Consider the following 54,600-nt stretch of genomic DNA (forward strand, 5'->3'; position numbering starts at 1 on the left):
CCCCTACTCCCCTACTCCCCTCCCAGTGGCGCCACGGCCGGTCCGTTCAAGGCCGTGCCATCGATAGCAAAATGCGAGCCGTGGCAGGGGCAGTCCCAGCAGCGCTCGAGCGAGTTCCAGTGGACATGGCAGCCGATATGCGTGCATGCGGCCGAGCGCTTGTAGAGCGTGCCGTCGTCATCGCGAAACGCGGCGATCTTGCTGAACCCTTCGCGGACGATGGCACCTTCTCCCGGTCGCAGCTTGTCGACGGAATCGATCTCGCCGGGCGCGATATATTCGGCAAAGCTCTTGATCGCCGTCGCATTCTCCGACAGGTAATCGCCGATCGCGCCTGCCGTCTTGCGCGACGGCTCGTAGAGTTCGCGCCAGGGACTTTCCTCCTTCAGAATCAGGTCTGAAATCAACAGGCCGGCGACAACGCCATGGGTAATGCCCTGGCCGGAATCCCCGGTCGCCACAAAGACGCGGCTGTCGCCAGGATTGCAGCCGATGAACCCCGCATAATCGACGGTCTCCATCACCTGCCCGGACCACCGGTTGATTTCCACGCCGACATCGGGCACCAGCCTTTTGGTCCAGGCCGTCAGGGCCGCGAAACGGTCACCGGCATCATCGGCCTGTCCTGTCTTGTGGTCTTCACCTCCGACGATCAGGAAGTCGGTCCGACCGTCGCCAGGCTGAAGCCGAACGTAGTGATAAGGGTCTTCAGTATCCCAATACAGCGCATCCGGTATGGTATCGCGCGCGATCTCGAACGACATCGCGTAGGTTCGATAGGGCGCTTGCTTGGTGTGAAGCGCGACCCGATCGTTGATCGGCGAGTTGGTGGCGACAACGGCCGATCTGGCAGACACGGTAGAGCCTGAAACCGTGGTTACACGCACGCCGCCATCAGTCTCCTCGACCTTTTCGACGATAGTATCAGCATAAAGCACGCCGCCGCGCGCGCGGATGGCCGCGGCCAGCCCGCGGAGATATTTGAGCGGGTGGAAGGTCGCCTGATTGGCGTATCGAAGGGCCTGCACATCCGAAAAGCCTGCAAATGGCACGCCCCTGGTCTTCTCGACCTCGACACCGATCTTCAGAGCGGCGTCCAGTTCGCGCGTGATATCGGATTCCTGGCTGCCGGAAGCCGGAAAGAGAAAGCCATCAAGGCGCCGGAAATCGCAAGCGATACGCTCGGTCTCCCGGATGGATTGGATACGGTCGATAGCGGCCGATTGGCTTTGGTAAAAAATCCGCGCCAGGTCCTCGCCGCGCAATTTGGTCAGCTCCGAAAAATAGTCGTCGCAGACAGATGACAGGTGCGCAGTGGTGCGAGCCGTCATGCCGCTTCCGATCCGGCCGCGATCGAGGACAGCCACCTTTTGCCCGGCGACGGCCAGTTCGTAGGCGACCGACAGTCCGGCAATCCCAGACCCGACGACCACGACATCGACCTGTTCGCTTTGCCCGAGCGGCACCGCATCGGGCACGACTTCGGTCGCCGCCCAGAGCGATACAGTCCTTTCATCGCTGACATTCATCGGCGGAGCCTCCCATCCACGATATTCGGTAACGGATTCGAGAATTCAAAGTTCCTCGACGCTTTGAATGCCGACAGAGGCGGCCCTGGTCGTCAGACCAAAAGCGTTGCGCTGCCCCAGGCGATCAGGGCGATGCCGGCTGCCCGGCCAACCCACGGGCCGGCAGGAAACAGTTTTTCCGCCAGCACCAGAATGGCGAGCGCGGCGATCCACACCAGGTTCATGATGCCGCCGACGAACAACAACGCCATCAGCATCCAGCAGCATCCGACACAAAACGCCCCATGCAATGCGCCCAGACGCAGCGCGCCAAGGGCGTGCGGACGCCAGTGGCGGGCAAGGAACGCCGTCGGTGCCCGGCAATGCGACAGGCAGGCGTTCTTGAAGGACGAGAGCTGATAGATCCCCGCGCCGATCAGGACGATGGCTGAAAGCCAGCGGCTCTGCGAACTCATCATCGTTGCCGAAACGAAGGCTTCGCGTTCGAGCAGCCAATGCAATGCGGTTGCGGCGACGGAGAACCCCAGCCAGACCAGGAGGTAGCCTGCCATGAACACGCCGGTCGGCGCGAGCTTGTCCTGGATCTGACCCCGTGCCAGCGCATGGCGATGCACGCGCGCATAGAGCAGGATGGTCGGCGCCGCACTCGGCGACATCATGGCGACCATCATGACCCACCACATGGCGATCATCAGCGCCCAGTTCGCGGTCCCCCAGGCCCGCGGCTCCGTCGCCATCGCGCTCATGTCCATACCGGACATGCCAGACATATCCATGCCAGACATATCCATACCGGGCATATCGGATGTCATGTTCGGAGTTTGCAGGTGGGGGAATAGCGCGAGCCTCGACATCTCCCACGCATTCATGCCGAGCCCTGCGCCGGCGGCGATGTAAAGCCAGGCCAGCAGGCACAGCGCCACCACGCCCGCAATCGTGATGACGCGGTCGCGCCTGAGCAGCCGTTCCAGTGGCGACCCGCCGTTCATGCGCCGCGTCAGGCCCGCACCACCCCGTGATTGTTGAGATGCAGCCGCGCGAACTGGCCGTAACTGTCTTTAGTGGTCACCTGAACCGGCCCGCTGGTTGCGCTCGAAGCGCTGCCGATCTCGGCGACGGCATATTCGAAGCCGTTCGGCAACACGATTTGAGCCCGCGAGTCCGCGCCCGTCCCCTTGTTGCGGATCGGCTCGCCGACGGTTTCGATGTAGTCCTTGACGAAGATGCGGCCCCTGCGGCCGTCGATATTGAGGTCGAGATCGATCTTGGTGAAAACCGGCTCGTTCATTTTTGTCACGGTCGAGGCGTAGACGGCGAACATCGTCGCGAACGGGTCGGTGTCCTGGCCGGTCATGATGCGCAGCAGCGCGTTACGCTGCTGGTCGGTTGCCTTCTCGTCGACGAAAGCGATGGCTTCGCCGTTGCCCTCGTGGATTGCGCCGGGCCATTTGAAGATCGCGGCGATGCGCAGGCCGTCGAGAACGGTCTCGCCATGATGACCTTCATCGATCTGGATGCCGGCCACGGCATGGCAATGGCCCTTGTCGGGCAGCGCATTGAATTGACAGTTGCAGCCATATTCGCAGGTGCAATTGACGAGTTCGCGCCCCTTGATTTCCCAAGACGTCATGCTGTCCTCCCTGATCTCGAAATATTAGACGATCATCATACACTGGACTCTTCCCTCTCAAAGGCGCACCCTCAAAAAGGCGAAACCCAAGCGAGAGTTTCGTCCAAGGCTTCACATGTTTGAGATGCGCCGCTGATTGCTTGACCTGTCCGGATAATCTCCGGGCGGGGCAAACGTTCATTGCGCCTACCCATGTTCAGGCTGCGGCCTAAGGCACGTGCAGCCTGTTTCCGGATCAACTGGGAGGAAACAACATGCCTGATCTTCAACGCAGAGAACTTCTTGTTCAGGGAAGTGCTGCCCTTGCCGCAATTGCTGCTCTCTATACCTCGCGTCGGGCTTACGCTTTTCCAACACGGGCGAGCGAGGAGGTTATTCGGTGGCTGGACCAGCCGACCGAAAATCCCGATCCGGTCGGCATCCAGAAGCAGCTTGTCTGGGAGGATCTGGATAGCTGGATAACGCCAAACGACAAGTTCTTCAGCATCTCGCATTTCAATCGACCAACGATCGACGAGAAGACATGGTCGATGGAGATCGGCGGCCTGGTCAAGAAGCCCTTGAAACTGACTCTCGCCGACATCAAGGCGCGGCCGCGCCAGGAGGTCGTTTTCACAGTGGAATGCTCGGGCAACCACGGTTTTCCGTTTTTCACCGGCGGCATCGGCAATGCCCGCTGGGCAGGGACGCCGCTCGCCCCGATCCTCGAGGAAGCCGGCGTTCTGGAAGATGGCATCGAGGTGGTCTTTTTCGGCACTGACACCGGCGAGGTCGCCATCCGCGACGTCAAGATGCAGCAGAATTTCGCGCGCAGCATGTCGCTTGCCGAAGCGACGAACCCAGACAATCTGCTCTGCTATGAAATGAACGGAGCCGCCTTGCCGGCGGCCAATGGTTTTCCGCTGCGGCTGATTGCTCCGGGCTGGTATGGCATCGCCAACATCAAGTGGCTGGAGCGCATCGAGGTGCGCGACACCCGCTTCATGAGCCTTCTGATGGCGCGTGACTATGTCACCATCCGGGAGGAAGAGCGCAATGGCGAGACCGTGTGGACCGAGGACTCAGTCGGACGAGCGCTGATAAAGTCCGCGCCCGCGAAGGTCACCCGCAAGGACTCGGACTACCGCATCATTGGGGCAGCTTGGGGGGCACCGATCGATCGGGTCGAAGTGCAAATCGATCAAGCGCCATGGGCACCGGCGACCATCGACCGCAGCGAGGAGGCCGAACACGCCTGGAAGATCTGGTCCCTGGATTGGCCAAATCCGTCGCCTGGAGAACACACGGTGACCTCGCGCGCGGTCAGCACCACGGGACAGGTTCAACCGGCAATGGACGATCCCTTGATTGCCAAGAAACACACATACTGGGAAAGCAATGGCCAGGTGACGCGCCGCGTGCGTGTCGTTTGATAGACTTTGCGGGAAGGTGAAGCAGGCAGCGCCTGATCGCAGACTGGTCGCCAGCGTCAGTCCTTGGATGCCGTGATGACGAGCGCCGGCATGTCGAAAGCGACGGCGCCGGCTGCTGTCACGTGAGGCATAAGTGCCCGCTCGGCCTCCTCCGGGAGCCGCTTGAACTGCTCGTTGTCCAAAAGCCCGCCCAACGTCCAGATGCAGGCTCTTTCAGTCGAGATCAGCGACTCGATCGAGGCAAAACGGACCGTTCCGCGGTGCCGCTTCACCTCGGCACGCTCTATGCCTGCCTTCGCGCAGAGCGAGCGCAGTAACTCCGCATCGCCGAGTACGAAGGGCGCGCGGAACGCGTTCGCAACGTCGGCTCCAAACAGCCGTTCAAGCATATCCGCCACTGCGGCATAGCCGGGCGACTGGTCGAGCGGTCCGCAGACCGCGACGGCGAGCCGGCCGCCGGACTTAAGCACGCGCATCATTTCCCGCAGTCCGGCTGCTCGATCGTCGAAGAACATCAGGCCGAACTGGCTGACCGCGGCGTCGAAGCTTTCATCCGGGAAAGGGATCTGCTCGGCGCGCCCTTCTCGCCAATCGATGCGAGTGCTTTTGCGGCGGGCAACGCAAAGCATATCGGGATTGGGATCAAGCCCGACCACCTTGCCCTCCGCGCCAACGCGGTCGAGGGCCGCGAGCGCCAGCACACCCGTACCGCAGGCAATGTCGATCACGCAGTCGCCCCTCCCTATTCGCGCCTCGGCGGCGACGATAGGCCCCCATTGTCGGAACAGCGCTGGGACGAACAGTGAGTCGTAGATTTCAGCCGGAGTTTTCGATGTCTTGCCCCGGCGGGTCTGGGCCGCCGCTTGCTTCGATCCCGGCGTTGCACCTTCAAGGAACACTGCGTTGGATCGGGTTCCGGCGACGCGTAGCGCCTTCAGCGGCTCGTATTCGGGCGATGAATACCAGCGCCGGGCATGCTCGCCGTCGGCAAATTCGACGATGACCGGATAGACCGGCTGCCAGTCTCCTTCGACAAGGTCGGATTTCCCGCCCAGCACCAGATAGCGCCCTCCATACTGTTCAACCGTTGCAAAGACCCCTGCCAGATACTGCTCGACCTTGGCCTGGTCGGTGATTTCACGCACGTCGAAGAAGCAATAGGTAGACATGGCCGACCTCCGTTGATCGCATGGACTCCACGGGATGCGCGGTGGATATACTGTTCGGCGCATAGTAGACTTGGCCATGGGCACGCTCCATGACCCAGCGTCTCAATCGCTTGCTGCAGCGTCCGTTCTGGCGCGATCGCCTGGGCGGCCATCGGAAGAGGTCGTTGCCGATGCCGCACCTTCGGCCGCGCCGGACAAGGATGTGCTTTCGGATGTGCTGCGCGTGGTAAAGCTCACCGGCGCGCTTTTCTTCTGGGTCGATGCCTCTTCGCCCTGGAGCGTGGAAGTGCCGCGGGCGGGTTCATTTGCCCATCTTATCCTGCCGCGCGCCCAACATGTGATTTCCTACCACATCATCACCCAAGGATCGGGCTCGGTCAGCATCGGTGACGATCCGCCGATGGAGTTTGCCGAAGGCGACATACTTGTGATCCCGCATGAGGATTCGTACGCGATGTGCAGTGCGCCCGGAGTGCGATCAGGTTTGAGCCCGGAAGATTCGCTCGATTTCTTTCGCGCCATGGCGGCCGGACAACTGCCCTTCGTGATCAACGAAGGTGGCGACGGCCTCCTCCTGACCAGATATGTCTGCGGTTTCCTTGGCTGCGATGCACGGCCGTTCAATCCTCTGCTCGGGGCCCTGCCTCCGCTGATACGCATCCGGCGCGCGGCCGGCGCACCGAGCGATCTGCTCGACCGGCTGATCGAGCTAACGCTGGCAGAGGTGTCCGTTCAACGGCCAGGCGCTGAATGCATCCGCCTGCGCCTCAGCGAGTTGATGTTCGTTGAGGTCGTTCGCCGCTATCTTGAGGCACTGCCGCCGGAGCAGACCGGCTGGCTGGCCGGCTTGCGCGACCCCGCCGTCCGCCGGGCTGTTGCCCTTGTCCACGAGAATCCGGCGCGCGGCTGGACAATTGAAGAACTCGCACGCGAAACCGGCGTCTCGCGGTCCGTCCTCGCGGCCCGCTTCACGCGTCTCGTCGGCTGCCCACCGATGCAGTATCTCACGCGATGGCGCGTACAACTGGCCGCACGACTGCTCACTGATGGGCTGGCCAAAGTCTCGGCGGTCGGGCGTGATGTCGGCTACGAGTCCGAAGCGGCCTTCAGCCGGAGCTTCAAGAAGCTCGCGGGCGTCTCGCCGGCTGGCTGGCGCGACGGCCGGCGCGGATAGCGGGCGGCCGGAGGCCGACCCTCCCCTACCCCTCCATCGTGCTGATCTCGGCATCGATCAGGCACCAAGGCGCATAACGAAAATCGCGGATCTGGACGACCCGCTCATCCCGCCATTCGACCAGCATGAAGCCGCGCACCGCGCCGTCCGGCTCCTGCGGGTTGCGGATCAGGATCGCCGGCCGGCCGTCGACAAAACCCAGCGACAGCGCCCAGTCGCTGATGCGCTCGTAGTTGCCGAAATAGGTCGACACTTCAGCCTTGCCGCGCATGCGGAGCCGGCTGACCAATTCGAGTTGGACATCCTCGGCGATCAGCGCCCTGACCGCGTCGAAGTCGCGCGCGTTGAACAGATCGACATAACGGCGCAGCCGTCGCTCGTCATCGGCGTCGAGCCGTGGCGCGGCAACGTGCTCAGGCTGCGACGCCAGCAGGCGCAGCTGCGCCCGCCCGCGATGCAACGCCGCCTTGGTGGCGGCGAGCGTTGCGCCGGTCACCTCGCAGGTCTCGTGCAGCGAAAGGCCTAGCACGTCGACCAGGATCACTGAGCTGCGTTGCGCAACCGAGAGTTGCATGAAGCTGCGCAGGCCGCTCGCCGCGGCGAGCCTGCTGTCGGCGCTGCCGGAAGGATCCTCGATGGTGGTCATGTCGGTCTCGGTCATGCGCGACCTTTCCCGATGGCGCCGGCGCAGATGGTCCTGCGCGGCATTATGCGCGATGCGAAACAGCCATTGCTCGGGCCGCTCGACCGTCATGCTGCCGTCGACCGCCTGCAGCGCCTTGATCAGCGTCTCCTGCACGATGTCTTCGCCGTCGATCACCGAGCCGGCCATGCGGGCGCAGTAGCGGTGCAGTTTTGGGCGAAACCCGGAGAGCATCGCCTCAAGCGCCGGCCGATCGAATTTCGGTTGGATCATGGCGCCCATTCTATCCGGCCTTGCTCTCCTCAAGCACACGGTAGTTGCCGATGATTTTGGCAGGCGACCGCTTCACCGGGGTCGAGCGCCGTTCCGCATGGTTTTGCGTGAACGCCTCGAAGGCCGCAAGCCCGGTCAGCGCAGATGTGTCGTTTCCCTCGCCGACGACATGGACGAACTCGCCGTCGTCGAGTTCGAGCACGAGATAGCGCACGCTCTGCGGCGCCGTTTCATCCAGCGTCTCGAACACTTTTGCCACCAGCGCGCGGTTCTCTTCCAGCCCGGTGTCTTTCACGCTGTAGCGAATGAGTTTGTAGCCCATGGTTCGTCTCCTGAATGGTTGGTCTGAGCAGAAGACGTTTCGCGTTCCCGAAAAGATTCTCGCACGCTATAAATTTTTTCGGCCGCCCGGATCGACTTCCACCTGCGGACGGCTAGGCAGCAGCCATCGAGGAGCAGGAGCGACGACCATGCACATCCAGTTTGCCGAACTGCCGGTATTCGACCAGGACCGCGCCAAGGCGTTCTACACCAGGCATTTCGCCTGCAAGGTGACGGCCGACGAGAAGATGGGCGACAGCGGCTGGCGCTGGATCGAGCTGAAATTTCCCGACGCCGTGACGAACCTGCATTTCGTGAGGCGCGCCGACGACACGCCAGGCGCGGAGCCGGTGCTGGCGCTGGTCGACGACGATGTCGACGCGACGATCGCGGCGTTGAAGGCGGGCGGCGTCGAGATCATCACCGAACCGCAGGAGGCGCCCTGGCAGCCAGGCCGCACGGTGGCGGAATTTCGCGACAGCGAGGGCAACGGCATGGTGATCGGCAGCCAATGAGCGGGTGCAGCCGGAAAACGGCCACTTAAGCAGCCCCGGCTTTGTGCGCCAAAGCATGCCTCGGCTGGTAAAGGCCAAGCGAGCCGCCACTGGGAAGCGAGACATGCGTGAGCGGGCCCCAGCCTTCATCGGTGACCGAAGTGCATTCAACATCGTGCGATTTCAGCTCTTGGATCGTAGCATTGATGTCTTCGCACATGAGATAGACTTCGTGGCTGTCGACTTCGGCGGCCGGGTGAACGGCAATCTCGGCCGGCGGCAATGCGAAGATCAACCAGCCTTCGCCAGCATCGACTGCTGGAAAACGTAGGACATTGCGAAAAAAATGCGCGGTCTGCCTCGGCATCCGTGCTGTAGATGATCATGTGTGCGCCGGAAATTATGGCTCCTTATCTCCCTGAAAGTGATGCGAACAAACAAGCTATTGCCGTTGCAAACGACGTTTCCGCCGTCGACACAGCCGCTCGATATCGGCAAGCTTCAGTTGGATATAGGTCGGCCGGCCGTGATTGCAGGTGCCGGAACGCGGCGTTGCTTCAAAGACCGACGCCTGCCAGACCTCACGCTATCAGCGGAAGAAGCTGGAGATGCTGTTGGCGCAGCTGCCGCCATTACCCGGCCATCGGTTTTGAGTCGACCTGGCGCGCGTTTTGGCTCTGGTCGGCGACTGGGGCGGCTGGGGCATCGATCCGGCTCAGAATGTGATCCGAGATGCCGCGCGCGATCTCCCGCTCGCCCATGATGATCAGGTCGGCGCCGAACTTCTTCAGGTAATCCACTTCGGCAGCGGAATGCGCACGGGCGATGATCTCGAGCCTTGGATTGATGGCATGGGCTTGCTCGATGAGATTGCCGCTCTCGAACGGATTGGGAATGGCGCTGATCAACCACCGGGCCGAGGCAACGTTGGCCGCCTCAAGCAGGCCCGGCTGGGCGGCATTTCCCGCAATGACATCAACGCCGCGGGCGCGCAGCTGTTCTACTATCACTTGCCGTTCCTCGATCACCAGGTAAGGCTGCCTTGCCTTTTGCAACGTCTCCGCGACCAGGCTTCCGACCCGTCCATGGCCGACAAGCACCGCGTGGTCTGTCAGGCTGGTAGCCGCGAGTTCGGGCGGTTCGGATTTGCCTTCTTGCGTGGCGATGGTTCGCTCTCGTGCTTTCAGCCACGGCGTCAGCCGATCCAACGCCGCAAACAGCAGCGGGTTGACGAGGATCGAAAGGATGGCTCCGGCAAGCACCAGGTCACGTCCAGCCTCTGGTAGAAGCGCGAGGTCGACACCTAGTCCCGCCAGGATGAAGGAGAACTCGCCGATTTGCGCTAGGCTTAGGCCGAGTGTCAGGGCCACGTGGGACGGATAGCCGAACATCAATGCGATGGCCGATGCGGCCGTGGCATTGCCGATGACGATGATCAAAAATGTCACGCCGACGAGCAGCGGCTGCTCGACCAGGATCATCGGGTTGAACAGCATGCCGACGGAGACGAAGAAAAGCACGGCGAATGCGTCGCGCAGCGGCAGCGTTTCCTGAGCGGCCCTTTGGCTCAACTGGGATTCGGCAAGGATCATTCCTGCGAAAAACGCCCCAAGAGCGAACGAGACGCCGAACAGCTCGGCTGCCCCGAAAGCGACACCAAGGGCGATCGCCAGCACGGCCAAACGGAAAAGCTCTCGCGAGCCAGTGTGAGCAACGTAGTGAAGGATCGGCGGAATGACACGTCGCCCGACGACAACCATGATCGCGAAGAAAGCCGCCAATTTGCCCAGCGTCAGCCCGAGCGCGCTCCAGATGGTCTGCGGCTCAAACAATGTGAACAGGTCATTGCCGTTAAGGTTTGGCCCGTTGAAATTGCCACCGAGCACACCGGCGAAGGCCGGCAACAGCACGAGCGCGAGGATCATGGCGAGGTCCTCTACGACCAGCCAGCCGACTGCGATGCGTCCGCCATCGGTTTCGAGCCGCCGCATTTCCTGCAGCGCCCGTAGGACCACGACTGTGCTTGCAACCGACAGGGCCAGCCCAAACACCACTCCGGCTCCGATCGGCCAGCCGATCGCCTGCGTCACGAGGAGCCCGAGCATGGTCACCAGAGCCATTTGACCGATAGCGCCGGGAATCGCGATCTTTCTTGCCGACAGCAGATCGTTCAGCGAAAAATGCAGCCCTATGCCAAACATCAGCAGGATCACGCCGAGCTCGGCGAGTTGGCGCGCCAAGGCCTGGTCGGCAACGAAGCCGGGCGTGAACGGGCCAATCAAGACACCAGCCACGAGGTAGCCGACCAGCGGCGACAGGCGAAGTCGGTTCGCCAACGTGCCGAGGATGAAGGCGAGTCCGAGGCCGGCGACAAGGGTTGCGATAAGTGGCGCCTGGGGCATCTTCCCAATCCCGGTTTCCGGCCACGCTTGGCGCTCGGGTCACGCGTTGCACGAGCCAGAGATAATGGACCCGGGGATAATGGACTAAGACGCGGCGGTCTCAACATCTTTCACGCAGCGAACGGAAACGAGCCGGTCGGAGCGACCGTTAGTGGCCGTCGTGCTCGCCGTGAGGATGTCCATGGCGGTGATCGGCATCCGCGTTCGCCAATCTTATATTCGCCGCCGCAAGCGCCGGCATGTGCTCGAACAGCTGGTGCTCCAGCGCTGCGGTGATCTTCTTCGCTTCGCTGACCGGCAGGCTTTCTTCGACGGCGATGGCAATGTCGGCGTGCAGTCTGTGACCGATCCACCGCGCCTTGGCCTCGACAATGCGCGCTGCCGGCACATGCGCGGCGGCATGGTGGATGTCGCCGATGACATCAGGATCTATACCATCGAGCATGCGGGTCAGCACCGAGCTCGCCGACTGCCAGACGATGCCGAAGATCGCAAGCGTGATGAGCAGGCCGACGATCGGGTCGGCCAGCGCAAAGCCGAGCCAGACGCCGAACGCTCCGAGGACCACGGCAAGGCTGGTCAGGCCGTCGGTGCGGGCGTGGTAGCCGTCGGCTATCAGTGCGGCGCTGTTGATTTCGCGGCCGACGCGGATGCGGAACACCGCGACGGCCTCATTGCCGAGAAAGCCGACAATGCCAGCCGCCGCCAGCCAGCCCAGATGCGTCACCAGGCGGGGATTGATCAAACGGTCGATGGCCTGGTAACCGGCGACGATGGCGCTGAACAGGATGATCCCGACGATGATGATCCCGGCCAGGTCCTCGACCCGGCCCAGGCCATAGGTGAAGGTCGGCGACGGCTTGCGCCTGGCCAGCAGGAAGGCGATCCACAGCGGAATGGCGGTGGTGGCGTCACCGATGTTGTGGACCGTGTCGGCCAGCAGCGCCACGCTGCCCGACAGCGCGACCACGACCATCTGCATCGCCGCGGTGATTGCCAGGATGACGAACGACCATTTTATCGCCCATATGCCTCGGTCGGTCGTCGCAATGGTCGCATCGATGATCCCGTGGCTATGCGACCCGCTCACATGATCGTGATGGCCATGACCATGCGCGGCGTGATCGCGCGGCCCGAACCCGAACCAGTCGAGGATGCGCGCGCCGAGCACAGGCATTTGACGGCTCACAAATATTTCGCCAGTTGCTTGAGTTCCGCCAGCGAGTTGCCGCCGGCTTCCGCGGTGTCCGTCAGGCAATGCTCGATATGATCGTGGATCAGTTCGCGCTTTGCGCTGCTGATGGCGCTCTCCACGGCGTGGAGCTGCTGCGCCAGGTCAACGCAAGGACGATGCGCCTCGAACATCGACAGCACCGCCGCAAGATGGCCTTGCGCGCGCTTCAGACGCTTCACGATAGCCGGATGCGAACGATGAATGCCCTCGGACATGCCTGTTTTGTATCCTCCCCGGGAGGATCCGGTCAAATCTTCTTTTGAGCTCACCTTGCCGGCGAGTCCGTCACAAATCGAAGAATGACGGCCAGCCACCTCCTGCGGGTCACCCGCCGGCGGCGGCGGCCCGTATTATTTCGTGACCATGTTGCGCCGGAACCTTCCCCTCGCACCAGCGTTCGGGGCGCTGTATTCGCGATGCCTTATTTTTTGGGCAAACATGATAGGCGACGGGCGAATACCGGTGGGGAGGCAAAAGGCATGGGTCGGGGAGGAGCATGTTGTCATGTCGAACCGTGAAATTGGAACGTCCCACACATTGGGGCTGCGCATCGCTGATCTCAAAGCCAGGATGCGGAGCGCCCGGATTACCGAGCACGAGATGAAAATTTTTCAGAAGGTAGCCGCTGTCATGGGAGCAGGTGAAGGCTCCCTGCGGATCGATGCCGACGACCTGATTGCCGCATCTTTCGTTGTCGAGGACGAGCCCAGGGCAAACTGAAGATCGTGGCGCCCCCGGCGATCAGCCAGGCACCACGTCGGAGGCCAGCGAAGCGGCGTGCGAGGCTCGCGATGTTGGCGCTCTACGGCGCCCCTCTGTCCCGCTGACCTTGCCAGAATGTCCGAGGCGCTCGGTCGCAACGAAGGCGCCCTAGCTCACACTTCCGGATACTCGTATACGAGGATACCCACACGGGTGGCTTTCTGTTAGGGCGTGGAAACGCTTTTGCCAGGGCTGGAGATGGGCTGGCGGGAAAGACCTGACTTGCCGGAACGATCACGCAAAACCATGGCGCCACGGCCGAACGCCGGCCGGCCCAACCCAGGCGTCAGTTCCCCCAGCGTCAGCCTTTGCCGTGCGCTGTCAAAGCTTGGGCTGTGCTCGCGCAAGCAGGCGGAAATTCTGGTCGCCGAAGGGCGCGTCCGGGTCGCCGGCAAAATCGTGCGCAACGGCTCGCTGCGCGTCGATCCCGGCCGCGATCGCATCGAGGTCGACGGCAGCCGCGTCGTCGCCGAGCGCAAGGTCTACCTGATGATCAACAAACCGCGCGGCCTGGTCACCACCCGCGACGACCCGCAGGACCGCGGCACCGTCTACGACTGCCTGGCAGAACTCGACCTGCCTTTCGTGTCGCCGGTCGGCCGCCTCGACAAGGCCAGCGAAGGCCTGCTTTTGATGACCAATGACACCCGTTTCGCCCAGCGCCTGCTCGACCCCGCCTCGCACGTCGCCAAGGTCTATCATGTGCAGATCGGCGCCCTGCCCGACGCGGCCCTGCTGGCGCGGTTGCGCGCCGGCGCCACGGTCGATGGCGAAGATTTGACGGCGCGGTCGATCGACATCCTGCGCAGCGGCGCCAGCACCGCCTGGCTGGAAGTCACCCTCGACGAGGGCCGCAACCGCCACATCCGCCGGCTGCTCGGCGCGCATGGCGTCGACGTGCTTCGCCTGGTGCGGGTGGCGATCGGCCGCTTGCGGCTCGGCGACCTCGCCAAGGGCAAGGCCCGCCACCTCACGGCCGAAGAACTGGCGCTGTTTCAATGCTGAGCGAAGGCGCCGAAGCGACCCGGCAAAGCGGAACGGCAAGCCCATCGCTTCAGGTTGGCACGGCCCCTCACCTGCCTGCCGGCATCCTCTCCCCGTATAGTGACGGGGAGAGGGCACTCTCTTCGCCGGTTTCGCCAATCACCAGCGTTGCAGAATATTCACCTAGGTCGCCGCCAGCCACTTCTCCCCGTCACTATACGGGGAGAAGTGCCCGGCAGGGCGATGAGGGGCGGCGCCGACTTCGATAATTCGTCGCCTCTAATGCGAACGCGCTATGTCCCGCCCCGCTACTCGGCCGGGACCGGGCTGAGGCCGGGATCGCCCATCGCGTGCGGCCTGGTTTCCTTGCGTGCCGACGCCCGGGCGAGCACGCTTTGCCGGTTGACCGATTTGCGCTCGGCATCGATGCGCTGGATCAGGATTTCCGCGCGTTCGATCGACCCGAGCAGGGCCAGGATCGTGCCGCGTTCGGCGGCGCCCGCATTGGGTCCGAGCGCCAGCGTGCGGGCACGCAGTTCCTCGACCTCCGGCAGATTGACATGTCCGGCCGGCACCTTCGGGTCGGAGATGCCGTAAGTCGGCAAGATCTGTCGCAGCGAGGCATCGAGCTTGCTCAGCCCGACGTCGACGATGGCCTGCGCCGGACCGCTGAACTTCTCGCGCCTGACGCGGCGCGCCACCTGATGCATCGATTCCGTCAGGGCGGCGGTGAAGTCGGCTTCCTCGATCAGGCTGGCGATCAGGTCGAGCTGGTCGTAGGGCAGGTCTTCCTTCATCAATTCGGCGGTGTAGGCGCGGATGTCGCGGCTGAGGATATCGGTTGCGAGGTAGTGCTCGCCCGGATCCGACGGCGCCTTCTTCGACGAGCGGGCGATGTCGAGGAACATGGCGCCGGCTTGCAGATGGCGGGCCGTCTCCTGCTGGACAGCGGGAACGGCCTTGGCGAAATCGCCGGCTAGCTTGCGGTCGAGGAATCGCGGCGTCGAGAAATCTTCCGTGTCCTCGGCATCGGTGTGACCGACACGCGACAGGACCCGCTCGAACACCCCGATGAACGGAAACAGCAACAACGTGTTGAAGACGTTGAAGAAGGTCGAGTAGAGGCCGACCGCGACCGGCACCAGGGGAAAGGTCTCCTTGCCGTCGACGATCACCGGAATGGCGGGATCGCCGCCGAAGAACTGCATGGCCCATTCCAGGACCTGCATGGAGACGAAGAACAGCGGGATGGTGATGCACACGCCGATGATGTTGAAGGAGATGTGGGCGTAAGCGGTGCGCTTGGCGTTTTTCGAAAGATTGAGCGAAGCCATCCACGAGGTGATCGTGGTGCCGAGATCGGCGCCGAGCGAGAAGGCGACGGCCGTCGTCCAGTCGAGAATGCCGGCAGCGCCAAGGCCCATGACAATGCCGATCGTCGCCGAGGACGAATGGATCATGGCGGTCACGCCGGCGGCGATGAACACGCATTTGAGCAGGTTGAGATAGGAGTCGGCCGTCAGTGTTTGCAGCAGTGCCATGACTTCGGGCAGATTGCGCAGCGGGCGCAGGCCGCCGGTCATCAGGTTGAGGCCATAAAAGATCAGCGCGAAGCCCATGCCGGCAAGCGCTATGTTCTTGACCTTCTCGCTTTTGGCAAAGCAGTAAATCAGCGAGAACACGCCGGCCAGGATCAGTCCGAGCGGACCGAGCGGCAGGGCGATGAGCCCGTTGCCGAGCGTGGTGCCGATATTGGCGCCCATGATCACGCTGATCGCCGGTCGAAGCGCGATGACGCCGGCATTGACCAGGCCGACGACCATGACGCTCATCGCCGTCGACGACTGGATGACGCCGGTGATCAGCGTTCCCGCCAGCACGCCCTTGATCGGCGTTCCGGCGGCCCTGGCGAGAAAGGCGCGCATCCGGTTGACCGACAGCGCCTGGATGCCGTTGGCCATGAAGTCGAGGCCGAGCATGAAGATGCCCAACCCGCCGATCACCGGCACGAGGATGTCCTTGAAGATATCGATGTCCATGTCACGCAGTCCCCAACAAGCCGCCATCACGGCGCGATATGACGTTCAGTTCAGGCGCTGCGCCAAGCAGCAGCCTGGTTGTTCCGCTCAGTTTCCGACGGGCTCCTGCCCTGCCCAGTATTGCTCGATCCGGGCGACCAGCGCCTTCGGCAGCGGCACGTAGCCGAGCGCGGCGGCGTCATCCGCGCCGTGCGCGAAGGCGAGCCGGAAAAGGTCGTGCACGCGGCGATAGCGATGTTCCGAACGGCCCGAGACCTGAACGACCGCGAACACCGCCGTGCTGATCGGATAGGCGGCATCGCCGTTACGATCGGTCAGCGAAGCGAAGAAGTCGGTCGTTTGCGCCCAGTCGATCGATGTCGCGGCAGCCTGCACGCCCTCCGGCTCCGGCTTGACGAACTTGCCGGATTTGTTCTCGATCAGCGCATAGGCAAGGTTGGCGCGCTGGGCCTGGCCGGATTCGGCATAGGCGATCGCGCCCTTCGTGTCGTGCACGGTTTGAATAAGGTTCTGTGTGCCTTCCGCGTCAGTGCCGAGCGGCCACGAGATCAGTGTATTGGCGCCGTATTTGGCCTTCCACTCCCCGCTGACCGCCGACAGGTATTCGGTGAAGACAAAGGTCGAGCCGGAGCCATCCTTGCGGTGAACAACGCTGATCCTGAGATCGGGCAGCGTCAGGTCCGGATTCACCGCCTTGATCGCGGGATCGGACCATGACTGGATCTTGCCCAGATAGATGTCGGCCAGCACCGGCCCCGTCAGGCGAAGGCTTCCCGGGCCGATGCCGTCGAGATTGACGACGACGGCGATGGCGCCCATCACGATCGGAAACTGCTGGCGGCCAGCTTTCCCAAGTTCGGCGGCATTGATCGGCGCATCCGTCGCGGCAAAGTCGATGTCCGGCTGGTCGAGACGCAGAACGCCGGCGAGCGAGCCAACGATTTCGTAGTCGACCTTCCAGTCGGGCGAGACATAGTCCCCGCCGTCGGCGCGGGCGCTCTCGTAGGCCGTTGCCCATTTGCCGATGATCGGGGCGGCCAGTGTCGATCCGGCGCCGCGGATAGGCTCAGCCTGCGCAGCGGCCCCGACCATCAAGCCAACAGCAAGCGCGATGGCGCCGCTTATCTTCGCCGATTTGCGCCGCAGTGATGCAAAGCTTGCTGGAAACATCATGGCGACCCCCGACGCGCGAACAAATAGCTACTTTTCAGTCTTGGCAGATATCGACAGTCATCCGCCCGGCGAACGAACGCCGTCAGAGAAACAACATCGCTCACCGTATGAACCTTGGTTAACGATCGGATGACAAAGATCTTTGCGGGTGAGATTTTTTATTTTTCCGCGATTGCCGCGGTTGCCTGAAGAATTGTTCGGCAGCCAATCGCTTCAGCTTTGCGCTGCCCCTCACCTGCCTGCCGGCACCCTCTCCCCGTATAGTGACGGGGAGAGGGGCGCTCTCATCGATGGTTTCGCCAATCACCAGCGTTGCAGAATATCCGCCACGGTGCGACCAGTCCCTTCTCCCCGTCACACGGGGAGAAGTGCCCGGCAGGGCGATGAGGGGCGGCGCCGACTCCGACAACTGATCCCCTTGGCACGAAGTTGCTGGTCGCCTCCACGCAGGGACAGCCCTATTTCGCGTCGTGGAAGATAATGCCGACGGTATGGCGCAGGCCGGAGCGAATCCGGCTGACGCCGTGCCTGAGATTGACGCGGTAGCTGCCTTTGCTGCCCTGGACCGGACGATTGTGGACCGCGAAGGCGACTGCGTCGCCCTGGCGCAGCGGCACCACCTCGGCGCGGCTCTGCATGCGCGGGCGCTGTTCGGTCAGCACGAACTCGCCGCCGGTGAAATCCTTATCCGGTTCGGACAGCAGGATTGCCACCTGCAGCGGGAACGCAAGCTCGCCGTAGAGATCCTGATGCAGGCAGTTGAAGTCGCCGGGACCATATTGCAGCAGGAGCGGCGTCGGCCGCGTCTGGCCCTGCTCGTGGCATTGCTTGAGGAACGCGGCGTGTTCGTCCGGGTAGCGCTGCGCGACGCCCATGCGTTCGTTCCAGTCGTTGGCGACGGCGGCAAGGCGCGGATAGAGCGCGGTGCGCAAGCCGCCGATCAGCTCGGGCAAGGGATAGCGGAAATAGCGGTACTCGCCCTTGCCGAAGCCGTGCCGCGCCATGTGGACATGGCTGCGGAAATGGCTTTCGTCGGGATACAGCCCGGCGATCTCCCGGCATTCTTCTGGTGTCAGCAGCTTTTCCATCACCGCGCAGCCATAGAAGCTCATCTCCTCGGCCAGTGCCTGCCAGTCATATCCGGCGACGCGCGCTTCCGCCGATCGGACCGCTGCTGCTGGAACCGTGTGCATGGTCATAGCTCTGCTCCTCTGGCTTCATCGGCTTCTGCCATCAGATGGGTGAAGCAGCGCACACAAACCACCCGTTTCCTGCCAACCGGTTTAGGCACAACGCAAGGTTGCCATGGATCAGCTTCACCGCCGCGACGCAGCATGGATTTTGGCAAAATCGAGCCCATATCCCTGATAGGGAGCTTTGAGCGTGAAACTCGCGCGTGTAGCCCTGATTGCCGCGGCTTTTGTAGCCGCTGTGGCTGTTTGTTCTTCTTCCGCAGCAACAGGAGAAGCAAACGGCCAAGGGAGGACTGCGCTGCGCATCGAGATAGACGGCGCCATCGGTCCGGCGAGCGCCATGCAGTTCGAGGAAGCGCTGGCGGTGGCCGCAGAACGGAACGCCGAGGTTTTCATCCTGCAGATGAACACGCCGGGCGGGTTGGTCACCAGCATGCGTGAGATCATCGCCGACATCCTCGCCTCCCCGGTTCCCGTCATCGGCTATGTCGCGCCCGCCGGGGGGCATGCGGCGAGCGCCGGAACCTACATCCTCTACGCAACCCATGTGGCGGCGATGGCGCCCGGCACCAATCTGGGCGCGGCAACGCCCATCGAGATGGGCGGGCCGATGCCATCCTTTCCCGGCGACGACAAGAACAATGGCCCGGAAGCCGGCAAGGACCCGAAGAATCCACCGGCGGGCAATGCGATGATCGCCAAGGCGACGAACGACGCGGTTGCCTTGATCCGCAGCCTGGCCGAACTGCGCGGGCGCAATGCCGATTGGGGTGAAAAGGCGGTGCGCGAGGCGGCCAGCCTGTCGGCCAGCGCGGCACTGCAGGAAAATGTGATCGACTTTGTCGCCCGCGACACGACCGAACTGCTTCAGCTGGCCGACGGCCGGACGGTCGAGATCGCCGGCAGGAAAAAGGTGCTGGCGACCAAAAGGCTGCCGGTTGAAACGCTCGAGCCTGGCTGGCTCATCCGGCTTCTCGCCGTCATCACCGACCCGAACATCGCCGTCATCCTGATGCTGATCGGCGTTTATGGCCTCGTCTTCGAGTTCACCAGCCCGGGCGCGGTCGCGCCAGGCGTGATCGGCACGATCTGCCTGCTGCTCGGGCTCTATGCGCTCAATCTCCTGCCGATCAGCTATGCCGGCCTTGCCCTGATGCTGCTTGGCATCATCTTCCTCGTCGTCGAGGTCTTTAATCCCACAGTGGTGCTTGGGCTGGGAGGCGTGGCTGCGTTTCTGCTGGGCGCTGCCATGCTGCTCAGGATCGAAGGTCCCGGCTTCGAGATGTCGTGGGCCGTCATCGGCACCGCCGCCATCCTGACGCTCGGCCTGGCGCTGCTGACCGGCAGCTGTCTGTGGGCGGCCCGCAAGAACGTTCCGCGTGTTGGCGCCCAGGCCATGCAAGGGCTGCCGGCCAAGGTCCTCGACTGGCAGGGCAGCGAGGGACACGTGCTGGCCCGGGGTGAGCGCTGGCGGGCGAAAGCCGACGAACCCATTGCGGTGGGCGACAGCGTCGAGGTGGCTGATGTCAGGGGTCTCGTGCTGACGATACGGCGCCGCAATGTGCGAAGCGATGGAGCAAGGCAATGATGCTCGGATATGTGGCCTATCTGGTGGCAGCGCTCGTCGTGGTCATGTTCCTGTCCGCGGCCATTCGCATCCTGAGGGAATATCAGCGCGGTGTGGTCTTCACGCTCGGCCGCTTCACCGGGGTCAAGGGGCCCGGCCTGATCATCCTCATCCCTTTCGTGCAGCAGATGGTGAAGGTCGACCTGCGAGTGGTGGTCCAGGACGTGCCGCCGCAGGACGTGATCTCGCGCGACAACGTCTCGGTGAAGGTCAACGCAGTGCTGTATTTTCGTATCGTCGACGCCGAGCGGGCGGTGATCCAGGTCGAGGACTTCATGACCGCCACCAACCAGCTCGCACAGACCACGTTGCGCTCGGTGCTCGGCAAGCATGAACTCGATGAAATGCTGGCCGAACGCGACAAGCTCAACAGCGATATCCAGGAGATCCTCGATCAGCGGACCGATGCCTGGGGCATCAAGGTCTCCGATGTCGAGATCAAGCATGTCGACCTCAACGAGAACATGGTCCGCGCCATCGCCAAGCAGGCCGAGGCCGAACGGCTGCGGCGTGCGAAAGTGATCAATGCCGACGGCGAACAGCAGGCGGCGGCAAAACTCGTCGAGGCCGGCAAGATGCTGTCCGAGACCCCGCAGGCCATGCAGCTGCGCTATTTCGAGGCGCTCCATGACATCGCCGGTGAACGCTCGTCGACGGTGGTGTTTCCGGTGCCGATGGATTTGCTCGGCCATTTCATCAGGCCGACCGGCGAGAAGACGTGAGCTCGAAGGCCGGCGATCCTTCAACCCCCTCTGCCCTGGCAGGCATCTCGCCCCACAACAATGGACCACTTCGTGGGGGCGAGGAACCCAAGCTGGAATGAGGCCGCGATCCTTCATGCCGGCCATCTCCGCCACGAGCGGAGATCGGCAGGTCGCCGCTGCGCGCCAATCAACCGTTCGTTGGCCGAACAGGGCTAACGGAAAAATCAGACATTCATGGCAATGTTGAACCCGCCCGAATGAAAGTCAGGCGACGGCTGGGTGCTGGCCCATCGAGAAGAAAAGGATTGCGCATGTCATCCTTGCTCAACACCGGACGTTCATCGCTCAAGCGCAGTCTGATCATGCTGGCAGTCCTGGCCTTTTGCATCTTGCCGGCCGGGGCGTTGGAGCCCGTTGATCTCGCGGAATCGCCAGACACTGTGGCCTTCAATGTTCAGAACAACGGCAAGTCGGTCCCAGTCACGTTGCGACAGCTGGAAAAGCTCGGTCTCTACCGGGTCACCACCGCAAGTCCATTTGAAAAAGGGCAGCTGACATTTGAAGGCGTCCTGTTCCGCGACGTGCTCAAGCTCGTTGGATTGGAAGGCGAGGATTCCGTTGTTCTGCGGGCGGTGGACGAATATGTGCAGATAATTCCGCGCCAGGATTGGACGGAAGGTCCTCTCCTGCTTGCCACCCGCCAGAATGGAAAATTGCTGACCCGGCGCACGCAAGGTCCGACCCGGCTGGTCTATCCGCTCAACGACCACCCGGCCTTCGACACGCCAGTCCACAAACCACGGTGGGTCTGGCTGATCAAGACGCTCGAGCCTGGCGGCTGATCGAGCTCCGGCGTGGCTCGAATGGCACGCTTTGAAGGCTGGCGCGTTCCCGTCACCTACGGGACCGCCATCGCGGCTGCAGCAGCCAGCTCTGCGGTCCTGATCACCGTACTGTTTCTCAGCCTCAGCAAGATCGAATATTCGCTGCCGCGGTTCGGCTTTTTCGCCATCCGCGAGTTCCATATTGCAATACGCGATGTAACTCACCTCAAGGACATGACATCGCTCGCCAAGGCCGCCCCCGGCTCTGCAGACAGCCTTGAGCAGTTATCAGCGGCGAACGACCTGGTCTACATCCGCTTCAAGCGGATCGACGGCACCGGGACGGCAAGCGAGATTCCCGCCTACGCAAGTATCGTTCCGCGTATCGTTGACGCGGTGACACGGCTTGATGCCATGATTGCGGCCGGGCTGCCTCTCGACGAAAAGATTTTGAAGGAAATGGGGTTGGAGCTCGAGCATCTCGTAGCGAGGATGAACGACGAATATTACAAATATGGAGATGAGATCAACGTGGATCTCTATTCGGCGGAAAAAAGCCTGAAGAAATTCAACTACCAGATTGCATTCGCTCTGGCGGTCTTGTCGCTGCTGGCGATCGGAACTGCCGTATTGCTTATCGGCCGTCGGGAAACGATAAGGAAACTGGAGTTTCTGGCCTGGCGCGACGCGACGACGGAACTGAAGAACCGTGCCTGGATGTCAGCCAACAGGGACGTGATGCTGGACCGGGCAAGGCTGGCCGGCAAGCAGCTCCGCCTTTTCCTGATAGATTTGGATCATTTCAAGAGCGTGAACGATACGTTCGGTCATCACATCGGTGATCTCCTGCTGAAAGCCGTCGCCGAAATCCTGCAATCGGTCGAACGGCCCGACGAAGTTGTCGCCATCCGTCTGGGCGGCGACGAGTTTGCCGTCATGGCGATCGGGGACCGGCACGCGGCAGCCGATGCGCTCGGCGATCGGCTTCGCGAGCAATTGAACCGGTTTGCCGAACTCGCGGGCCACCACGTGCGGATGGGAGCCAGTATCGGCATGGCGTGTTTCCCCGAACATGGTTCGGATATTTCCACCCTGTTGCGCAACGCAGACAGCGCTCTTTATGTCGCCAAAGCGGAAGGACGTTCTGGCTTCGTGACGTTCTCGCCTGCAATCCTCAATCAGTTCGATATGCAGCTCGGCGAAGAGGCCGGGATCAAGCGTGCGCTTAACTGCGACGAGTTCTTTCTGGTTTGGCAACCGCAGTTCGAGCTGGCAACCGGCCGCATGATCGGCGCCGAGGCGCTGGTGCGCTGGCGCGACCCCGCTTCGGGAGCGATTCGTCTGCCGATGTCATTCATTCCAATTGCCGAACGAAGCGACCTGATACTTGAAGTCGACAAGGTTGTGCTGAGCAAGGCTTGCCTGCAGGCAGCTCGATGGGCGCCACTATCTGCCGATGATCTCGTTTGCTCGGTCAATCTTTCGGGCAAAAGCCTTCAGAACGATGCGTACTTCGCCCACCTTGTTCTGGTGCTGCAACAAACAGGACTGCCGCCGTCGCGCCTGCAACTGGAAATAACCGAGGGGGTGCTTATCCAGAACAGCCGAAACGCCTTGAACATGCTGACGGAAATTCGAAATATCGGCGTCGGTCTGGCACTCGACGATTTTGGATCCGGCTATTCAAGTTTCGGCTACCTTGCCGATTTCAACCTCGATCGGCTGAAGATCGACCGATCGTTCTTGAGCGGTCTGGAAGCGTCGAAGAAAAAACAGAACGTCGTTCGAGGCATTATAGCACTGGCCAATTCCCTTGGCTTGACCGTTCTGGCAGAGGGGGTGGAAAACGAAGCGCAGCTCGATTTCCTGATCGCCGAGCGTTGTCACAGCGCTCAGGGGTTTTTCCTGTCACAACCGATCGAAGAAAATCGGCTGACGAACCACCTGGCTGCGAGGCGAGGCAGGATGAAAGATACGGACAAGTTCAGGCTGGGCCTTTCTGCGTAGAGCATTTGCACAGAAGATGTGGTCCTAAGCCTGAAAGCGTCGCTGCCGGCCGGCCTGCAGATGCGAAATCCTATGCGAACAAGCCGACCGCTCGATCGTAAAAATGGTCGAGAGCGCAGCGCCTGGCGGCAATCCGGGCGGCTTCAACCAATTCCTCGCGACCCGAGGCGCCGTCCTTGTAGGTTGCGATGACCACGCGCGCGATCATTTCGGCGTCCTCGTTGTCGAGCTCCGCTTCGCCGGACCGCAAAATTTCCCGAACCACACCCCTCAAGAGATCCAGTTCAATGGTTGAAAAGACGCCCATATAGGGCGCGGATTTGCACTCCACGGCCATCTGAATTCCTCCCGCCGTGACGATATCAAACACTCGGCAGATTACAACTAAAGTATTAGGCGAGCGCGCGCTTTGGGGGTCGCCCATAGGCGTTGAAACGGAATGGGATTAGTCTGCGCGGTCCGGGGCTTCAGGGACGCGGCAAGAGAATGGATTTCAGTTCAGGGCAAGGCTATTTCCTCATCGGCGGCCTCATCCTGGTCGGTGCCGGGCTGCTGATCCTTTCGCTGATCGTCAATGCTCGTGTGGCGCACAGCGTGCGCCACGACATGCGCCATCGTGAAAAGTTGCTGGAATATTACCGCAACATCTTTTCCCAGCTCGGCGTCATCCTGATCGGAATTGGCGTTTCTCTGTTCATCTTCTTTTTTCAGCAGAATTATCAGGACCAGCGCAAACGCGAAACGGAGCTCCAGCTGGTTCTTGCCAAACTGGCCGCGCGCATTGCTCGCGGGGCTGCCGTCGTCGAATACCTCAGCGAATTCGATGCGCTGCTGGATCATGGCGGACCCTATACCAGTCCGGAACTCGGCGGGACCAACGCCGCGATCAGCGCGCATGGGGCGGAACTCGGCAAGCAGGTCGCCGAGATCCTTTTGGTTGAGCGCGACGTTGAAGTTCAAGCGTTCGAGATCCTGAACCTGTCGCGCGATTTCGAAGCATCGTTCGTCGTCAACGAACTCGATCCCATGCTGTGGTTCAACATCGTCCAGGATGAGAGCGAGATCAAATATGCCACCACTCAGCTCGCCCTCGACTACAAGGACCTGCAGGATGCGATCGGCGGCGAGCCAATCGCGGTTGCGATTGCAAATCCTGAAAAGGAGGCAAAGATCAAGCAGGAGGTGCTCGACATCTTTTATGATACTGACCTCTTGCGCCAGCGCAGCCGGAGACTTCTCGGCCGTGCGTGCTGGCTTTTCAGCAAGGGGCGCAGCTTCGTCAAGCTTGGACCGGTCGACGAGATCGAGGCCGAAGCCAGGTCGCACCAGGAATGGATCGATCGGTCGAAACGCTTCCTGACGCAGTTGAAGTCGGGAAGCGGCGATTGTTTCAAATTGCTCCAGTTCAACCCGGCGCCCTGAGTTGAGAACGCGCCGGCAAGAGGCCCGTCGCCCCGCCGCGGCCTGGCCTAATCGCTGCTCATGCAGAACCGGATGACCATTCCAATCCAAGGCTCTATAACAGGCCGACAGAATTGCGATGATCAAGGGGAGACGATGCGCTACATACGTCCGCTTTCAATGGAAGATGCCGTTGGCCAGTTGGCCGGCTCGCCCGGCACCGCCGCCATTCTCGCCGGAGGCAGCGACCTCCTGGTGAGAATGAAAGGCGGCTTTATCGAGCCCGACCTTATCGTCGACATCAAGTCGATCGACGGACTGGGCGAGATCGGGGAAACGGCGGAGGGCTTCAGCATCGGTGCCGCGGTCCCCTGCGCCCTGATGGGAGAGAGCGCGGCCTTGAACAGGGAATGGCCGGGCGTCGTCGAAGCGGCCAAGCTGATCGGCTCCAAACAGGTGCAGGGACGCTGCACGATCGTCGGCAATCTTTGCAACGCCTCGCCGGCCGCCGACAGCGTGCCGGCGCTGGTGGCCGCCGGCGCCAGGGCATCGATTGTCGGGCCAGGAGGCAGGCGCACGGTCGCGGTGGAGGCAGTCCCCACCGGGCCTGGCAAGACGTCGCTCGCCAAGGGAGAAATCATCGAGGCGATCCTGCTCGACAGGCGGGCGCCGCGCTCCGGCGATGCCTATCTGCGTTTCATTCCACGCACGGAGATGGACATCGCCGTGGTCAGCGCCGGGGTGAACCTGACGCTCGATGAGCAAGGCGTCGTCAAATCGGCCCGCGTCGCGCTGGGCGCAGCGGCACCGACGGTGCTGCTGGTGGAAGAGGCGGCCGAGGCCCTCATCGGCAGGAAGCTGGACGAAGCAGCACTTGAGCGGCTCGCCAAGGTCTGCTCGGGGGCCTGCCGCCCCATCGACGACAAGCGGGGCACCGTCGAGTTCAGAAGAAAAGTTGCGGGTGTGCTGGCCAGGCGGGCCGCCACGACCGCCTATGCGCGTGCAGGAGGCAAGTGATGGCTGGTGTAGCAGTTTCAACGACAATCAACGGCGACAATGTCGAGTACCTTTGCCAGCCGGACGAGACGCTGCTCGACGTGCTGCGCGACCGCCTCGGGCTGACCGGCGCCAAGGAAGGCTGCGGCACTGGCGACTGCGGCGCCTGCAGCATCATCCTCGACGACCGGCTGGTGTGCTCGTGCCTGGTGCTTGGCGCGGAGGCCGAAGGCCGGCGCGTCGAGACCATCGAGGGCATGGCGCATGGCGACAGCCTGCACCCGCTGCAGCAGAAGTTCCTCGAGCACGCAGCGCTGCAATGCGGCGTCTGCACGCCGGGTTTCCTGATCGCGGCGAAAGACCTGTTGGCCAAGAACCCCGACCCGACCGAGGAGGAAATCCGCTTCGGCCTGGCCGGGAACCTCTGCCGCTGCACCGGCTATGACAAGATCGTGCGCGCCGTTCAGGACGCCGCAAGCGTGATGAAGGGAGCCTGACGATGAACTTCGATCCGCGCTATTCCGGACGCAATTTCGCCTCCGTCGGCACGCGTCCCATCCGCCCCGACGGCGTCGACAAGGTAACGGGCCGCGCGCGCTATGGCGCGGATTTCAACATGGCCGGCCAGTTGGTCGGGCGTGTCCTGAGAAGCCCTCACGCGCACGCCACGATCAGGAAGATCGACACCTCGAAGGCGGAGAAGCTCAACGGCGTGAAGGCGGTGATCACCGCGGCCGACCTGCCCGACCTCACCGACGGCGATGCCGCCATGTACGACATCCTCGACAACTGCATGGCGCGCAAGAAGGCGCTCTATGACGGCCATGCGGTGGCCGCGGTCGCCGCGGTCGACGCCCGCACGGCAAGGCAGGCGCTGAAGCTGATCGAGGTCGACTATGAAGTGCTGCCGCATGTGACCGATGTCGACGAGGCGATGAAGCACTCGGCGCCCGTGCTCGACGACACCATCTTCACCGAGGGCCTTGAGCAAAAGCCCGTCAAGCCGTCCAACGTCACCAAACGCAGCCAGTACGGCCATGGCGACATCCATGAGGGATTTGGCCAGGCCGATTACGTCGTCGAACGCTCCTTCAAGACCGAGCAGACGCACCAGGGCTATATCGAGCCGCATGCCTGCGTGGCGAGCGTCAGTTCCGACGGCACCGCCGACCTCTGGGTCTGCACGCAAGGCCATTTCGTCTACCGCCAGCACTGCGCTCAGCTGCTTGGCATGGAAGCCTCCAAGCTGCGCGTCACCTCGTCGGAAATCGGCGGCGGTTTCGGCGGCAAGACACACGTCTGGGCCGAGCCGGTGGCGCTGGCGCTCTCGCGCAAGGCCGGCCGGCCGGTCAAGCTGGTAATGACGCGCGACGAGGTGTTCCGCGCCTCCGGGCCGACCAGTGCCACCTCGATCGACGTCAGGATCGGCGCCCGCAAGGACGGCACGATCACCGCGGCCGAGGCGACGCTGCGCTATTCCTGCGGCCCCTATGCCGGCATGTGGGCCGAGCTCGGCGCCATGACCGCGTTCGCCTGCTACAATCTCGCTAACGTCAGGACGGTCGGCTACGAAGTGCTGGTCAACCGGCCAAAGACGGCGGCCTATCGCGCGCCATCGGCGCCGATGGCGGCGTTTGCAGTGGAAAGTGCCGTCGACGAGCTGGCCAAGGAGATCGGCATGGATCCGGTCGAGTTCCGGATCAGGAACGCCGCCCAGGAAGGCACCCGATCGTCCTACGGCCCGGTTTACGGCCCGATCGGCATCGGCCCGACGCTGGAGGCGGCGAAGAACCATCCGCACATGCAGGCGCCGCTGGGTAAGAACCAGGGCCGCGGCATGGCTTGCGGCTTCTGGTTCAACTTCGGCGGCCAGACCTGCACCGACCTCAACATCGGCATGGACGGCTCGGTCTCGCTTGCCGTCGGCACGGTCGATGTGGGTGGTTCCCGCGCGTCGCTGTCGCTGGTGGCGGCGGAGGAACTCGGCATCGCCTATGAGCAGATCAAGGCGGTGGTCGCCGACACCTCCAGCCTCGGCTACAACGACATGACGGACGGCAGCCGCGGTACCTTCTCCTCCTCGATGGCGACGATCTCGGCCGCCCGCAACGCCATCAAGATCCTGCGGGAACGCGCCGCGCAGATGTGGGATGTTCCCGTCGACGACGTGCTCTGGGAAAACGGCCACGCCATCGCCAAAGGCGAGAAGTACGGCAACCTTGCGGCGCTGTCTCTGAAGGAGATCGCGGCCGGGTCAGGAAAGACCGGCGGGCCGATCGCCGGCCACAGCGAGCTCGTCGCCGACGGCGCCGGCGTCTCCTTCGCCACCCATATCTGCGATATCGAGGTCGATCCGGAGACCGGCGCCACGAGGGTGCTGCGCTACACGGTCGTGCAGGATGCCGGCAAGGCGGTGCACCCGACCTATGTCGAGGGGCAGTACCAGGGGGGTGCCGCGCAAGGCATCGGCTGGGCGCTCAACGAAGAGTACGTCTACGGCAAGGACGGGCGGCTGCAGAACCCCGGCTTTCTCGACTACCGCATCCCGGTCTGCTCCGACCTGCCGATGATCGACACGCAGATCCTCGAGATCCCCAATCCCAACCACCCTTACGGGGTGCGGGGCGTCGGCGAAACCTCGATCGTGCCGCCGCTGGCGGCGATCGCCAATGCGGTGTCGAACGCCGCGGGCGTGCGGATGACGCATATCCCGATGTCGCCGCCGCGGATTCTCGCGGCGATCGAGGCGGAACGGGGAGGCCGATGGTCGAAGTAACGCTCTGGGGATCGCTCGGCGCAATCGCCGGAGGCAAGAGCAAGGTCGAGATCGAGGCGAAGGATATTCGGGAGCTGTTCAGGAAGCTGGCTGAGCAGTATCCCGGCTTCGAGCCCTACATCGACCGCGGCATCGCAGTCGCCATAGACGGGGTTATCTATCGCGACACCTGGTCGAAGGAATTGCCGCAGGGCGCTGAGATATTCCTGCTGCCGAGACTGGCGGGAGGATAGTTGGCACCATCTTACCTCGGAGCGCTGCTGCGGTGCAGAACCTTTGATCGCGGAGGAACAGCGCGAGGGGGCGCGAAAGATCGCTACAGAGCGCTTTTATTCTGAGCCGCAGCATTCTTCGGCTTATGTAACGGAATGGATCCCAGGGTCTGCGCCGCGTCGCTTCGCTCCTTGCTCCGCCCCAGGATGACGAAGGCGCAGAGGAACTCTAATCTCCGACGCGCTGCAGTGTGCCGAGATGATTGTCGTCGAGAAACTCTATGGTCATGGCCGACGCCTTGCCGTCGGGGCCGACGACAAAGCCCACGCCCGATGGCCTGTCCGGCGTCTCGGCGTCCGGGAAGGTCAGGAAGAGGTCGCCGTCGAAATCCTTCAACGAATATGACCGGGCGCCGGCCGGCCCGACCTTGAGCACAAGAGTGTCTCCCGCAGTCGACACGACCGCATCGCCGATGAAGTCGTTGGAGTAACGGCCTGCATAGGCGCTGGCTGGCCGGGCCGGACTTGCCGGAGACGGTGGCGCGGCATAGGTGGCCTTGGCCGCCGCGATTGCCGGGCCGAACAGACCCGCATAGGTATCGTTCCATGCCTTGATCCAATCCTTCTCGACCGTTCCGTCGAAGACGAGATCGGCGAAACTGTCGGACAGCCCCTCCGGCACCCCTGTCGAAAAGGCGTTGGCGACGATGACGATGCCAAGCTTCTCCTCAGGAAAAACTGTCACCAGGGTACGGGCGCCGACGCTGAAGGCGCCGGCATGGCCCCAGCTCAGGCCGTGCCGGCCGAATTCGACATTCCAGCCGAGGCCGTAGAAGGACGTGCCGCCTGAGACGGGGTTCCTGCCGCGCGCCATCAGCGGAACATGCGTCTGGTCCAGTGCATCTGCCTTAATGAGCGTCTCGCCGCCATAGACCCCGTTGCCGAGCACGAGGCGCACCCATTGCGAGAGATCGCGCGCCGTGGAGCTGACGCCGCCCGCGGGCGCCTGCGCATCCGGATCGCGCTTTACCTTCGCGGCCCAGACGCCGTCGATCTTGACGTGGAGCGCGGCGCGATTGGCCTGCTTGATGAAGTCCGCATGACGGGAGCTGGTCGAGGTCATTCCAAGCGGCCGGTAGAGCTTCTCCTCGGCGACCTCCTCCCACGATTTGCCTGTCGGCTTCGCGGCCGCGGTGGCACCCTCGGTCAGTCCGAAATTGCTGTAGGAGTAGCCGGCGCGAAAGCTCGACGATGGCGACACGAAGCGCAGACGACGCAGGATCTCCGCGCGATCGTAGCCAATGTCCTCAAGATCGTCTCCGGCGGTGCCGGGAAGCCCGCTGCGGTGCGAAAACAGGTCGCGGACCGTGAGTTCACTGGTCGGATAGGGCTCGGCGAGCCGGAAGGCGGGATCGAGATCGACGATTTTCGCATCCCAGGATACGATGCCCTCGCTGACCAGCGCCGCCACTATCGTTGCCGAGACTGGCTTGGAGAGGGAGGCGATCTGGAACACCGTGTCGGCGTCGACGGTCTCCGGCTTGCCGGCCTCGCGACGCCCGAACCCTCTGAGAAAGACCACCCTGTCGTCATGCACGACGCCGATGGCGAGACCAGGTACGGCACCGTCCGCGACGACACCTTCGGCGAGCAGTTCGAGCTTCGACAGGGCGGCAGTGATCCGGTCGGGCGTAAGGCTGTCGGCCGACGCCGCCTGCGGCGAAAGCACCATGACGGCGATGAAGGCCAACGTCCCCCAACGGCGGAAATTCCGACCCAACCCCACGCTCGAGCTCCTCCCCTGCAAGCACTGTCATACTACAGGCCGACGCAGGGAAGGCCAGCCCTCGCCTGCGCGATACAGCAAAGTCCGCTGCGCGACGCCAAGCGGCCATCCCCGGTAGCCAACCGGTCAAAAATATCGAACGGACCATCGCTCGGCGGCGACGACAGTCATGAAGAACCCGAACGACAACAGCGATGAGAGCACGATAGCGACGTCGAGCCGGTCGGACCAATAGTTGAAGGTCGCGTCGACGATCGTCGCCAAGACCTTGTCGGACCGGATCCATTCGCCAACGATCGCGCCGATCACCGCGGTCGCATCGCGGCGGTAAGCGCCGGAGGCGGACCCTGGTGGTGAAAGCCTGACGCTTGCTACCCGACGCGTAGGGCAGCTCAGGGTGGAAAGTTCACGTTGCCGTCATCGATCTGAACTGACAGGAAGCGCCAATTTCCGACATTGGCACTCAGTCGCTAACCGACCATTCCAGAAGTTCCGGTGAGAGCCTAGCGCACGGACAGCCGTCACTCCTCCGGCAAGCCCGCGAACCGCATGTCCTTGATCCAGCGTTCGAGGCTTCCGGGGGCGGTCCATATCTTCTCCCACTTCCTGCGTTCTTTACTGATGGATTGGCCGGGAGAGTCTTTGAGGAAAACCGCAAGCGCTTCCCTTGCCTCCCGCTCGTTTCCCAGACAAGCGTGGATCCCCGCAAGCATTCGGTGTGCGCCTGTCGGGATTCTAGACATTTTCCGCATCGCCGCCAGCGCAGCCTGGCAATCGTTCTTTTCCCAGAGCGCCCAGCTCATCTGCCAGTGGAGCAAATCAGAGTGAAAAGGATCGATGCCCTTGGCCTGCTCGATCCGATCGATCGCTTCGTCGATGCGGCCAACATACAGCAGCGGGTCCGTACTGCCGTGAAGGATGCTTGAATTGCTGGGATTCAGCGCAATTGCCTGATCGAACTGTGCCAGGGCCTGCTCGATCTCTCCAGCTTCAGTATGGATGCGGGCGCGGATATGATGTGCCTCGGCATCGTCCGGAGCGAGCAGGATTGCCTTGTCGGCGTACTCGGCGCCACGCTTCAAGGCCTCGTCCCGGTTATGTTCCTTCTCGTGCCACCCGAATGTCACATCATGGCGATAGGACCAGGCCAGCCCGATATAGCCGAACTGGGCGTTTGGATCCGCTTCGATCGCCTTGAGGCTCAGTTGCCGCACCAGTTGGTTCCCCGCGGCCGTGAAAGCACTGCTGCGCATCTCGGCAATCGCCATCAGGTGATAGTGGAGCGCGCTGACCTGCGCGGCGTCGCTCTTTGGCAGGGGGCGCTGGATCCTGCGCCCGACCCGATCCGCAAGCGTGCGGATGATCTCCTCCTGGACGACGAACAGATCACCGATCTCGCGGTTGTAGGTGTTAGCCCACAGATGCGATCCGTCATGCGCATTCAGCAACTGGGCGGTCACTTGCAGCCGGTCTCCGATCTTCTGCTGGCTGCCTTCGAGCAGGTAGTCGACGCCGAGTTCATCTCCGATCTGCCTGGCGTCGGTGGGCTTGTCGCGGTACCTGAAACTCGAGTTGCGGGCGATGACGGCGTAAGTCTTGCTCCGCGAAAGCTCGGTGATGATCCCCTCGGCGACGGCGTCGCTGAGATATCCCTGATCCGCGCCGGCACTCATGTCATCGAAGGGAAGGACCGCAATCCTCGGCATGTCGCTCACTGTCGCCGACGGCCAGAACCGCCAGGTCGTCCCGGCCAAAACCACAATAAGGGCGAGCACCGCTGCTCCTGCCCAAACCCAGCGCGGAGGCGATGACCGCGCTGGTTGGCGTGGGGCTTGTCCCTCAAGGATGACGCGGAAGGCCTGCACCGGTTCGGCGATATTCTTCACCTTCTGCTCGCCCATCGGCTCGAAGCCGAACGCCAACTTCCTCTCAACCTCCCTGGCGACCTTTGCCGAGACACAGATGCCGCCTGGGTCGGCCAGCTGCTGGAGCCTGGCAGCGACATTGACGCCCTCGCCATACCGGTCCTCGCCCTCGACGATCACCTCGCCAAGATTGATCCCGATCCTGACCCGGATCCGCTGGTCCTCGGGAACGGCGGCGTTCCGTTCCGCCAGCCCGCGCTGCAGCGAGACGGCGCATTCCACGGCATCCACCACGCTGCCAAACTCGGCGAGCATCCCGTCGCCCATAAGCTTGAAAATCTGGCCGTGATGGCGGGCAATCTCGGGCTCAAACAGATCCTTGCGTCCGGCACGAAGGCGCTCGAAAGTGCCCGCCTCATCGCGCTCCATTAGAGTCGAATAGCCCACTACATCTGCGGCTAGAATTGCGGCAAGCTTGCGGTCCATTGTTGGCCTGGCCCCGGCGGATCATAGTATTGGTTGTTCCGATAAGAAACTGACCTCACCAGTACTCAGCAAATCGCTACTTTCCGCGCGTTCATTGATGGCTGATGCGGCGACGGTTGACCAATTTCGTATTCTACCACATTCAAGACATTCGAGCTTACCTGCCGGAATGGCTCGTTTGGGTCGGTTCTTGCCATCCACCGGCACCAAGCGTCAGACTTTCACCACTAGGTTCTGTTGACAAAGTGCATCGGAAGACAGGCCATAGTTCCAGCACATTTTGCTAAGCAGGCTGGCATGGGACGTGAGTTCATCCATGACGCTGGCAAAGCGCTTCTCAGTTTTCGTTTTTTTGTTGCATAGGACTTTCTACGCCCGAACGCGGGTTCGGTCATCACCTGCCAATATAGGCGGCCAGTTCGTCCGGCGTCCCATTTGGGAAGGCCTGTTTTAGAAAATTCAAGAACGCTGACACTCGCGCGCTGAGTAGCCGCCGAGATGGGTAGAGCGCCCATAGAGCGATCTCGGGGCCGTCGATATCCCCCCATAGTACCAGCGTGCCGTCAGCCAAGTCGTGGGCCACCAACGAAATGGGAAGACGTGCTGCACCGACGCCGGCTCGCACCGCATCCCGGACCATGACGAGCATCGACAAAGCGAGGACAGGCTCGATTGCAATTGTTGACCGGCCACCTTGTGTCTTCACGTGCCATGTTTGCCGATCGCCCGCCCAGCGCGCGACGCCAGGAGCGGCGAGTCCACCACTCGCGCGAGGAAGGTCAGGGCTCGCCACTACGACCAGGCGGTCGCGGAGAAACGCCCGTCCAACCAGGCTTTCGTCGGGATCTGGATTGACTCGGATTACCAGATCGTAGCCTTCCTCGATCATGTCAACAGGCCGATCCTCAGTCGTAACCTCCAGCCTCACCTCCGGATATTTAAGGGCAAACCCCGCAGCAATCCTCCCCATTGCGGTCTGAGAAAAAAGCAAAGGTGCGCTAATCCGTAATCTGCCCTTGGGTCTCTGACCGCCCGAGGCAATCGCCGAAGCTGTCTCGTCCAGTTCGGCAAGCAGCGCCCCTGTCCGCTCGAAGAGCGCCCGTCCTTCTTCGGTGAGCTTCAGGCTACGCGCACCCCGTTCAAACAGGCGCAGATCAAGGCTGCTTTCCAATTCTCCAACGCGCCGGGACAGGGTCGCCTTAGGCCGGCCGGTGGCCCTTGCCGCTTTGCCGAAACCACCGTGGCGGGCAACGAGATTAAAATCGGCGAGGGCAAGAAGATCCATGTATGTTCCACCAGCGAGACGGTGCGTCTAAAATTTCAGCCTGTTGGACGCTCAGTGAGCCACACATATTGGCCGTGTCAAGCAACCCAACAGGAGAAATTTCATGACCATTCTCGTTACCGGGGCCACAGGCAATATTGGCCGCCAAGTCGTCGAACACCTCGTCAAGCGCGGCGCTGATGTACGTGCTCTCGTCCGCGATCCGTCGAAAGCCAACTTCCCGGCAGGCGTATCCGTCGTGCAAGGCGACTTTCTCGATGTCGATTCGCTGCGCAAAGCCATGTCTGGAGTTTCCACTCTGTTCCTTTTGAACGCCGTAGTTCCGGACGAATTCACCCAAGCTTTGGTCGCGCTGAACGTCGCCCGATCGGCCGGTATCGAGCGGATCGTATATCTGTCGGTGATCCACGCTGACGGCTACGTGAACGTGCCCCATTTCGCTGGCAAGTTCGGCGTCGAGCGAATGATCGAGCAGATGGACTTCAAGGCTACGATCTTGCGCCCAGCTTACTTCATCCAGAACGATCTGATGATCAAAGACGTCATCACCGGCTATGGCACCTACACAATGCCGATCGGCGACAAGGGTCTCGCCATGATCGACGTCCGTGATATCGGCGAGATCGCCGCCCTTGAGCTGCTGCGCCGTGAACAGGCCGCAGAGCCGCTTGCGATCGACTGGATCAACCTCGTCGGTCCAGAGACACTGACTGGGGCGGATATCGCCGCCATCTGGTCAGACGTGCTCGCCCGCCCGATCAACTACGGCGGCGACAATACCGAGGATTTTGAGCAAAATCTCAAGCAGTTCGTGCCCGCCTGGATGGCCTACGACATGCGTCTGATGGGCGAGCGCTTCTTCACCGACGGGATGCTGCCTGGGGCCGGCGACGTCGAGCGCCTGACTGCCCTGCTCGGACGTCCACTGCGCCCATATCGAGCCTTCGCCTCGGAAACCGCTGCCTCCGCCTGACGGAAGCGCAGCCCCTGTCTGATCACAAGGACTGTCATCATGATTTATTCAACTGCCACAGTTCCGGTGAACCCGGAAGGCGAAGTCGCATTGACGCGCGCTCAAGTGTGGAAGGGTCTCGAGCTGAAAGCACGCGACGCCCGCTTGTTCCTTGTCACGGGTCTCTGCACCCGTTGCGACGTTGTGGAGGAAAGCGCTACCCACTTCGTGCGTGAGGCCACGATCGGTGGCCACGACCTGCGCGAAATCATCACACTCGAGCCGGAAAGCAAGGTCACCTTCTTCCAGGCATCCGGTCCGCGCGAGGGAGCGATTGTCAACGAACTGTTCGAAGATGGAGAAGGCGCACTGCAGCTTCGCTTCTACTGCTACATTGGCCTGCGCGGCAAAGAGCCAAACGGTCGCGAGGAGCAGGCCGAGCAGGCTCAGTTCGCCAGCGAAAACGGCTACAAGGCCGCCCTGCTGTCGACGCTGAAGCGGACCCGCGAACTGCTCGCAGCGGGAAAGCTCTAATCACCGCCAGAAACACAAGCAACAGGGCGGCTCTCAAGGAGGCGCCCTGCCTTCGCGGGAACAAATGATGCTACGTCCGTCGCCGACGCGTTCAGCCGCCTCTAACGGTATCGAACCGACCACCGCTCAGCGGCAACGACCGTCATGAAGAACCCGATCGACAACAGCGATGAGAGCACGATGGCGGCGTAGAGCCGGTCGGACTGGTAGTTGAAGGTCGCCTGGATGATCAGCGCGCCGAGACCTTTGTCGGAGCCGATCCATTCGCCGACGATCGCGCCGATCACCGCGGTTGCCGAGGCGATCCGCAGCGAAGCGAAAAACATTGGCAGCGCGCGCGGCAAGCGCAGGCGCCAGAATACTTCCCAGCGCGTCGCCGACAGCACGCGGAACAGCTCGTGCTCGCTGGGGCTCGCCGATTCCAGACCCCGGATCATGTTGATGAGCGTTGGGAAGAAACAGATCACCGCCGCGATCACGATCTTGGGCAGCATGCCGAGGCCGAAGATGAGGATGACGACCGGGGCCAGCGCCAGCACCGGGATCGTATTGAAGAACAGCACGACCGGAAAATAGGCCGCCTGCAGCGTACGGCTGTGAACGAAGACGACCGCCAGCAGCACTGCGGCGAGGTTGCCGAGCACGAAGCCGGAGAGCGCCTCGATGGCCGTCGGCCAGAGGTTCGACAGGAGAAGCGATCCGTTCCCGGCAAACACGCCCGCTATCGCGGTCGGCGTCGGAACGATGTAAGCGGGCACGCCGGCGAGCGGCAGCAGGAATTGCCATGCGAGAATAAGCGAGCCGGCGCCGAGGATCGGCAGCGCAGCCTGTGCGAATGGCGAAAGCGCGCCCTGGTTCACGACGCCGCTCCGAGGGCGGAGCGCATCCTGGCCATTGCCGCGACGATCGCCGGATCCTCGCGCGAGCATCTGTTGTCCGGCCCCTTCAGCGGACGAAGGTCGTGGTCGGCGACGATCCGTCCGGGATGGGCGGCAAGCACGATCACGCGCTGCCCGAGATAGACGGCTTCGGCAATGGAATGCGTGACGAACAGCACGGTCGTTCCGGTCCGCCGCCAAAGGTTCAGCAGTTCGTCGTTGAGGCGATCGCGGGTGATCTCGTCAAGCGCGCCAAACGGCTCGTCCATCAGAAGCAGACGTGGCTCGCCAAGCAGCGCCCGGGCGATAGCCAGCCTTTGGCGTTGTCCGCCGGAAAGCTGATGCGGCAGGCGCTCACCAAGCGCCGACAGCCCGACGAGTTCGAGCAGCTCGTCGGCGCGGTCGTCTATCATGCGCGACAGGCTGCGGCGGCCCACCTGGATCGGCAGCCGCACATTCTCGCGCGCCGTGCGCCACGGCAAAAGGGTCGAGTCCTGGAAGACAAAACCCACGCCCCGGCCGGAGCGCACCGCCGACGGCGTTTCGCCCATCACGCGTATCGTGCCCGCGAGCGGCGCCAGAAGATCGGCGACAACCCGCAGAAACGTCGACTTTCCGCACCCCGAAGGCCCGAGGATCGACAGGAATGTCCCGGCCTCGACTGTCAGTTCGAGACCGGAGATCACCGTCACGGGCGAGCGCCGGCCGGGATAGCCGACGTCGAGCCCGGAAGTTTCGATGGCCGGCGCGGCCATCAAGAGGCGGGCGCGCCGAGCTTCGGCCGATCAGCCGCACTGAGTTCGAGCACCTTCGTCGTATAGACGTCCTCGGCCTTCGGCCTGCCGTTTGGATACTGGCCAATCTGGTCAAGCAGCGCGATCTGGCTCTCGATCGAGGCAGGATCGAAGGTGCCCCATCCATCCTTTTTCGTGTTGTCGTCGAACGACAGTTTCAGCACCAGGGAAATCGTCTTCTTTTCCCAGCCTGCGTCGATCTCGGGATAGGCCGCGACGAGCTTGTCGACCGCCTGCTCGGGATTGGCGTGGACCCAGCCCCACCCCTTGGCGACCGCCCCGATGAATTTCGCCAGGGTCGCGGAATCGGATTCGATGGCGCTGTCGGTCGCGAAGTAGACGTTGGCATAGGACGCCAGGCCGAGCTCCGACAACAGCAGATCGATGCGATCGTCACCGACGACGCTGAGCGCCTGCGTGTTGGTGATCCAGCCGCCGATCGCATCGACGTCGCCACGAACCAACGGCGCCTTGTCGAACCCGACATTGACGATGGTGACCTCGGAAGGGTCGATCTTGTTCTTCGCGAGCATCGCGTCGATGGCGAAGCGCGCGGTCGGCTGCGTGCCGATCCGCATCCCCTTCAGATCCGCCACCGACCGGATCGGCTTCTCCGGTTTCGACGTCAGCGCATAGGGTCCGGTGCGATAGCCGCAGGCGATTATCCTCACCGGAACGCCGCTCGCCCGCGCGGCATAGAGTTGAGGCGATTCCGAGAATTGGCCGAGCTGGGCGGCACCGGACACCACCGGCGGCACGGTGGCGGCGTTCGGCCCGCCGGGGCTGAACTCCACTTCAAGCCCGGCTTCGCTGAAGTAGCCATTGGCGACGGCTGCGACGTCGCCGATCTGGCCGTTCGACATCAGCCAGTCATACTGGACCACGAGCTTGGCGGCTGCCGAGGCGCTGGCGCCAAACAGCTGAAGTCCCGGCCCGAAAGCCGCCAGGCCGGCGGCGCCGGCCTTCAGGATCGATCTGCGATTCCACTGCGATGCGTTCCCACTCATCTTCTTGCTCCTTTGTTGGACTGCTTGCATGCGGCGCGGCCCTTTCTTGCGAGGCCGTCGCGATCCAATCACACTTGCGTGTCGTGATAGTCGCCCGGTCCCGCGCCGGTCCAGGCATAGAGTTCCCACAGCGTCCCGTCCGGATCGTGGAAGTAGGCGCAGCGCGCGTTCCAGACATAGTCGCCGGGCGGCCCGACGAACGGCACGCCCTTGTCCGACAGTTCGGCGTAGAGCCGGTCGACCTCGCCGGCGCTTTCGAGTTCCATGGCGACGCACGCCTTGTGCGCCTGCTTCGGTGAGCGGACATTCGAGACGCCGCAGTGGCGATTGATGTGGTCCAACTGCCATGCGGCGAGCGTCACGCGCTCGGAATGAAAATCGACAAAGCCCTCGGCGCGGCGTCTGATCCGGTAGCCAAGCTTCTGCGTGTAGAAGTCGATGGTGCGGTCGATATCCTCTACAAGCAGGCAGATATCGGTGATTGCCTTGGTCTGCCCGAGCGACATGGTCATTTGCCTCGATTGATCGCGGTGAGCTCGACGCCTACGCGCGATGCGGCGCCTTCGATGTGCCGGCGCATCGCCTCGCCGGCAGCCTGTGGATCATGCGCGGCGAGCGCGTCGTAGATCCGCACGTGCTCGGCGACGTTGACCTCGACCAGGTCGTGGAGCGGATTGGTGAGGCGGGCATAGTGGATCGACTGGCGGATCTGCTCGCAGACGAAGGAAATGAAGGTGTAGATGTAACTATTGCCGGTCGCCCGGGCGATCGCCCGATGGAAAAGCAGATCGGCCTCGATGCTGCCATCCTCCCAGCGCTCCTCGCCGCCCATGCGGTCCAGCGCAGCCTTGATCGCGTCAAGATCATCGGATGCGCAGCGCGCCGCGGCCAATGTGGCGGATTCGGTCTCCAGAATGCTGCGCAGCTCGAAGAGCTGCTCCATGTTGCGCTGGTCTTTCAGCGCTTCGCGGTCGATCCGGATCGCTGTTCGCTGTTCCGGCGCCATGACGAATGCGCCTACGCCCTGACGCGCCTCGACCATGCCATCGGCGCGAAGCTGAGCGATCGCTTCTCTGACAACATTGCGGCTGACGCCGAATTTGTCGGCGAGCTGGCTTTCGGTGGGAAGCCGGGCCCCCGGGATGAAATCGCCGCCCTCGATCTCGCGGCTCAGATGCGAGGCGACGCGATGCGGAAGCGCCTCCACGCTGCCTATGATGGACGAACGCTGCTTCATGCGGCTTCCCCTACAAATCGCCCCGATCAGGCATGAGACATCCGGGATTGAACAGGCCTGCCGGATCGAAGGCTGCCTTGATCGCGGTATGTAGCTGCCGCTCGCGCTGCGACAGGCCGGCCCAGAACACATGGCTGCGGCTGCGACCGACGCCATGCTCGGCGCTGAACGAGCCGCCGAGCGCTCCGACCAGTTCATAAAGTCGGGTCAAGACCGCCTGGCCCACGGTCCTCGCTTCGCCGGGCTCGCAATCGATGGGCGGCAGCACGTTGAAATGGATGTTGCCGTCGCCCGCGTGGCCATAGGCCAGGGATGTCCAGCCTGGCCACTCGCGCACGATGCACGCGCGTGCTTGCTCGATCAGCTTCGGCACCTGGCTGAGGCGAACCGAGAGGTCGGTGCGGACATGAAAGCCGCGCCGCGCCTGCCCCTCGACCAGGCCCTCCCGGATGGCCCAGCATGTGGCGGCCTGGGAGCGGTTTTGGGCGACGACGCAGTCCTTGATCAGGTCGCTCTCAAGGGCGCGCGCCAGCATCGTTTCAAGAAGTCCGCCGGCATCTATCCCGGGCCCACAGGCGAGTTCGACGATCGCATGAACCGGACATGCCTGCGTCAACGGCGAGCGCAGCTTCGGATCGATGAGATGGACCAGCGGCAGGCACTCCTCGCCGATGACCTCAAACGCGCTGAGAAGGTCGGAGCAGAGATGCCTTGCCATCCGGAACAGCTCGCACGCCTGGCGGAAGCTGCCCAGTCCGACATAGGCGGTCCTCGACCTGCGTCGGCCGGGGCGAGAGCCTTACTTCGACGCCGGTGACGACTCCCAGCGTCCCTTCCGAGCCGATCATCAATTGCTTCAGGCTGTAGCCGCGATTGTCCTTGCGCAGCCCGTTCATGCCGTTCCAAAGGGTGCCGTCCGGCAGCACCGCCTCAAGCCCGAGCACCAGGTCACGCGTCATGCCGTAGCGCAGCACATTGATGCCGCCGGCATTGGTCGCGACATTGCCGCCGATCGTGCACGATCCCTGTGCGCCAAGCGCGAGCGGGAAGGTCATCTCGGATGCTTCAGCGGCGTCCTTGACGTCCTGCAGCACGGCCCCGGCATCCGCTTGCAGCGTGAAGTCGAGCGGGTCGACGCGGCGTATCCGGTTGAGACGCTCGAGCGACAGCACTGCGTAGTCCGAATTGTCTGGAATGGCGCCACCGGCAAGTCCGGTATTTCCACCCTGCACGACGATGGCGATACCGCTCTGCGAGCACCATCTCACAAACGCCTGGACGTCTTCCACCGATCCTGGACGCACGATGAAGCGGGCACTTCCGCACCTGTCGCGGCCCCAATCGATGAGGTAGCGCTCCGCCTGGGGCGACTGGCCGTCTATTAGCGCATCACCCGCCAACTGCGCAGGCAGCTCAGCAATTGCGCCGGAAGCTTCGCGTTGAGAGGGGCGATCCGTGATCATCGGGTCAGATCATACGGTCATCCTACAACTTCGCAAGTCCTATTCTTCTCGATGCTCCAAGGTCCACCTGCCCCGCTAAAAAACGGATGCCGGTCTCCTTCGAATAAGGATTGTGTCGAATACATTTCGCTGATTAGCTATCTTGCATAAGTCCGGGACAAGATTGGCAAATGTTGTCCGGGGAGGACCGCGATGCCGGTGCTTGAGGTTCGCCACGTTTCGAAGAATTTCGGGGCCATCCAGGCCCTGAGCGACGTCAGCTTCCAGGTGGAGCGAGGCGAAGTCGTGGGTCTGATGGGGGACAACGGCGCCGGCAAGTCCACCGTGGTCAAGACCGTGGCTGGCAATTTCCCGCCGAGCGACGGCGAAATTGTCGTGGACGGCGAGGTTTGCCATTTCCATAAACCCGTCCAGGCCCGCGCCAAGGGGATCGAAGTCGTCTATCAGGACCTGGCGCTCGCCGACAATCTGACGGCGGCGCAGAACGTCTTCCTCGGCCGCGAGATCAAGAAAGGTTTCTGGCCGATCAGAGTGCTTGACAAGCAGGCGATGATCGACCGCTCGGCAGCGCTGTTCAGGGAACTCAAATCGGAAACCAGGCCGCGCGATCTGGTCAAGAAGATGTCCGGTGGGCAGCGCCAGGCGGTAGCCATTGCGCGAACCCGGCTTTCAAACGCCAAGCTGGTGTTGATGGACGAGCCGACCGCCGCCATCTCGGTGCGCCAGGTGGCGGAAGTGCTCGAATTGATCCGGCGCCTGAAAGCGCAGGGCGTCGGCGTCATGCTGATCAGCCACCGCATGCCTGACGTTTTTGCCGTCGCAGATCGCATCATCGTGCTCAGGCGAGGTTCCAAGGTTGCCGACAAGGACACCGGCAACACGTCACCCGAGGAAATCACAGGACTGATAACGGGAGCCATCCGTGGCGAATAGTGTTCAGGAATCGGCCGGGAACGCCGGCCAGCCGGCCATGTCGGACTTCGTTCCGACCAAGGAACAGACAGCTTTCCAACGCGTGATTTCAAGTCAGCCCTTCTGGGTGACGATCGCGCTGATCGCGCTGGTCATCTTGATGACAGCGATGGAGCCGAGCTTCGGCACCTCCGAAAACGTCGCCAATGTGACGCGCAATCTTGCGCCTTTCGGCATCATGGCGCTCGGCATGACCGTCGTCATCATCACCGGTGGCATCGATCTGTCGGTCGGCTCGATCATGGGCCTCGTGGTCATCGTCGCCGGCCTGTTCCTCACCTGGCATTATCCCTGGTACATCGCTTTCGCCATGGGCCTTTTTTCCGGCCTGGCCTGCGGCGCGGTCAACGGATTTTTTGTCGCCTATGTCGGAATGCCGTCCTTTGTCGTCACCCTCGGCATGCTGTCCGTCGCGCGCTCGCTGGCGGTGGTGTTCTCGGCCAACCAGATGCTTTACCAGTTCGGGCCCGATGCTCCGATCGTGAAGGCGATCGGCCAGGCGAAATGGCCGCGGCATGGACCCGAGGACTGGGCGCCGCACTGGATACCGGAACTGTCGTCGCAATTCTGGACCATGGTGGTCCTGGCGCTGATTGTCGGCTTCGTGTTCAATTTCACTGCCTGGGCCCGGCATCTGTTCGCCATCGGCGGCAATGAGGAGGCGGCGCGGCTCACCGGCGTTCCGGTCGACTGGATCAAATTCCAGGCCTACCTTTTCTCGGCCTTCACCGCCTCGATCGCCTCGCTCCTGCTGCTCGGCTACAACGGCTCGGCCATCAATGCGATGGGCCAAGGCTATGAGCTGCGCGTCATTGCGGCGACAGTGATTGGCGGCGCCAGCCTGATGGGCGGCGCCGGCACGGCTTTCGGTGCGGTCATCGGTTCGGCGTTCCTCGAAGTGATCAGGAATGCGCTGCTGATGGCCGGCATCGATTCAAACTGGCAGGGTGCCTTCGTCGGCGCCTTCATCGTTCTTGCGGTTCTTTTGGGCATGCAAACCGGCGGCAAATCGATCCTCGCCGCGTCGCTGGCAGTCCTGATGCCCAAAAAAAGCCGCTAGAAACCCGCCGGCGGGAGGCCTGCGGGACATCACACCAAGGAGGAGAACTTCACATGAAGAAACATCTGCTGACGGCGGCTGTCGCGCTTGGCGCCATGGTGCTCGCCGTTTCCGGTGCCGAGGCGAAATACACCTTTGCCCTGGTGCCGAAGAACATGAACAATCCTTTCTTCGACCAGGCACGCGACGGCTGCAAGAAGGCCGAAGCCGAATCGAATGGTGCCCTGGAGTGCATGTATATCGGCCCCGGCGAGCATGGCGGCGGCGACGAGCAGGTACAGATCGTGCAGGATCTCGTGGCCAAGAGGGTGGACGGCATCGCCGTATCGCCATCGAACGCTGCGGCGATGGCGGTTGCGCTGCAGGCCGCCAAGGACGCGGGCATTCCGGTCCTCACCTGGGACTCCGATCTGCTGCCCGAGAACAAGGACCTGCGCGTCGCCTATATCGGCACGCACAATTATGAGATCGGCACGAACCTCGCCAAGCTCGCCATGCAGATCAAGCCCAAGGGCGGCACGATCTGTATCCAGTCGGGCGGCGCGGCGGCGGCCAACCACAATGAGCGCATGCAGGGCATTCGCGACACGCTTTCGGGGACCAAATCGGCAGCCTCACCCGGCGACCGCCTGACCGGACAGAACGGCTGGACCGAAATCGAGGGCTGCCCACTCTACACCGACGACGACTTCCCGCGCTCGGTGCAGCAGTTCGAGGACATCATGGCGAAAAACCCGAACCTCGACGCGTTCATCCCAACCGGCGGCTTCCCGCAGTTCATCCCCGATGCCAATCGCGCCGCGGTCGCGCCGTACAAGGAAAAGATCGCCTCGAAGGCCCTGGCCCTGGTCGTCGCCGATACGCTTCCCGTACAGATCGACCAGATGAAGGAAGGGTTCTCGCTCGGCCAGGTCGGCCAGCGGCCGTTCGAAATGGGCTACAAGACGATGATGGCGCTGAAGGACATGAAGGACGGCAAGGCTTCGCCGGCCGACCCGACCTATACCGGCCTTGACATTTGCACGCCGGAGACAGCGGATACCTGCATCGCCAAATAGTGCTCCAAATAGCGTTAATTGGGCGGGAGCAACCTCCCGCCCTTTTCATAGCCCGCCCTTTTCTTGGGGGATATCAATGTCGGAATTGTTCTCGCTCAACGGCCGTGTCGCGCTGGTCACCGGTGCTTCGCGTGGCCTCGGCTTCGCCATGGCCAAGGCACTTGCGGAAAACGGCGCGACGGTGATCGTCAATGCCCGCGATCCGGCCGCGCTGTCCGCGGCGGCCGAAAGGATCGGTGCCGAAGCCCAGCCGTTCGATGTCACCGACGCGGCGATCTCGAGGGCGTCGCTCGAAGGGATCGTCGAACGCCACGGCCGCCTCGATATTCTGGTCAACAACGCCGGCATCCAGCATCGAAGTCAGTTGGTCGAATGGCAGGACGAGGATTTCGACCATGTGATTGCCGTCAATCTTTCGGCTTGCTTCCGCATGATGCGCGACGCGGTGCGCCTGATGCTGCCAAACAAGTTCGGGCGCATAATAAACACTGGATCGGTTGCAGCGATCCTTGGCCGTCCCACCATTCACGCCTATGTGGCGGCAAAGGCGGGCCTGCACGGGCTGACACGCTCGACCGCCGCTGAACTGGGCCGTCACGGCATCACCGTCAACGCGATCGCCCCCGGCTATTTCGCTACTGAGCTCAACACCGCACTTATGAGCGACGAGGCCTTCACCAAATGGGTCGAGGCACGAACCCCGGCGGGCCGCTGGGCCCAGCCTGAGGAACTCGGCGGAGCCGTGGTGTTTCTCGCCTCAGACGCTGCCGCCTACGTCAACGGCCATGTGCTGGCCGTCGACGGTGGGCTGTCGGTTTCCCTCTGACCAGCGACGCGCCTTTCAGGAATAAATTTCAGCCGGGCAGCGCTGCGAAATCTGCGAAGACCGGCTGAGTTAATGCATGTCGCCCAAAAGTGCGCAGCGGTTTTGGGATAACGACATGCATAAAAACATAAACCTAAAGCGCGTCGCAGACGCGACGCGCTTTAGCCAATTCCAAAGACCAGGCTCACGCGCCCATCCGTGAGCTGCTGAACCTTCCGCAGTTCAAGCCCGCGACGATTTTGCATTGCTCCAAACAGCGCCTTCCCTTCGCCGACGAGCAGCGGATAGAGGATAAGCCGCAGTTCATCCACCAGCCCGGCATCGATGAGGCTCGCGGTCATTCGCGCACCGCCCATGAGATAGATATCCTTGCCCGGCTGCTGCTTCAGGCCAGCGATGTCTTCGAGGCTCCGCACGAAGCGCGTCTTTGGCCAGGCCGCCGAATTCATCGTGTTCGACAGCACATAATGCGGGGTATGTTCGGCAAAGCGGGCCCATTCGAGCTCCTCCGGCGTCGGCAATTTGCCGGTCATCGGCAACGGCTTGTCCGGCTCATTCTGGATCGCGCTCCAGTAGCGCTCGTAGCCGGCGTACATGATGCTCCCGAGCAGGCAGGCATCGATTTGCGGCATCAGCCCATACTCCTCCGACCACGCGTCGACCCATTCCGCGTAACCCTCGGGTCCCTCCATCTTGCCGTCGACGGAAATCTTCATTCCGGCGATCAATTTGCGCATGACTTCCTCCATCAGGCTTGCCCAAAGCAAGCACGTTTCATCGTTTCATCGTTGCTGGTGTGCGAGCCTCCACGGGCGAATGCCGGTGGAGGCTGGGCGGTGACTTCAGCCGACGCGGTCGTGTCAGGCCGGCAGGCGGCGGTCGTATTCTGCCCGCAGGCGGCTCCAGCCATCCCAGAACGAGGTCGGCGTCTTTCCGGCGAGGCGGGCGGCCAGCATGTCGAGGTGCATGTGCCAGCCGGCGGTGACGTTGAGCTGGATTGCGCGTTCCGGCAGCCGGCGATGGATGACGGTGAGCAGCACATCATTGCCCTTCGGCTCCAGCAAGAAGGAAACCCCGCCGGTGTTTCCCCAGGTAATGGCGAGCTTGTAAGGTTGATCGAGCTCGGTGATCCGGCCCTCCATCCGATGCTCTTCGGGAAAGCCCGCGGGGCGCTGGCCGGGCGGATCGGTCAGCTCGTCGTTACGCCAGATCAACTCGAACGACGTGCCGGCCTTCATTTCCATCTGGCCAGCAGCCATCCACTGCCGGCGCAGGTCGCTCTCGGTGAGATAGGCCCAGACCCGCTCGATCGGGCCGGGCAAAAGCCGCTGGATGGTGAACGTGGCGGGCTCGGTCAGCTCGCCATAGGCTTCGATGGTTTTCATCTGGTTCATTGGTCGTCTCCTTCTTTTGAGGCGGGCGATTTCCTGGAATCATCCTGGGCCCAGGAATCACCCGGGGCTTTGCGTGCGTCCTGCTCGCGAAGCAGACGCTCGAGGACGTCGAGACGGTTGGTCCAGAAGCGCTCGTAGAAGCCGAGCCATTGGTGGGCGCTGGCCAGCGGTCCGGGTTCGAGGCGGCACAGATGTGTGCGGCCCCTCACCTCGCGACGAATAAGCCCTGCATTCTCCAGCGTCTTGATGTGCTTGGAGGCGGCCGCCAACGACATGGCGAAGGGTTCCGCCAACTGGCTCACCGTTCGCTCGCCGCCGGCGAGGTCGCGAAGCATGTGCCGGCGGGTGGCGTCGCCAAGCGCGTGAAAAACCGCGTCGATCTGGGGTGTGTCTAATTCAACCATGTAGTTGAATATAGAGGCACGCTTTCGAATTGTCAACCGATTGGTTGAATGATCTTGGAAGGGAGTTCCACAGGCGGTCTGCGGCGATCGAAGACATTCGGCAAGTGCAAGGGCCGCGGACATGGTCACCGCGGCGGAAGCGGGACCTTCACTTGCCTTCGAAGAAAGTATGAATCGAGACTTCCAGCTTTTCGATGAGTTGAGGGTTATGGCAGCTTCCAGCCCAGATCAGGGCGTTCAGTCTCATATCCTTGTTGAGAAAGTTCATTTTCCGGGAATCAAGCAGGTATCCCGCGACCTCGTAGTGCCGTCCCTTGATAGCCTCGATAAGCGCGTTGTTTCTTCCGGTCTTGTCAGTAAGATTCACGTCAGCGCCATTCTCGACAAGCAACTTAACGACATCCAGATGCCCGTTCTTTGCTGCTTCAATAAGGGCCGTTCTGCCGTAGTAGTCGGCTCTTGCATTAATCTCTATTTCGGGATGTTTCACGAGGGCTAAAATAGAGGCGTAGTGGCCCTTGGCCGAAGCAAGGCTCAAAGGCGTGCTCTTCCATTTGTTTCTGGAATTCACATCGATTGCTGGGTGTTCGATCAACGCCTCGACCGCCGCGGTGCGGGCATTGAGGGCTGCGAGATGAAGGGCTGACCAGCCGCCGCCGTCCGCCTCGTTGATATTGGCGCCGGCCGCCAATTCCGCTCGAACGGCCCCCGCATCGCCGCTTTCTGCCGCGATCAGCAGATTCGACCAACCTCTCGCCCCTTCGACTTCCAAGCTCTCGGTCAATGCAGTCGCCTCCCCGAATGCTCCCTGCAGGATACCATTGTTCCGGTTCGGCCGACATCCACCGAATGACCGGCTTCCATCGAAAAGCCTTTCTCATTCGACGGTGTCCGCAAATACAATCCGAGAGGGGAAGAAGGAGAAGATAGGGAACCTGAGCTTGAGCGAGAGGCATGATGCCTTTGAGTGCCTGACCTAAGAGCGCAACGGCGTCCGACTGACTTCACTCGCAAGCAGAGTGGCGAGGACGCCCAAGTCGGACTGGCTGGTTGGTAATCGGCATGGAAGTTCGACCGGCTCGAACGTAAAGCCAGGCCTCTGATCAAAGCGGAACTGGCCGATATCCTCCGGCAGCGGAGGCCGATAAAGACGAACAGGAAGCGCGCACTCTATCGAGAAACAAAGGGATCATGCAGTCCTTCAGTGCATTCGTCGTCAACAATGTCCGCTGGCTCGCGGGCGCCTTTTTGCTGACCCTCGTCTCGTCCTTCGGGCAGACCTTCTTCATCGCCTTGTCGAACGGCGATATCCGCGAGACGTTCGGGTTGAGTCACGGCGAGTTCGGCGGGCTCTACATGCTGGCAACGCTGCTTAGCGCGGCGACCCTGCCGTTCCTGGGGCGGCCGCTGGACCGGTATTCGACAGTGACCATGGCGATCGCGACGATGCTCATGCTTGCCTGCGCCAGCATTGCGATGGGGTTCGCCGGGTCGCTGCCAACGCTGCTCCTTGCGCTCTACCTGCTGCGCCTTTTTGGCCAGGGGATGATAACCCAGACGGCTCTGACGGCGACTGGTCGCTGGTTCGCCGCGAACCGGGGCCGCGCCGTCTCGGTCGTCACGCTTGGCTTTCATGTCGGCGGCGCTCTGCTGCCTTTCTTGTTCGTCCTCGTGGCTGGCCTCGTCGGCTGGCGGGGAAGCTGGTTCGTCTGCGCAGCCTTCATCCTGGTCGTGGCCTTGCCTCTGGTTTGTGCGCTGGTCCGGAAGGAACGCAATCCGCAGAGCGAGGCCCAGCCGAGGGCGCAACGCGCAGTGAAGCACTGGACGCGGGCGGAAGTCCTGCGCGATCCGACCTTCTACGCCATCTGCCTGGGGGTCCTGGCTCCCGCCTTCGTCGGCACGACTATCTTCTTTCACCAGGTCTATCTAACCGAGCTCCGGGGCTGGCCGCTGCAACTCTTCGCCGGCGGCTTTGCCGTCCTGTCCGCCACGACGATGGGTTTTGCGCTTCTGGCCGGGTGGCTGATCGACCGCTTCTCGGCGGTCCAGCTGCTGCCTCTATTCCTTCTGCCGCTGGCGCTGGCATGCTTCGCGGCTGCCTATCTGACGGCGCCTTTCGCCATCTTCGTCTTCATGGCGCTGCTTGGCATCAGCTACGGCTTCTCCTCGACCCTGGAGGGCGCCATGTGGCCGGAGATTTATGGCACCGCGCATCTCGGTGCGATCCGCTCGGTTGTGGTGGCCGTGATGGTTCTGGCCTCGGCGATGGGCCCCGGCATCACCGGATACCTGATCGACGCCGGCGTCGACTACGCGCTGCAACTGGCCTTGATGGGCGTCTACAGCCTGGCCGCCGCCTTGCTGATGTGGCGGGTATCGCGGAAGCTGACGCGGGGCCTGTCTCGCGGCTGGAATCTTTCCAGCTCCTGATCGGTCCTGAAATCGTCGACACCAACATTTATGTCGCTACTTGCGGAATGAAGTGCTGGTCCGCGTCAGACTGCCAATCGGAAAGGTGAGAAGCAAGATGCGAATTGGACGTCGGCGATTTCTTGTCCTGTCGCTCGGAGCGGCTGCCTTCGGCAAGGCACACGCCTCCGGGCCACTCTGGGCAGCCCTGCGATCCGGAGAAGCCATTGCGCTGCTGCGCCATGCCGCGGCCCCAGGCTCCGGCGATCCGCCTGGCTTAAGGCTCGGTGATTGCAGCACCCAGCGGAATCTGTCGGAACAAGGTCGTGCGCAGGCCCGCGCGATCGGCGACCTGTTCCGTGCGAACGCCATCTCGTTGGCAGCCGTCTATTCGAGCCAGTGGTGTCGTTGCCTCGACACCGCTCGCCTGCTCGGGATCGGCGACGTCGTGGCTCTTGAGCTGCTCAATTCGTTCTTTGGCGACAGTTCGGCCGCAGAAGTGCGCACCGCTGCCCTTTTGGCCTGGCTCCGCGGGCAGCGTTTCGGCTGGCCTGTGGTGCTTGTCACGCATCAGGTCAACATCACCGGTTTGACCGGCGAGGTGCAGGATAGCGGCGAAATGATCATCGTCCGTATTCATGAAGCTGAGCCCGTGCAGGTCATCGGGCAGGTTGCCACGCCGGCTTGAGCATCATGGCCATCGACCCCATCTCGTGCAGCACCGCTTCTGTCGCGGAACAACGACGTGCGAGGAGAAATTAAAGGGAGTGATGGCATGGCTATCGATTTCAACCATACAATACTGCCGGCCCGCGACAGCGAGGCGTCGGCAAAATTCCTGGCGGAAATGCTTGGCCTTCCAGCCGCGAGGCGCTGGGGTCCTTTCCAGATGGTCACCACCGAAAACGGTGCCAACCTCGACTATATGGATACCTCAGGCGAAATCAGGCCGCAGCATTACGCCTTCCTGGTCAGCGAAGCCGAGTTCGACGAGATCTTCGCCAGGATTCGTGAACGGAACCTCTCGTACTGGGCTGACCCCAGCCGGACGCAGTTGGGCGAGATCAACCACCACGACGGCGGCCGCGGCGTTTATTTCGAGGACCCGAACGGTCATCTTCTCGAGATCATTACCCGTCAGTACGGCAGCGGCGGATGGAACCCGTGATCGCTCGGTGGTGTAGTCAGGCGGCGAACGTTCTGCGAGCCTTGTCACGGTGTTCTGCCGCAGCCAGCTGATCAGTCTGCTGAAATCGCGTCCAAAACTCGTCGCGGTCGTGACCCGCTCGGTCGAAGCGGTCACCGTGTGCCAGGCAGGTGCTGTGGAAGGCTTCCAGTGCGCGCTCGACATCGACACCGGCGTGCACCGATGATGCCGGATAAAGGGCGGCGAATAACGTCAGCAGGAAGCGAGGCGACATTTCACGCTCCGAGCCAGCTCAAAACGGTCGACACCTTTCAAACGCTTTGCCGCCGCGATCGATCCCTCCTGGCTAAACGCCCCAAACCGACAAGGCTGCCTCACCGCTCCTCTGGGGGCTTCAAGTGCCGGAACTGCAGCAGCAGCAGCAGGTCATAAATGATCTTCAACGCACCGCAGATGAGGAGGGGCCAAGCTCGGAAAGAGGCAGCAAGCAGAGCGCCCGCCAGCGCCGGACTGGCTGCCGCGGCCAGACTGCGCGGGACAGATGTGAAGCTCGCGGCCGCCGCCCGCTCCGCTTCCGTGACAACGGCCATGACGTAAGATGAGCGCGTCGGGACGTCCATCTGCGAAAGCGCAGCGCGGACCAGCAGCAGGGCCAGTGTCAGAGGTAGCGTCGGCGCAAGCGCCGCCAGCATCAGGGCGATGCTGGACGGAATGTGTGTGAACACCATCGTGTTGATGAGTCCGATGTGCCGGGACAGCCAAGCTGCAACGGGGAATGAGAACGCCGAAAGCACGCCGGACCAGAAGAAGAAAAATCCCGCTTCCGAAAGCGACAGGTCGAATTTTTCGAACAGCCATAGGGCAAGCAGCGACTGGACGACAAAGCCGCCGGCGAAAGCATCAAGGCTAAAAAGAGCCGCAAGCTTGAGAACGATATTGCGCGAGGGGCCGAGCGCGGACGCGGTACCTGTGTCCGACGTGGGACGGCGCTGCGGGATCCGCGCGTAGAAGAGGCCGCCGAGCAGGCCGAGCAACGCGTAGAGCACGAACATGGCCTTGATGCCGGTGAGTTGGTCGAGGCCGGATGGAGCAACAAGATCAGGGGTCGCCGAAGCGAGTGCGCCAACGGCGCCTGCAAGCGCGCCCACCAAGCTGTAACGCGCGAACATCTTGGTCCGGGCTGCATCAGTGACTTCGCGTGTGAGCACGGCATGCTCTAATGGCACGAACACGCTGACGCTGCCGGCCGACGGGTTGATGGTGCCTGCGAAAGCGATCACCAAAAGCAGCGCGTAGTCATGAACCAGGGCAAAGGCCACACCCGTGGCGACCATCAGACTGGTGGCGGCAAGCAGGAGACGGCGGTGATCGTGTCGGGCACCAAGGACTCCGACGGCGATGGTCAAGAGCGCTGAACCGAGTAGCGATGCGGTCGCGATGATGCCGACCTGCAGAGGCGTGAAACCCAATGCGAGCAGGTAGACTGGCAACAGAACGGCCACGAACCCATCGCCCATATCGCGCAGGGCTCGGGCCGCAAAAAGAAAGGTCGTCGGGTGGATCCGCTGCACTGGCCTAGCCTACTCTCATGACCTGCGTCGGCGTCACCGCGCTCGGCAGCGACGCTCGGCAAGGCGGAAAGATCATGACGGAGTCGCGTTAGATATTCCAGCGAGGCGAGTATCGGTTTTGTTGGACTGGAACAGAGAGAACCTGTTCCGGGTAGATTGACGGGCGTTTGAGGTACGGATGGATGGATGAAGGAACTTGTTAGGGCCCGTGAGCTCGCGCGGTCACTTCATCGAACGGCCGATGCCGAGCGCGTCCGTTTCGCGTGGGCACCTTCTCGCTCGCTCGCTCCACGCCTGCGAAATCCGCGGCGAACATGGTATCGGACCGATTGGTGCTCCAATATGGACATGTAGAGTTGTTGTCTTCGAGCGTTCCGTGAGAAATGGCATCCAGGCAATGACAGACTGCCAGAGGGGGAATAGGTGCGTAGCACCGCTCGGATCTCGCTTGCCATCATCCTTTCGCTAGCCGTCGCAATCCTGACTGCCTGGGCCGGACTTGCCATGTGGTATCGTCTGCCTATGGCTGAGCTTGGACGGGCTCTGGCCGGCGTCCTGTTCATCTTGTTCGGCCTCGCCACTATCATCGCCCTCTTCAGCCGGTTTCGTATCAGGGCGCTTGTCCTGTTTGCAGCTGCGTTTGCTGTGGTTCTGGTTTGGTGGAGCACCATCAGGCCTTTCGATCACGCGGACTGGGCGCCCGACGTCGCCCGTCAGGTAACCGGCACACGCGACGGAAACCTGTTGACGCTGACTGATGTGCGCGACTTCGAGTGGCGTAGCGCTACTGATTTCACCGAACGCTGGACAACGCGGACCTACGACCTCTCCAGCGTTCAGACGGTGGACCTCTTCATGTCTTATTGGTCCGGGACCAAAATCGCCCATGTCATCATAAGCTTCGGCTTTGCAGGAGGTGACTATCTTGCCTGGTCGATTGAGGTGCGGCGCCATGGAGGCGGCAAGTTTTCACCCATGGCAGACCTGTTCAAGAGCAATCCCCTGGTCATTATTGCGGCTGACGAGCGAGACGTCGTCGGCGTCAGGTCAAACGTTCGCGGAGAGGATGTCCAAATCTATCGGCTAAAAGTATCACCGGAAGCGGCCCGGGCGCTCTTGCTGGAATACGTCCTGGACGCAAATGCACTTTCCACGACTCCAGAATTCTATAATTCCATCACGACGAACTGCACGACCACGATCGTCAAGATGATGCGAGCCGTCGGTGACGTGGTCCCCCTTGACTGGCGCCTTATCGTTAACGGCTATCTTCCCGAATATGCGTATGCACGGGGTGCGCTCGATGTCAGCTTGCCGATGTCGGTTTTGAGGGAGGCAGCCCACATTGACGGCCGTGCGCGGGAGTCAGGCCTTTCGCCAGATTTTTCGAGATCGATCCGGATTGGCGTGCCATCCCCCGGTCCAATTTATTGATCTCTGGAATCGTGTTTGGAAACGCTGGGCGGTTCGAACCGGATCTCATCCCGGCTTCACGGCGCACTTCTACTTTCTCCACCTGTCGACTCGCATTGGCGGACGCGGCGCCTAGATAAGCACTGCGCTGGGCGGAGCGATGCAGAAGGACCTGAGCATGCCTGAACAAATTACCCTGACTAAAGCTGAGCAGATCACATTGAACGATGGCTCAGCCGTTCCCCAGATCGGCCTTGGCGTTTGGCAGGTCGATCCAGCCATTACGGCCCAAGTCGTGAGTTGGGGGATCCAGACCGGCTACAGATCGATCGACACCGCCGAAGGCTACCAGAACGAGGAAGGCGTCGGGCAGGCGATCCGCACGGCTGGCGTACCGAGGAGCGAACTGTTCATCACCTCGAAACTGCGCAACGGCGCGCATCAGCGTGACGCCGCCCTGCGGGCTTTCGACGAGACGATGAACAAGCTCGGCATCGAGCAGATCGACCTGTTCCTGATCCACTGGCCGGTGCCCAGCCAGGGCAAATATGTCGAGGCGTGGAAGACGCTGATCGAACTCAGGCAATCCGGCCGGATCAAGTCGATTGGCGTTTCGAATTTCAACCAGGACCATCTGGAGCGAATCATCGGCGAGACTGGTGTCACACCCTCAGTCAACCAGATCGAACTCCATCCCCGGTTTCAACAGCGCCAGACCAGAGAATTTCACAGCACGCACAACATCCGCATCGAAAGCTGGAGCCCGCTGGGCAGCGGCCGGCTGTTGAGCGACCAGACCCTCGAAAAGATCGCCGGAAAACACCGCAAGTCTGTGGCGCATGTGATCATCCGCTGGCATCTTCAGGAAGGGCTGATCGTCATTCCAAAGTCGATCCATCAGGATCGGATTGCCGCCAATTTCGACGTCTTCGATTTCGAGCTGGATTCAAAGGAGCTCGAGCTCATTCGAGGCATGGATTCGTCAGACGGCCGTACGGGCGCGAACCCGGCCACGGCTGCGTTCCTGTTCTAAGGGTCTGAGAGAAGGGAGCCGACAGCGGAGCTGCCAATCTCCCCCCT

56 protein-coding genes are annotated in these 54,600 nt (G+C 62.3%); 26 read left to right on the forward strand and 30 right to left on the reverse strand.

What is annotated here, in order from left to right:
- Positions 1-11: 11 nt before the first annotated feature.
- From AC0L2Z_RS27155 to AC0L2Z_RS27165, 3 genes are all read right to left on the reverse strand, one after another.
- On the reverse strand, positions 12-1,529 hold the full coding sequence (locus AC0L2Z_RS27155; protein WP_473629784.1) for an FAD-dependent oxidoreductase: 1,518 nt from the start codon (positions 1,527-1,529) through the stop codon (positions 12-14).
- A 92-nt stretch (positions 1,530-1,621) separates the two neighbouring features.
- Positions 1,622-2,455, reverse strand: coding sequence for a DUF2182 domain-containing protein (locus AC0L2Z_RS27160; protein ID WP_287375603.1), 834 nt, complete (start codon positions 2,453-2,455; stop codon positions 1,622-1,624).
- A 71-nt stretch (positions 2,456-2,526) separates the two neighbouring features.
- Positions 2,527-3,159 carry a DUF1326 domain-containing protein gene (locus AC0L2Z_RS27165; RefSeq protein WP_128170303.1) on the reverse strand — a complete coding sequence of 211 codons (633 nt, stop codon included), beginning with the start codon at positions 3,157-3,159 and terminating at the stop codon, positions 2,527-2,529.
- Between the two features lie 254 nt (positions 3,160-3,413).
- Here AC0L2Z_RS27165 and AC0L2Z_RS27170 point away from each other — a divergent pair, with 254 nt between their 5' ends.
- Positions 3,414-4,571 (forward strand): sulfite oxidase, encoded by a 1,158-nt coding sequence (locus tag AC0L2Z_RS27170; RefSeq protein WP_128170304.1) that lies wholly within the window; start codon positions 3,414-3,416, stop codon positions 4,569-4,571.
- Between the two features lie 56 nt (positions 4,572-4,627).
- Here the strand turns inward: AC0L2Z_RS27170 and AC0L2Z_RS27175 are convergent, their stop codons facing one another.
- Positions 4,628-5,740, reverse strand: a complete 1,113-nt coding sequence (locus AC0L2Z_RS27175) for a DUF1330 domain-containing protein (RefSeq protein ID WP_287375605.1) — start codon at positions 5,738-5,740, stop codon at positions 4,628-4,630.
- Between the two features lie 76 nt (positions 5,741-5,816).
- Here AC0L2Z_RS27175 and AC0L2Z_RS27180 point away from each other — a divergent pair, with 76 nt between their 5' ends.
- Positions 5,817-6,914 carry an AraC family transcriptional regulator gene (locus AC0L2Z_RS27180; RefSeq protein WP_287260611.1) on the forward strand — a complete coding sequence of 366 codons (1,098 nt, stop codon included), beginning with the start codon at positions 5,817-5,819 and terminating at the stop codon, positions 6,912-6,914.
- A 25-nt stretch (positions 6,915-6,939) separates the two neighbouring features.
- Here AC0L2Z_RS27180 and AC0L2Z_RS27185 read toward each other — a convergent pair whose 3' ends face one another.
- Both AC0L2Z_RS27185 and AC0L2Z_RS27190 read right to left on the reverse strand, forming a co-directional pair.
- Positions 6,940-7,830 carry a sigma-70 family RNA polymerase sigma factor gene (locus tag AC0L2Z_RS27185; protein WP_473629785.1) on the reverse strand — a complete coding sequence of 297 codons (891 nt, stop codon included), beginning with the start codon at positions 7,828-7,830 and terminating at the stop codon, positions 6,940-6,942.
- A gap of 10 nt (positions 7,831-7,840) precedes the next feature.
- Positions 7,841-8,152 carry a hypothetical protein gene (locus AC0L2Z_RS27190; protein ID WP_023799082.1) on the reverse strand — a complete coding sequence of 104 codons (312 nt, stop codon included), beginning with the start codon at positions 8,150-8,152 and terminating at the stop codon, positions 7,841-7,843.
- 148 nt (positions 8,153-8,300) lie between these two features.
- Between AC0L2Z_RS27190 and AC0L2Z_RS27195 the strand changes: the two genes are divergently transcribed.
- Together AC0L2Z_RS27195 and AC0L2Z_RS27200 are read left to right on the forward strand one after the other, a co-directional pair.
- Complete coding sequence (locus AC0L2Z_RS27195; RefSeq protein ID WP_473629786.1) at positions 8,301-8,666, forward strand: VOC family protein; 366 nt, start codon at positions 8,301-8,303, stop codon at positions 8,664-8,666.
- A gap of 103 nt (positions 8,667-8,769) precedes the next feature.
- Positions 8,770-8,976, forward strand: coding sequence for a hypothetical protein (locus tag AC0L2Z_RS27200; protein WP_473629787.1), 207 nt, complete (start codon positions 8,770-8,772; stop codon positions 8,974-8,976).
- 301 nt (positions 8,977-9,277) lie between these two features.
- On the opposite strand, the gene AC0L2Z_RS27205 is transcribed toward AC0L2Z_RS27200, so the two are convergent.
- From AC0L2Z_RS27205 to AC0L2Z_RS27215, 3 genes are all read right to left on the reverse strand, one after another.
- Complete coding sequence (locus AC0L2Z_RS27205; protein ID WP_473629788.1) at positions 9,278-11,047, reverse strand: cation:proton antiporter domain-containing protein; 1,770 nt, start codon at positions 11,045-11,047, stop codon at positions 9,278-9,280.
- 148 nt (positions 11,048-11,195) lie between these two features.
- Positions 11,196-12,224 (reverse strand): cation diffusion facilitator family transporter, encoded by a 1,029-nt coding sequence (locus tag AC0L2Z_RS27210; protein WP_473629789.1) that lies wholly within the window; start codon positions 12,222-12,224, stop codon positions 11,196-11,198.
- Positions 12,225-12,232: 8 nt separating this feature from the next.
- The gene (locus AC0L2Z_RS27215; RefSeq protein ID WP_027154260.1) at positions 12,233-12,496 is read right to left on the reverse strand and encodes a metal-sensing transcriptional repressor; all 264 of its coding nucleotides are present in this window, start codon (positions 12,494-12,496) and stop codon (positions 12,233-12,235) included.
- Positions 12,497-12,785: 289 nt separating this feature from the next.
- Between AC0L2Z_RS27215 and AC0L2Z_RS27220 the strand changes: the two genes are divergently transcribed.
- Both AC0L2Z_RS27220 and AC0L2Z_RS27225 read left to right on the forward strand, forming a co-directional pair.
- Positions 12,786-13,001 (forward strand): hypothetical protein, encoded by a 216-nt coding sequence (locus AC0L2Z_RS27220; protein WP_023799088.1) that lies wholly within the window; start codon positions 12,786-12,788, stop codon positions 12,999-13,001.
- 288 nt (positions 13,002-13,289) lie between these two features.
- On the forward strand, positions 13,290-14,048 hold the full coding sequence (locus tag AC0L2Z_RS27225; protein WP_473629818.1) for a pseudouridine synthase: 759 nt from the start codon (positions 13,290-13,292) through the stop codon (positions 14,046-14,048).
- Between the two features lie 287 nt (positions 14,049-14,335).
- On the opposite strand, the gene AC0L2Z_RS27230 is transcribed toward AC0L2Z_RS27225, so the two are convergent.
- The 3 genes from AC0L2Z_RS27230 to AC0L2Z_RS27240 all read right to left on the reverse strand — a co-directional run bounded on the left by AC0L2Z_RS27230 (position 14,336) and on the right by AC0L2Z_RS27240 (position 18,438).
- A complete protein-coding gene (locus tag AC0L2Z_RS27230) occupies positions 14,336-16,066 on the reverse strand; it encodes a Na/Pi cotransporter family protein (protein ID WP_473629790.1) in 1,731 nt (576 codons plus the stop codon).
- Between the two features lie 87 nt (positions 16,067-16,153).
- Positions 16,154-17,239 carry a phosphate ABC transporter substrate-binding protein PstS gene (pstS, locus tag AC0L2Z_RS27235; protein ID WP_473629791.1) on the reverse strand — a complete coding sequence of 362 codons (1,086 nt, stop codon included), beginning with the start codon at positions 17,237-17,239 and terminating at the stop codon, positions 16,154-16,156.
- Positions 17,240-17,697: 458 nt separating this feature from the next.
- Positions 17,698-18,438 carry a 2OG-Fe(II) oxygenase gene (locus AC0L2Z_RS27240; protein WP_473524574.1) on the reverse strand — a complete coding sequence of 247 codons (741 nt, stop codon included), beginning with the start codon at positions 18,436-18,438 and terminating at the stop codon, positions 17,698-17,700.
- A 184-nt stretch (positions 18,439-18,622) separates the two neighbouring features.
- Here AC0L2Z_RS27240 and AC0L2Z_RS27245 point away from each other — a divergent pair, with 184 nt between their 5' ends.
- The 4 genes from AC0L2Z_RS27245 to AC0L2Z_RS27260 all read left to right on the forward strand — a co-directional run bounded on the left by AC0L2Z_RS27245 (position 18,623) and on the right by AC0L2Z_RS27260 (position 23,594).
- Positions 18,623-20,020: an NfeD family protein gene (locus AC0L2Z_RS27245; RefSeq protein WP_473629792.1), complete on the forward strand. Its 1,398-nt coding sequence runs from the start codon at positions 18,623-18,625 to the stop codon at positions 20,018-20,020.
- Entirely contained in the window at positions 20,017-20,781 is a 765-nt protein-coding gene (locus tag AC0L2Z_RS27250; RefSeq protein WP_023799095.1) for a slipin family protein, read from the forward strand. Before AC0L2Z_RS27245 ends, AC0L2Z_RS27250 begins: the two co-directional genes overlap by 4 nt.
- A 293-nt stretch (positions 20,782-21,074) precedes the next feature.
- Entirely contained in the window at positions 21,075-21,605 is a 531-nt protein-coding gene (locus tag AC0L2Z_RS27255) for a putative pterin-binding protein (RefSeq protein ID WP_473629793.1), read from the forward strand.
- A gap of 21 nt (positions 21,606-21,626) precedes the next feature.
- On the forward strand, positions 21,627-23,594 hold the full coding sequence (locus AC0L2Z_RS27260; RefSeq protein WP_473629794.1) for a putative bifunctional diguanylate cyclase/phosphodiesterase: 1,968 nt from the start codon (positions 21,627-21,629) through the stop codon (positions 23,592-23,594).
- A gap of 70 nt (positions 23,595-23,664) precedes the next feature.
- Here AC0L2Z_RS27260 and AC0L2Z_RS27265 read toward each other — a convergent pair whose 3' ends face one another.
- Positions 23,665-23,931 carry a hypothetical protein gene (locus tag AC0L2Z_RS27265; protein WP_091598752.1) on the reverse strand — a complete coding sequence of 89 codons (267 nt, stop codon included), beginning with the start codon at positions 23,929-23,931 and terminating at the stop codon, positions 23,665-23,667.
- Positions 23,932-24,080: 149 nt separating this feature from the next.
- Here AC0L2Z_RS27265 and AC0L2Z_RS27270 point away from each other — a divergent pair, with 149 nt between their 5' ends.
- The 5 genes from AC0L2Z_RS27270 (at position 24,081) to AC0L2Z_RS27290 (ending at position 29,000) form a co-directional block, all read left to right on the forward strand.
- The gene (locus AC0L2Z_RS27270) at positions 24,081-25,016 is read left to right on the forward strand and encodes a hypothetical protein (protein WP_473629795.1); all 936 of its coding nucleotides are present in this window, start codon (positions 24,081-24,083) and stop codon (positions 25,014-25,016) included.
- A gap of 135 nt (positions 25,017-25,151) precedes the next feature.
- Positions 25,152-26,012: an FAD binding domain-containing protein gene (locus AC0L2Z_RS27275; protein ID WP_287240750.1), complete on the forward strand. Its 861-nt coding sequence runs from the start codon at positions 25,152-25,154 to the stop codon at positions 26,010-26,012.
- Positions 26,012-26,488, forward strand: coding sequence for a (2Fe-2S)-binding protein (locus AC0L2Z_RS27280; protein ID WP_023799102.1), 477 nt, complete (start codon positions 26,012-26,014; stop codon positions 26,486-26,488). Before AC0L2Z_RS27275 ends, AC0L2Z_RS27280 begins: the two co-directional genes overlap by 1 nt.
- A gap of 2 nt (positions 26,489-26,490) precedes the next feature.
- Positions 26,491-28,767 (forward strand): xanthine dehydrogenase family protein molybdopterin-binding subunit, encoded by a 2,277-nt coding sequence (locus tag AC0L2Z_RS27285; RefSeq protein ID WP_287230053.1) that lies wholly within the window; start codon positions 26,491-26,493, stop codon positions 28,765-28,767.
- Entirely contained in the window at positions 28,755-29,000 is a 246-nt protein-coding gene (locus tag AC0L2Z_RS27290) for a MoaD/ThiS family protein (protein ID WP_023799104.1), read from the forward strand. Before AC0L2Z_RS27285 ends, AC0L2Z_RS27290 begins: the two co-directional genes overlap by 13 nt.
- Positions 29,001-29,208: 208 nt before the next feature.
- Here the strand turns inward: AC0L2Z_RS27290 and AC0L2Z_RS27295 are convergent, their stop codons facing one another.
- The 4 genes from AC0L2Z_RS27295 to AC0L2Z_RS27310 all read right to left on the reverse strand — a co-directional run bounded on the left by AC0L2Z_RS27295 (position 29,209) and on the right by AC0L2Z_RS27310 (position 34,401).
- Positions 29,209-30,765: a serine hydrolase gene (locus tag AC0L2Z_RS27295; RefSeq protein ID WP_473629796.1), complete on the reverse strand. Its 1,557-nt coding sequence runs from the start codon at positions 30,763-30,765 to the stop codon at positions 29,209-29,211.
- 126 nt (positions 30,766-30,891) lie between these two features.
- Complete coding sequence (locus AC0L2Z_RS27300) at positions 30,892-31,074, reverse strand: hypothetical protein (protein ID WP_023799106.1); 183 nt, start codon at positions 31,072-31,074, stop codon at positions 30,892-30,894.
- A 212-nt stretch (positions 31,075-31,286) separates the two neighbouring features.
- A complete protein-coding gene (locus tag AC0L2Z_RS27305; RefSeq protein WP_473629797.1) occupies positions 31,287-33,116 on the reverse strand; it encodes an adenylate/guanylate cyclase domain-containing protein in 1,830 nt (609 codons plus the stop codon).
- Between the two features lie 394 nt (positions 33,117-33,510).
- Entirely contained in the window at positions 33,511-34,401 is an 891-nt protein-coding gene (locus AC0L2Z_RS27310; protein WP_128246965.1) for a LysR family transcriptional regulator, read from the reverse strand.
- Between the two features lie 103 nt (positions 34,402-34,504).
- On the opposite strand from AC0L2Z_RS27310, the gene AC0L2Z_RS27315 reads away from it, so the two are divergent.
- Together AC0L2Z_RS27315 and AC0L2Z_RS27320 are read left to right on the forward strand one after the other, a co-directional pair.
- The gene (locus AC0L2Z_RS27315) at positions 34,505-35,374 is read left to right on the forward strand and encodes an SDR family oxidoreductase (RefSeq protein ID WP_473629798.1); all 870 of its coding nucleotides are present in this window, start codon (positions 34,505-34,507) and stop codon (positions 35,372-35,374) included.
- 39 nt (positions 35,375-35,413) lie between these two features.
- On the forward strand, positions 35,414-35,887 hold the full coding sequence (locus AC0L2Z_RS27320) for an AtaL-like protein (protein ID WP_473629799.1): 474 nt from the start codon (positions 35,414-35,416) through the stop codon (positions 35,885-35,887).
- A gap of 101 nt (positions 35,888-35,988) precedes the next feature.
- On the opposite strand, the gene AC0L2Z_RS27325 is transcribed toward AC0L2Z_RS27320, so the two are convergent.
- From AC0L2Z_RS27325 to AC0L2Z_RS27355, 7 genes are all read right to left on the reverse strand, one after another.
- The gene (locus tag AC0L2Z_RS27325) at positions 35,989-36,747 is read right to left on the reverse strand and encodes an ABC transporter permease (RefSeq protein ID WP_473629800.1); all 759 of its coding nucleotides are present in this window, start codon (positions 36,745-36,747) and stop codon (positions 35,989-35,991) included.
- Entirely contained in the window at positions 36,744-37,520 is a 777-nt protein-coding gene (locus AC0L2Z_RS27330) for an ABC transporter ATP-binding protein (protein WP_031254866.1), read from the reverse strand. Before AC0L2Z_RS27330 ends, AC0L2Z_RS27325 begins: the two co-directional genes overlap by 4 nt.
- Positions 37,520-38,566, reverse strand: a complete 1,047-nt coding sequence (locus AC0L2Z_RS27335) for an ABC transporter substrate-binding protein (RefSeq protein WP_023799113.1) — start codon at positions 38,564-38,566, stop codon at positions 37,520-37,522. The genes AC0L2Z_RS27330 and AC0L2Z_RS27335 overlap by 1 nt, the downstream gene beginning before the upstream one ends.
- 68 nt (positions 38,567-38,634) lie before the next feature.
- Positions 38,635-39,072, reverse strand: coding sequence for a VOC family protein (locus AC0L2Z_RS27340; RefSeq protein WP_023799114.1), 438 nt, complete (start codon positions 39,070-39,072; stop codon positions 38,635-38,637).
- Between the two features lie 2 nt (positions 39,073-39,074).
- Entirely contained in the window at positions 39,075-39,803 is a 729-nt protein-coding gene (locus AC0L2Z_RS27345) for a FadR/GntR family transcriptional regulator (protein WP_473629801.1), read from the reverse strand.
- Between the two features lie 10 nt (positions 39,804-39,813).
- Complete coding sequence (locus tag AC0L2Z_RS27350) at positions 39,814-40,521, reverse strand: FAD-binding oxidoreductase (protein WP_473629802.1); 708 nt, start codon at positions 40,519-40,521, stop codon at positions 39,814-39,816.
- Positions 40,481-41,266 (reverse strand): FAD-binding oxidoreductase, encoded by a 786-nt coding sequence (locus AC0L2Z_RS27355; RefSeq protein WP_473629803.1) that lies wholly within the window; start codon positions 41,264-41,266, stop codon positions 40,481-40,483. The genes AC0L2Z_RS27350 and AC0L2Z_RS27355 overlap by 41 nt, the downstream gene beginning before the upstream one ends.
- Positions 41,267-41,458: 192 nt before the next feature.
- On the opposite strand from AC0L2Z_RS27355, the gene AC0L2Z_RS27360 reads away from it, so the two are divergent.
- The 4 genes from AC0L2Z_RS27360 (at position 41,459) to AC0L2Z_RS27375 (ending at position 45,182) form a co-directional block, all read left to right on the forward strand.
- On the forward strand, positions 41,459-42,199 hold the full coding sequence (locus AC0L2Z_RS27360; protein WP_023799117.1) for an ATP-binding cassette domain-containing protein: 741 nt from the start codon (positions 41,459-41,461) through the stop codon (positions 42,197-42,199).
- Positions 42,189-43,298 (forward strand): ABC transporter permease, encoded by a 1,110-nt coding sequence (locus AC0L2Z_RS27365; protein WP_473510536.1) that lies wholly within the window; start codon positions 42,189-42,191, stop codon positions 43,296-43,298. The genes AC0L2Z_RS27360 and AC0L2Z_RS27365 overlap by 11 nt, the downstream gene beginning before the upstream one ends.
- 53 nt (positions 43,299-43,351) lie before the next feature.
- On the forward strand, positions 43,352-44,356 hold the full coding sequence (locus tag AC0L2Z_RS27370; RefSeq protein ID WP_128173046.1) for a sugar-binding protein: 1,005 nt from the start codon (positions 43,352-43,354) through the stop codon (positions 44,354-44,356).
- 76 nt (positions 44,357-44,432) lie between these two features.
- Positions 44,433-45,182 (forward strand): glucose 1-dehydrogenase, encoded by a 750-nt coding sequence (locus AC0L2Z_RS27375; RefSeq protein ID WP_091599240.1) that lies wholly within the window; start codon positions 44,433-44,435, stop codon positions 45,180-45,182.
- Positions 45,183-45,343: 161 nt separating this feature from the next.
- Here the strand turns inward: AC0L2Z_RS27375 and AC0L2Z_RS27380 are convergent, their stop codons facing one another.
- The 4 genes from AC0L2Z_RS27380 to AC0L2Z_RS27395 form a co-directional block, all read right to left on the reverse strand.
- Positions 45,344-45,919, reverse strand: a complete 576-nt coding sequence (locus tag AC0L2Z_RS27380; RefSeq protein WP_128173047.1) for a dihydrofolate reductase family protein — start codon at positions 45,917-45,919, stop codon at positions 45,344-45,346.
- Positions 45,920-46,042: 123 nt separating this feature from the next.
- Positions 46,043-46,576 carry an SRPBCC family protein gene (locus AC0L2Z_RS27385; protein WP_128173048.1) on the reverse strand — a complete coding sequence of 178 codons (534 nt, stop codon included), beginning with the start codon at positions 46,574-46,576 and terminating at the stop codon, positions 46,043-46,045.
- The gene (locus AC0L2Z_RS27390) at positions 46,573-46,980 is read right to left on the reverse strand and encodes an ArsR/SmtB family transcription factor (protein WP_128173049.1); all 408 of its coding nucleotides are present in this window, start codon (positions 46,978-46,980) and stop codon (positions 46,573-46,575) included. Before AC0L2Z_RS27390 ends, AC0L2Z_RS27385 begins: the two co-directional genes overlap by 4 nt.
- Before the next feature lie 148 nt (positions 46,981-47,128).
- Positions 47,129-47,764: an ankyrin repeat domain-containing protein gene (locus tag AC0L2Z_RS27395; protein ID WP_128170327.1), complete on the reverse strand. Its 636-nt coding sequence runs from the start codon at positions 47,762-47,764 to the stop codon at positions 47,129-47,131.
- Between the two features lie 407 nt (positions 47,765-48,171).
- On the opposite strand from AC0L2Z_RS27395, the gene AC0L2Z_RS27400 reads away from it, so the two are divergent.
- The 3 genes from AC0L2Z_RS27400 (at position 48,172) to AC0L2Z_RS27410 (ending at position 50,557) form a co-directional block, all read left to right on the forward strand.
- Positions 48,172-49,410, forward strand: a complete 1,239-nt coding sequence (locus tag AC0L2Z_RS27400; protein ID WP_473629804.1) for an MFS transporter — start codon at positions 48,172-48,174, stop codon at positions 49,408-49,410.
- 97 nt (positions 49,411-49,507) lie between these two features.
- Positions 49,508-50,077, forward strand: coding sequence for a histidine phosphatase family protein (locus tag AC0L2Z_RS27405; protein ID WP_473629805.1), 570 nt, complete (start codon positions 49,508-49,510; stop codon positions 50,075-50,077).
- 87 nt (positions 50,078-50,164) lie between these two features.
- Positions 50,165-50,557, forward strand: a complete 393-nt coding sequence (locus AC0L2Z_RS27410) for a VOC family protein (RefSeq protein WP_128173052.1) — start codon at positions 50,165-50,167, stop codon at positions 50,555-50,557.
- Between the two features lie 16 nt (positions 50,558-50,573).
- Here the strand turns inward: AC0L2Z_RS27410 and AC0L2Z_RS27415 are convergent, their stop codons facing one another.
- Both AC0L2Z_RS27415 and AC0L2Z_RS27420 read right to left on the reverse strand, forming a co-directional pair.
- Complete coding sequence (locus AC0L2Z_RS27415; RefSeq protein WP_128173053.1) at positions 50,574-50,810, reverse strand: hypothetical protein; 237 nt, start codon at positions 50,808-50,810, stop codon at positions 50,574-50,576.
- A gap of 100 nt (positions 50,811-50,910) precedes the next feature.
- Positions 50,911-52,053, reverse strand: a complete 1,143-nt coding sequence (locus AC0L2Z_RS27420) for an MFS transporter (RefSeq protein WP_210334896.1) — start codon at positions 52,051-52,053, stop codon at positions 50,911-50,913.
- Between the two features lie 477 nt (positions 52,054-52,530).
- Between AC0L2Z_RS27420 and AC0L2Z_RS27425 the strand changes: the two genes are divergently transcribed.
- Entirely contained in the window at positions 52,531-53,541 is a 1,011-nt protein-coding gene (locus tag AC0L2Z_RS27425) for an Lnb N-terminal periplasmic domain-containing protein (protein WP_473629806.1), read from the forward strand.
- 157 nt (positions 53,542-53,698) lie between these two features.
- Complete coding sequence (locus tag AC0L2Z_RS27430; protein WP_473629807.1) at positions 53,699-54,553, forward strand: aldo/keto reductase; 855 nt, start codon at positions 53,699-53,701, stop codon at positions 54,551-54,553.
- Positions 54,554-54,600: the final 47 nt, after the last annotated feature.

The organism is Mesorhizobium sp. WSM4850 (genome assembly GCF_055811735.1).

Excerpts from the sequence above, each read along its gene's own strand:
- AC0L2Z_RS27155 (WP_473629784.1), bottom strand. The coding sequence starts at position 1,529 with ATGAATGTCAGCGATGAAAGGACTGTATCGCTCTGGGCGGCGACCGAA.
- AC0L2Z_RS27165 (WP_128170303.1), bottom strand. The coding sequence starts at position 3,159 with ATGACGTCTTGGGAAATCAAGGGGCGCGAACTCGTCAATTGCACCTGC.
- AC0L2Z_RS27170 (WP_128170304.1), top strand. The coding sequence starts at position 3,414 with ATGCCTGATCTTCAACGCAGAGAACTTCTTGTTCAGGGAAGTGCTGCC.
- AC0L2Z_RS27175 (WP_287375605.1), bottom strand. The coding sequence starts at position 5,740 with ATGTCTACCTATTGCTTCTTCGACGTGCGTGAAATCACCGACCAGGCC.
- AC0L2Z_RS27180 (WP_287260611.1), top strand. The coding sequence starts at position 5,817 with ATGGGCACGCTCCATGACCCAGCGTCTCAATCGCTTGCTGCAGCGTCC.
- AC0L2Z_RS27185 (WP_473629785.1), bottom strand. The coding sequence starts at position 7,830 with ATGATCCAACCGAAATTCGATCGGCCGGCGCTTGAGGCGATGCTCTCC.
- AC0L2Z_RS27190 (WP_023799082.1), bottom strand. The coding sequence starts at position 8,152 with ATGGGCTACAAACTCATTCGCTACAGCGTGAAAGACACCGGGCTGGAA.
- AC0L2Z_RS27195 (WP_473629786.1), top strand. The coding sequence starts at position 8,301 with ATGCACATCCAGTTTGCCGAACTGCCGGTATTCGACCAGGACCGCGCC.
- AC0L2Z_RS27200 (WP_473629787.1), top strand. The coding sequence starts at position 8,770 with ATGCGTGAGCGGGCCCCAGCCTTCATCGGTGACCGAAGTGCATTCAAC.
- AC0L2Z_RS27205 (WP_473629788.1), bottom strand. The coding sequence starts at position 11,047 with ATGCCCCAGGCGCCACTTATCGCAACCCTTGTCGCCGGCCTCGGACTC.
- AC0L2Z_RS27210 (WP_473629789.1), bottom strand. The coding sequence starts at position 12,224 with ATGCCTGTGCTCGGCGCGCGCATCCTCGACTGGTTCGGGTTCGGGCCG.
- AC0L2Z_RS27215 (WP_027154260.1), bottom strand. The coding sequence starts at position 12,496 with ATGTCCGAGGGCATTCATCGTTCGCATCCGGCTATCGTGAAGCGTCTG.
- AC0L2Z_RS27220 (WP_023799088.1), top strand. The coding sequence starts at position 12,786 with ATGTCGAACCGTGAAATTGGAACGTCCCACACATTGGGGCTGCGCATC.
- AC0L2Z_RS27225 (WP_473629818.1), top strand. The coding sequence starts at position 13,290 with ATGGCGCCACGGCCGAACGCCGGCCGGCCCAACCCAGGCGTCAGTTCC.
- AC0L2Z_RS27230 (WP_473629790.1), bottom strand. The coding sequence starts at position 16,066 with ATGGACATCGATATCTTCAAGGACATCCTCGTGCCGGTGATCGGCGGG.
- pstS (WP_473629791.1), bottom strand. The coding sequence starts at position 17,239 with ATGATGTTTCCAGCAAGCTTTGCATCACTGCGGCGCAAATCGGCGAAG.
- AC0L2Z_RS27240 (WP_473524574.1), bottom strand. The coding sequence starts at position 18,438 with ATGACCATGCACACGGTTCCAGCAGCAGCGGTCCGATCGGCGGAAGCG.
- AC0L2Z_RS27250 (WP_023799095.1), top strand. The coding sequence starts at position 20,017 with ATGATGCTCGGATATGTGGCCTATCTGGTGGCAGCGCTCGTCGTGGTC.
- AC0L2Z_RS27255 (WP_473629793.1), top strand. The coding sequence starts at position 21,075 with ATGTCATCCTTGCTCAACACCGGACGTTCATCGCTCAAGCGCAGTCTG.
- AC0L2Z_RS27260 (WP_473629794.1), top strand. The coding sequence starts at position 21,627 with ATGGCACGCTTTGAAGGCTGGCGCGTTCCCGTCACCTACGGGACCGCC.
- AC0L2Z_RS27265 (WP_091598752.1), bottom strand. The coding sequence starts at position 23,931 with ATGGCCGTGGAGTGCAAATCCGCGCCCTATATGGGCGTCTTTTCAACC.
- AC0L2Z_RS27270 (WP_473629795.1), top strand. The coding sequence starts at position 24,081 with ATGGATTTCAGTTCAGGGCAAGGCTATTTCCTCATCGGCGGCCTCATC.
- AC0L2Z_RS27275 (WP_287240750.1), top strand. The coding sequence starts at position 25,152 with ATGCGCTACATACGTCCGCTTTCAATGGAAGATGCCGTTGGCCAGTTG.
- AC0L2Z_RS27280 (WP_023799102.1), top strand. The coding sequence starts at position 26,012 with ATGGCTGGTGTAGCAGTTTCAACGACAATCAACGGCGACAATGTCGAG.
- AC0L2Z_RS27285 (WP_287230053.1), top strand. The coding sequence starts at position 26,491 with ATGAACTTCGATCCGCGCTATTCCGGACGCAATTTCGCCTCCGTCGGC.
- AC0L2Z_RS27290 (WP_023799104.1), top strand. The coding sequence starts at position 28,755 with ATGGTCGAAGTAACGCTCTGGGGATCGCTCGGCGCAATCGCCGGAGGC.
- AC0L2Z_RS27305 (WP_473629797.1), bottom strand. The coding sequence starts at position 33,116 with ATGGACCGCAAGCTTGCCGCAATTCTAGCCGCAGATGTAGTGGGCTAT.
- AC0L2Z_RS27310 (WP_128246965.1), bottom strand. The coding sequence starts at position 34,401 with ATGGATCTTCTTGCCCTCGCCGATTTTAATCTCGTTGCCCGCCACGGT.
- AC0L2Z_RS27315 (WP_473629798.1), top strand. The coding sequence starts at position 34,505 with ATGACCATTCTCGTTACCGGGGCCACAGGCAATATTGGCCGCCAAGTC.
- AC0L2Z_RS27320 (WP_473629799.1), top strand. The coding sequence starts at position 35,414 with ATGATTTATTCAACTGCCACAGTTCCGGTGAACCCGGAAGGCGAAGTC.
- AC0L2Z_RS27330 (WP_031254866.1), bottom strand. The coding sequence starts at position 37,520 with ATGGCCGCGCCGGCCATCGAAACTTCCGGGCTCGACGTCGGCTATCCC.
- AC0L2Z_RS27335 (WP_023799113.1), bottom strand. The coding sequence starts at position 38,566 with ATGAGTGGGAACGCATCGCAGTGGAATCGCAGATCGATCCTGAAGGCC.
- AC0L2Z_RS27340 (WP_023799114.1), bottom strand. The coding sequence starts at position 39,072 with ATGTCGCTCGGGCAGACCAAGGCAATCACCGATATCTGCCTGCTTGTA.
- AC0L2Z_RS27345 (WP_473629801.1), bottom strand. The coding sequence starts at position 39,803 with ATGAAGCAGCGTTCGTCCATCATAGGCAGCGTGGAGGCGCTTCCGCAT.
- AC0L2Z_RS27350 (WP_473629802.1), bottom strand. The coding sequence starts at position 40,521 with ATGGCAAGGCATCTCTGCTCCGACCTTCTCAGCGCGTTTGAGGTCATC.
- AC0L2Z_RS27355 (WP_473629803.1), bottom strand. The coding sequence starts at position 41,266 with ATGATCACGGATCGCCCCTCTCAACGCGAAGCTTCCGGCGCAATTGCT.
- AC0L2Z_RS27360 (WP_023799117.1), top strand. The coding sequence starts at position 41,459 with ATGCCGGTGCTTGAGGTTCGCCACGTTTCGAAGAATTTCGGGGCCATC.
- AC0L2Z_RS27370 (WP_128173046.1), top strand. The coding sequence starts at position 43,352 with ATGAAGAAACATCTGCTGACGGCGGCTGTCGCGCTTGGCGCCATGGTG.
- AC0L2Z_RS27375 (WP_091599240.1), top strand. The coding sequence starts at position 44,433 with ATGTCGGAATTGTTCTCGCTCAACGGCCGTGTCGCGCTGGTCACCGGT.
- AC0L2Z_RS27380 (WP_128173047.1), bottom strand. The coding sequence starts at position 45,919 with ATGCGCAAATTGATCGCCGGAATGAAGATTTCCGTCGACGGCAAGATG.
- AC0L2Z_RS27385 (WP_128173048.1), bottom strand. The coding sequence starts at position 46,576 with ATGAACCAGATGAAAACCATCGAAGCCTATGGCGAGCTGACCGAGCCC.
- AC0L2Z_RS27390 (WP_128173049.1), bottom strand. The coding sequence starts at position 46,980 with ATGGTTGAATTAGACACACCCCAGATCGACGCGGTTTTTCACGCGCTT.
- AC0L2Z_RS27400 (WP_473629804.1), top strand. The coding sequence starts at position 48,172 with ATGCAGTCCTTCAGTGCATTCGTCGTCAACAATGTCCGCTGGCTCGCG.
- AC0L2Z_RS27405 (WP_473629805.1), top strand. The coding sequence starts at position 49,508 with ATGCGAATTGGACGTCGGCGATTTCTTGTCCTGTCGCTCGGAGCGGCT.
- AC0L2Z_RS27410 (WP_128173052.1), top strand. The coding sequence starts at position 50,165 with ATGGCTATCGATTTCAACCATACAATACTGCCGGCCCGCGACAGCGAG.
- AC0L2Z_RS27415 (WP_128173053.1), bottom strand. The coding sequence starts at position 50,810 with ATGTCGCCTCGCTTCCTGCTGACGTTATTCGCCGCCCTTTATCCGGCA.
- AC0L2Z_RS27420 (WP_210334896.1), bottom strand. The coding sequence starts at position 52,053 with ATGGGCGATGGGTTCGTGGCCGTTCTGTTGCCAGTCTACCTGCTCGCA.
- AC0L2Z_RS27430 (WP_473629807.1), top strand. The coding sequence starts at position 53,699 with ATGCCTGAACAAATTACCCTGACTAAAGCTGAGCAGATCACATTGAAC.